Source organism: Wolbachia endosymbiont (group A) of Sturmia bella (genome assembly GCF_964030905.1).
Classification (GTDB): domain Bacteria; phylum Pseudomonadota; class Alphaproteobacteria; order Rickettsiales; family Anaplasmataceae; genus Wolbachia; species Wolbachia pipientis.
The window spans coordinates 172,436-230,106 of the sequence record NZ_OZ034988.1 but is presented as its reverse complement, the minus strand read 5'-3'; the positions used below and the strand labels follow the sequence as shown (position 1 = coordinate 230,106).

General features: G+C 34.9%; 50 protein-coding genes, 4 tRNA genes, 1 rRNA gene and 4 pseudogenes (1 of these 59 cut by a window edge). 25 read left to right on the top strand and 34 right to left on the bottom strand.

Features of this window, described 5'->3' with window-relative positions; genetic code table 11:
* Positions 1–968: 968 nt before the first annotated feature.
* From mnmA to ACQH3L_RS01160, 3 genes are all read right to left on the bottom strand, one after another.
* A complete protein-coding gene (gene mnmA / locus ACQH3L_RS01170) occupies positions 969–2,081 on the bottom strand; it encodes a tRNA 2-thiouridine(34) synthase MnmA (protein WP_038199627.1) in 1,113 nt (370 codons plus the stop codon).
* A 202-nt stretch (positions 2,082–2,283) separates the two neighbouring features.
* Positions 2,284–3,360 carry a rod shape-determining protein gene (locus tag ACQH3L_RS01165; RefSeq protein ID WP_007548791.1) on the bottom strand — a complete coding sequence of 359 codons (1,077 nt, stop codon included), beginning with the start codon at positions 3,358–3,360 and terminating at the stop codon, positions 2,284–2,286.
* Positions 3,361–3,383: 23 nt separating this feature from the next.
* A complete protein-coding gene (locus tag ACQH3L_RS01160) occupies positions 3,384–4,805 on the bottom strand; it encodes a carboxypeptidase (protein WP_425384873.1) in 1,422 nt (473 codons plus the stop codon).
* Between the two features lie 275 nt (positions 4,806–5,080).
* Between ACQH3L_RS01160 and ACQH3L_RS01155 the strand changes: the two genes are divergently transcribed.
* From ACQH3L_RS01155 to ACQH3L_RS01140, 4 genes are all read left to right on the top strand, one after another.
* Positions 5,081–5,560 (top strand): OmpA family protein, encoded by a 480-nt coding sequence (locus ACQH3L_RS01155; protein ID WP_425384872.1) that lies wholly within the window; start codon positions 5,081–5,083, stop codon positions 5,558–5,560.
* 184 nt (positions 5,561–5,744) lie between these two features.
* Positions 5,745–7,040, top strand: coding sequence for a tRNA lysidine(34) synthetase TilS (tilS, locus tag ACQH3L_RS01150; protein ID WP_208571594.1), 1,296 nt, complete (start codon positions 5,745–5,747; stop codon positions 7,038–7,040).
* Between the two features lie 12 nt (positions 7,041–7,052).
* Complete coding sequence (gene ftsH, locus ACQH3L_RS01145) at positions 7,053–8,894, top strand: ATP-dependent zinc metalloprotease FtsH (protein ID WP_425384871.1); 1,842 nt, start codon at positions 7,053–7,055, stop codon at positions 8,892–8,894.
* 154 nt (positions 8,895–9,048) lie between these two features.
* Positions 9,049–9,717 carry a hypothetical protein gene (locus ACQH3L_RS01140; protein WP_010081999.1) on the top strand — a complete coding sequence of 223 codons (669 nt, stop codon included), beginning with the start codon at positions 9,049–9,051 and terminating at the stop codon, positions 9,715–9,717.
* Here ACQH3L_RS01140 and tmk read toward each other — a convergent pair.
* The gene (gene tmk / locus ACQH3L_RS01135) at positions 9,710–10,300 is read right to left on the bottom strand and encodes a dTMP kinase (RefSeq protein WP_425384870.1); all 591 of its coding nucleotides are present in this window, start codon (positions 10,298–10,300) and stop codon (positions 9,710–9,712) included. The two genes, ACQH3L_RS01140 and tmk, sit on opposite strands and share 8 nt — an antisense overlap.
* Positions 10,301–10,408: 108 nt before the next feature.
* Between tmk and ACQH3L_RS01130 the strand changes: the two genes are divergently transcribed.
* Together ACQH3L_RS01130 and ACQH3L_RS01125 are read left to right on the top strand one after the other, a co-directional pair.
* The gene (locus ACQH3L_RS01130; protein ID WP_425384869.1) at positions 10,409–10,981 is read left to right on the top strand and encodes a thioredoxin family protein; all 573 of its coding nucleotides are present in this window, start codon (positions 10,409–10,411) and stop codon (positions 10,979–10,981) included.
* A 5-nt stretch (positions 10,982–10,986) separates the two neighbouring features.
* Complete coding sequence (locus ACQH3L_RS01125; RefSeq protein ID WP_265040465.1) at positions 10,987–12,705, top strand: monovalent cation:proton antiporter-2 (CPA2) family protein; 1,719 nt, start codon at positions 10,987–10,989, stop codon at positions 12,703–12,705.
* Positions 12,706–12,735: 30 nt separating this feature from the next.
* Here ACQH3L_RS01125 and ACQH3L_RS01120 read toward each other — a convergent pair whose 3' ends face one another.
* The 4 genes and pseudogenes from ACQH3L_RS01120 to ACQH3L_RS01105 form a co-directional block, all read right to left on the bottom strand.
* Complete coding sequence (locus ACQH3L_RS01120) at positions 12,736–13,353, bottom strand: SURF1 family protein (RefSeq protein ID WP_070357010.1); 618 nt, start codon at positions 13,351–13,353, stop codon at positions 12,736–12,738.
* Between the two features lies 1 nt (position 13,354).
* Positions 13,355–13,831, bottom strand: coding sequence for a bacterioferritin (gene bfr / locus ACQH3L_RS01115; RefSeq protein ID WP_010081932.1), 477 nt, complete (start codon positions 13,829–13,831; stop codon positions 13,355–13,357).
* 59 nt (positions 13,832–13,890) lie between these two features.
* Positions 13,891–14,388, bottom strand: a pseudogene (locus tag ACQH3L_RS01110) (RDD family protein).
* Positions 14,388–15,026: an HAD family hydrolase gene (locus ACQH3L_RS01105; RefSeq protein WP_425384868.1), complete on the bottom strand. Its 639-nt coding sequence runs from the start codon at positions 15,024–15,026 to the stop codon at positions 14,388–14,390. Before ACQH3L_RS01105 ends, ACQH3L_RS01110 begins: the two are co-directional and overlap by 1 nt.
* A 167-nt stretch (positions 15,027–15,193) precedes the next feature.
* On the opposite strand from ACQH3L_RS01105, the gene ACQH3L_RS01100 reads away from it, so the two are divergent.
* The 3 genes from ACQH3L_RS01100 (at position 15,194) to ACQH3L_RS01090 (ending at position 18,058) form a co-directional block, all read left to right on the top strand.
* Positions 15,194–16,018 carry a hypothetical protein gene (locus ACQH3L_RS01100; protein WP_425384867.1) on the top strand — a complete coding sequence of 275 codons (825 nt, stop codon included), beginning with the start codon at positions 15,194–15,196 and terminating at the stop codon, positions 16,016–16,018.
* 857 nt (positions 16,019–16,875) lie between these two features.
* Positions 16,876–17,406: a phospholipase D family protein gene (locus ACQH3L_RS01095; protein ID WP_010963125.1), complete on the top strand. Its 531-nt coding sequence runs from the start codon at positions 16,876–16,878 to the stop codon at positions 17,404–17,406.
* Between the two features lie 109 nt (positions 17,407–17,515).
* Positions 17,516–18,058 carry a hypothetical protein gene (locus ACQH3L_RS01090; protein ID WP_006279913.1) on the top strand — a complete coding sequence of 181 codons (543 nt, stop codon included), beginning with the start codon at positions 17,516–17,518 and terminating at the stop codon, positions 18,056–18,058.
* 338 nt (positions 18,059–18,396) lie between these two features.
* Here ACQH3L_RS01090 and rnc read toward each other — a convergent pair whose 3' ends face one another.
* The 20 genes and pseudogenes from rnc to ACQH3L_RS00990 form a co-directional block, all read right to left on the bottom strand.
* Positions 18,397–19,095, bottom strand: coding sequence for a ribonuclease III (gene rnc, locus ACQH3L_RS01085; RefSeq protein ID WP_006279914.1), 699 nt, complete (start codon positions 19,093–19,095; stop codon positions 18,397–18,399).
* Positions 19,096–19,185: 90 nt separating this feature from the next.
* Complete coding sequence (locus ACQH3L_RS01080) at positions 19,186–20,253, bottom strand: quinone-dependent dihydroorotate dehydrogenase (RefSeq protein ID WP_010082053.1); 1,068 nt, start codon at positions 20,251–20,253, stop codon at positions 19,186–19,188.
* 121 nt (positions 20,254–20,374) lie between these two features.
* Positions 20,375–20,446, bottom strand: a tRNA-Cys gene (locus ACQH3L_RS01075).
* 5 nt (positions 20,447–20,451) lie between these two features.
* Positions 20,452–21,348 (bottom strand): class I fructose-bisphosphate aldolase, encoded by an 897-nt coding sequence (locus tag ACQH3L_RS01070; RefSeq protein ID WP_038228077.1) that lies wholly within the window; start codon positions 21,346–21,348, stop codon positions 20,452–20,454.
* A gap of 64 nt (positions 21,349–21,412) precedes the next feature.
* On the bottom strand, positions 21,413–23,719 hold the full coding sequence (locus ACQH3L_RS01065; RefSeq protein ID WP_425384866.1) for an AAA family ATPase: 2,307 nt from the start codon (positions 23,717–23,719) through the stop codon (positions 21,413–21,415).
* Between the two features lie 203 nt (positions 23,720–23,922).
* Positions 23,923–25,149, bottom strand: a complete 1,227-nt coding sequence (locus ACQH3L_RS01060) for a DEAD/DEAH box helicase (protein ID WP_038199603.1) — start codon at positions 25,147–25,149, stop codon at positions 23,923–23,925.
* Between the two features lie 35 nt (positions 25,150–25,184).
* Positions 25,185–25,436 carry a cold-shock protein gene (locus tag ACQH3L_RS01055; RefSeq protein ID WP_006279919.1) on the bottom strand — a complete coding sequence of 84 codons (252 nt, stop codon included), beginning with the start codon at positions 25,434–25,436 and terminating at the stop codon, positions 25,185–25,187.
* A 174-nt stretch (positions 25,437–25,610) separates the two neighbouring features.
* On the bottom strand, positions 25,611–26,945 hold the full coding sequence (locus tag ACQH3L_RS01050) for a TldD/PmbA family protein (RefSeq protein ID WP_010081974.1): 1,335 nt from the start codon (positions 26,943–26,945) through the stop codon (positions 25,611–25,613).
* An 18-nt stretch (positions 26,946–26,963) separates the two neighbouring features.
* Positions 26,964–27,836 carry an ATP synthase F1 subunit gamma gene (atpG, locus tag ACQH3L_RS01045; protein ID WP_010081973.1) on the bottom strand — a complete coding sequence of 291 codons (873 nt, stop codon included), beginning with the start codon at positions 27,834–27,836 and terminating at the stop codon, positions 26,964–26,966.
* 198 nt (positions 27,837–28,034) lie between these two features.
* Entirely contained in the window at positions 28,035–29,255 is a 1,221-nt protein-coding gene (locus tag ACQH3L_RS01040) for a hypothetical protein (RefSeq protein ID WP_007548692.1), read from the bottom strand.
* A complete protein-coding gene (locus tag ACQH3L_RS01035; protein WP_038199598.1) occupies positions 29,252–29,983 on the bottom strand; it encodes a hypothetical protein in 732 nt (243 codons plus the stop codon). Before ACQH3L_RS01035 ends, ACQH3L_RS01040 begins: the two co-directional genes overlap by 4 nt.
* Positions 29,976–31,205 (bottom strand): lipoprotein-releasing ABC transporter permease subunit, encoded by a 1,230-nt coding sequence (locus ACQH3L_RS01030; RefSeq protein ID WP_070357005.1) that lies wholly within the window; start codon positions 31,203–31,205, stop codon positions 29,976–29,978. Before ACQH3L_RS01030 ends, ACQH3L_RS01035 begins: the two co-directional genes overlap by 8 nt.
* A 280-nt stretch (positions 31,206–31,485) precedes the next feature.
* Positions 31,486–32,694 (bottom strand): hypothetical protein, encoded by a 1,209-nt coding sequence (locus ACQH3L_RS01025; RefSeq protein ID WP_425384865.1) that lies wholly within the window; start codon positions 32,692–32,694, stop codon positions 31,486–31,488.
* A gap of 128 nt (positions 32,695–32,822) precedes the next feature.
* Positions 32,823–33,566 (bottom strand): annotated as a pseudogene (locus ACQH3L_RS01020) (cupin domain-containing protein); the annotation flags it as partial.
* Positions 33,567–33,592: 26 nt separating this feature from the next.
* Positions 33,593–34,425, bottom strand: a protein-coding gene (locus ACQH3L_RS01015; RefSeq protein ID WP_425384643.1) for an IS5-like element ISWpi1 family transposase whose coding sequence is annotated in 2 segments (ribosomal slippage) — positions 33,593–34,056 and positions 34,056–34,425 — 834 coding nt in all. Because the reading frame shifts where the segments join, the coding sequence is not laid out codon by codon here.
* Positions 34,426–34,482: 57 nt separating this feature from the next.
* Positions 34,483–35,034: pseudogene (locus ACQH3L_RS01010) on the bottom strand (sugar phosphate nucleotidyltransferase); the annotation flags it as partial.
* Positions 35,035–35,146: 112 nt separating this feature from the next.
* Entirely contained in the window at positions 35,147–36,385 is a 1,239-nt protein-coding gene (locus ACQH3L_RS01005; protein WP_010082038.1) for a hypothetical protein, read from the bottom strand.
* A gap of 84 nt (positions 36,386–36,469) precedes the next feature.
* The gene (gene sdhD, locus ACQH3L_RS01000; protein WP_010963113.1) at positions 36,470–36,826 is read right to left on the bottom strand and encodes a succinate dehydrogenase, hydrophobic membrane anchor protein; all 357 of its coding nucleotides are present in this window, start codon (positions 36,824–36,826) and stop codon (positions 36,470–36,472) included.
* Entirely contained in the window at positions 36,823–37,200 is a 378-nt protein-coding gene (gene sdhC, locus ACQH3L_RS00995) for a succinate dehydrogenase, cytochrome b556 subunit (RefSeq protein WP_010963112.1), read from the bottom strand. The genes sdhD and sdhC overlap by 4 nt, the downstream gene beginning before the upstream one ends.
* Before the next feature lie 100 nt (positions 37,201–37,300).
* Positions 37,301–38,805 (bottom strand): 16S ribosomal RNA (locus ACQH3L_RS00990).
* A 154-nt stretch (positions 38,806–38,959) separates the two neighbouring features.
* Here ACQH3L_RS00990 and ACQH3L_RS00985 point away from each other — a divergent pair.
* Positions 38,960–39,574 carry a hypothetical protein gene (locus ACQH3L_RS00985; protein WP_010963111.1) on the top strand — a complete coding sequence of 205 codons (615 nt, stop codon included), beginning with the start codon at positions 38,960–38,962 and terminating at the stop codon, positions 39,572–39,574.
* Between the two features lie 560 nt (positions 39,575–40,134).
* Here ACQH3L_RS00985 and ACQH3L_RS00980 read toward each other — a convergent pair.
* The 4 genes and pseudogenes from ACQH3L_RS00980 to ACQH3L_RS00965 form a co-directional block, all read right to left on the bottom strand.
* Positions 40,135–40,218 (bottom strand): annotated as a pseudogene (locus ACQH3L_RS00980) (WPE palindromic element domain-containing protein); the annotation flags it as partial.
* Positions 40,219–40,451: 233 nt separating this feature from the next.
* A complete protein-coding gene (locus ACQH3L_RS00975; protein ID WP_425384864.1) occupies positions 40,452–41,303 on the bottom strand; it encodes a ParB/RepB/Spo0J family partition protein in 852 nt (283 codons plus the stop codon).
* Entirely contained in the window at positions 41,300–42,142 is an 843-nt protein-coding gene (locus ACQH3L_RS00970; protein ID WP_006280226.1) for a ParA family protein, read from the bottom strand. The genes ACQH3L_RS00975 and ACQH3L_RS00970 overlap by 4 nt, the downstream gene beginning before the upstream one ends.
* A 90-nt stretch (positions 42,143–42,232) precedes the next feature.
* Positions 42,233–44,713: an ATP-binding protein gene (locus ACQH3L_RS00965; protein ID WP_070357002.1), complete on the bottom strand. Its 2,481-nt coding sequence runs from the start codon at positions 44,711–44,713 to the stop codon at positions 42,233–42,235.
* 160 nt (positions 44,714–44,873) lie between these two features.
* Between ACQH3L_RS00965 and hemF the strand changes: the two genes are divergently transcribed.
* The 9 genes from hemF to sucD all read left to right on the top strand — a co-directional run bounded on the left by hemF (position 44,874) and on the right by sucD (position 50,605).
* Positions 44,874–45,698, top strand: a complete 825-nt coding sequence (hemF, locus tag ACQH3L_RS00960; RefSeq protein ID WP_425384863.1) for an oxygen-dependent coproporphyrinogen oxidase — start codon at positions 44,874–44,876, stop codon at positions 45,696–45,698.
* Between the two features lie 81 nt (positions 45,699–45,779).
* Positions 45,780–46,577 (top strand): hypothetical protein, encoded by a 798-nt coding sequence (locus ACQH3L_RS00955; protein ID WP_425384862.1) that lies wholly within the window; start codon positions 45,780–45,782, stop codon positions 46,575–46,577.
* A gap of 50 nt (positions 46,578–46,627) precedes the next feature.
* Complete coding sequence (locus ACQH3L_RS00950) at positions 46,628–46,990, top strand: hypothetical protein (protein WP_223823129.1); 363 nt, start codon at positions 46,628–46,630, stop codon at positions 46,988–46,990.
* A gap of 68 nt (positions 46,991–47,058) precedes the next feature.
* A tRNA-Glu gene (locus tag ACQH3L_RS00945) sits at positions 47,059–47,130 on the top strand.
* Between the two features lie 28 nt (positions 47,131–47,158).
* A complete protein-coding gene (locus ACQH3L_RS00940; RefSeq protein WP_006279818.1) occupies positions 47,159–47,845 on the top strand; it encodes a 16S rRNA (uracil(1498)-N(3))-methyltransferase in 687 nt (228 codons plus the stop codon).
* Positions 47,846–48,063: 218 nt separating this feature from the next.
* A tRNA-Pro gene (locus ACQH3L_RS00935) sits at positions 48,064–48,137 on the top strand.
* Positions 48,138–48,336: 199 nt separating this feature from the next.
* The gene (rpsU, locus tag ACQH3L_RS00930; RefSeq protein WP_006279819.1) at positions 48,337–48,537 is read left to right on the top strand and encodes a 30S ribosomal protein S21; all 201 of its coding nucleotides are present in this window, start codon (positions 48,337–48,339) and stop codon (positions 48,535–48,537) included.
* Positions 48,538–48,574: 37 nt separating this feature from the next.
* The gene (gene sucC, locus ACQH3L_RS00925) at positions 48,575–49,726 is read left to right on the top strand and encodes an ADP-forming succinate--CoA ligase subunit beta (protein WP_425384861.1); all 1,152 of its coding nucleotides are present in this window, start codon (positions 48,575–48,577) and stop codon (positions 49,724–49,726) included.
* Between the two features lie 3 nt (positions 49,727–49,729).
* Complete coding sequence (sucD, locus tag ACQH3L_RS00920) at positions 49,730–50,605, top strand: succinate--CoA ligase subunit alpha (protein ID WP_010963102.1); 876 nt, start codon at positions 49,730–49,732, stop codon at positions 50,603–50,605.
* 8 nt (positions 50,606–50,613) lie between these two features.
* Here the strand turns inward: sucD and dapF are convergent, their stop codons facing one another.
* A complete protein-coding gene (dapF, locus tag ACQH3L_RS00915) occupies positions 50,614–51,402 on the bottom strand; it encodes a diaminopimelate epimerase (RefSeq protein WP_006279822.1) in 789 nt (262 codons plus the stop codon).
* Positions 51,383–51,970: a nitroreductase family protein gene (locus tag ACQH3L_RS00910; RefSeq protein WP_425384860.1), complete on the bottom strand. Its 588-nt coding sequence runs from the start codon at positions 51,968–51,970 to the stop codon at positions 51,383–51,385. The genes dapF and ACQH3L_RS00910 overlap by 20 nt, the downstream gene beginning before the upstream one ends.
* Positions 51,971–52,055: 85 nt before the next feature.
* Here ACQH3L_RS00910 and ACQH3L_RS00905 point away from each other — a divergent pair, with 85 nt between their 5' ends.
* From ACQH3L_RS00905 to petA, 6 genes are all read left to right on the top strand, one after another.
* The gene (locus ACQH3L_RS00905; protein WP_015589442.1) at positions 52,056–52,583 is read left to right on the top strand and encodes a biotin transporter BioY; all 528 of its coding nucleotides are present in this window, start codon (positions 52,056–52,058) and stop codon (positions 52,581–52,583) included.
* Positions 52,580–52,969 (top strand): DUF1284 domain-containing protein, encoded by a 390-nt coding sequence (locus ACQH3L_RS00900; RefSeq protein ID WP_010082044.1) that lies wholly within the window; start codon positions 52,580–52,582, stop codon positions 52,967–52,969. The genes ACQH3L_RS00905 and ACQH3L_RS00900 overlap by 4 nt, the downstream gene beginning before the upstream one ends.
* 168 nt (positions 52,970–53,137) lie before the next feature.
* The gene (locus ACQH3L_RS00895; RefSeq protein WP_425384859.1) at positions 53,138–54,013 is read left to right on the top strand and encodes a tetratricopeptide repeat protein; all 876 of its coding nucleotides are present in this window, start codon (positions 53,138–53,140) and stop codon (positions 54,011–54,013) included.
* A 505-nt stretch (positions 54,014–54,518) separates the two neighbouring features.
* Positions 54,519–54,591: transfer RNA gene (locus ACQH3L_RS00890), tRNA-Val, on the top strand.
* A 52-nt stretch (positions 54,592–54,643) separates the two neighbouring features.
* Entirely contained in the window at positions 54,644–57,346 is a 2,703-nt protein-coding gene (gene gyrA / locus ACQH3L_RS00885; protein ID WP_425384858.1) for a DNA topoisomerase (ATP-hydrolyzing) subunit A, read from the top strand.
* A 92-nt stretch (positions 57,347–57,438) separates the two neighbouring features.
* Positions 57,439–57,671, top strand: the start of a protein-coding gene (gene petA, locus ACQH3L_RS00880; RefSeq protein WP_006279828.1) for a ubiquinol-cytochrome c reductase iron-sulfur subunit. 367 nt of this gene lie beyond the right edge of the window; the window shows 233 of its 600 coding nt (coding positions 1–233); the start codon lies at positions 57,439–57,441; its stop codon lies off the right edge, out of view.

Genomic DNA, 57,671 nt, shown 5'->3' with positions numbered 1-57,671 from the left:
TATACCGCCGCGGCACTAACAAGAGATCCCGCTAACACGCAGCGGGATACTATCTACACCGTCATACCGCGATTCATTCGCGGTATCTCTCAACATAGATCCCGCTAACACGTAGCGGGATGACGAGACTTATCTTTATGCTGCCACGAACCGTCATACCGCCGCGGTATCTCTTAGCCGCTAACAAGTAGCGAAATGACAACAATCCTACGTCATACCGCCGCGGCGCTAACAAGAGATCCCGCTAGCGGGATGACGAGCTTATCTTCATGCTGCCACGAACTGTCATACCGCCGCGGTATCTCCAGATCCCGCTAACAAGCAGTGGGATGACGAGACTTATCTTTATGCTGCCGCGAACCGTCATACCGCGATTCATTCGCGGTATCTCTCAGCCACTAACAAGAGATCCCGCTAGCGGGATGACGGTTGTCGTTTAGCTACAAACATTAAGAAATTTACCAAACGAAAAAAAAGGCAAAAGAAGCCCCGTGGTTGGCTAATTACTTACATTATACTTTCAAGTATGGCGTTTTTTTATTCTAAACACTTAATAACCGCGATTTAGCTGCTTTTAAGCCGCAACTAATCTAAATTATAAACGTTAAGAAATTTACTAAACAGAAAAAAAGGCAAAAGAAACCCTAGGGTAGCTAGTTATTCACTATCCATTTTTTAAGTTGGCGTTTTTTAATGTTTTAAATGCTTTATAAGCGTATTTCAGCTTGTGTAGGTAAAAACCCAGAAATTTGATAAAGACATAGAGTGCACATAGTGCAAAAAATTAAACATGAGACGCCAGATACGTGAGTTTTTTTGTCATTTAATCTGTACAGAGAAGATAAATAAATAGCTTCAGTTTCATGATAAGGGGGCTGGCGGAGTTTGTCAAGCAAGTTTTTTCGTTTCTGTTATATGGTTATGCAAGAAGTCTATTGTATGTTTACACTCTGCATTAAAGCTTTTAGTTAAGAGCATATCCATCCACCGCCGATAACTTGCTCATCTTTATACGCTACACAGGCTTGACCTGGACTGATGCCAAAGTAATCGTCGTTTAAAATGACACAGGCTTTATTTTTTTCGTCAGTTGAATGTATTGTTGCTAAACTTCCCACATGTGATGATCTCAGCTTCACAGTTACTTCCATACCTTCCTTTGGTTGTTCTAACCAATTTAACTCCTTGATCAATATTTTTTTTTGCATTAATACGTTGATCGGACCTACTATAACCTCATTATTTTCTGTATTAATTTTTATCACATAAAGAGGTTCATTGTGTGCGATACCCAAGCCCTTTCTTTGCCCCACTGTAAAATTTACTATGCCACTGTGCTCGCCTAGCACTTTTCCATTAACATCCACTATTTTACCTTTCTGTACAGATTGTGGAGCTAATTTAGCTATTGTTTTACTATAGCTTTCGGAAACAAAGCATATATCTTGACTGTCCTGCTTTTCAGAAATTTGTAAGCTGAAATACTTTGCTAATTTTCTTATATCACTTTTATAGAACCCACCTAGTGGAAATCGCAAAAGCTTCAATTGCTCTTGAGTTGTAGCAAACAAAAAATAACTTTGATCTTTACTTTTATCAATGCTTCTGCACAACTTTACCTCACCATTTTTTTCTAACCTTCTCACGTAATGTCCTGTTACGAGCACATCCGCACCAAGATTTTTTGTAACTTGCAATAGATCACGAAATTTTACCGTTTGGTTACATCTCACGCATGGTATGGGAGTTTCCCCACGCATATAGGTACTCGCAAAATCCTCTATTACTTCCTTTTTGAATATTTCCTCATAGTTTAAAATATAGTGAGGAAAGCCAACACTTTCAGCTACACGCTTAGCGTCATAAATATCCTGTCCAGCGCAGCATGCGCCCTTTCTTGCGTTAGCATTACCGTCGGTGCCATAGAGTTGAAGAGTCACACCTACCACTTTGTACCCAAGGTTATGTAGCAGTGCTGCAGCAACGGAGCTATCAACTCCCCCGGACATTGCAACAACAGCCTTGGTCTGGTGCGGAGCTTTATCTTTTAGCAGAGGTTCTATTTCAAATTCTTTTAGCATAATCGCCTTAATTTATAAACACAAACTTGGTGTCATGCAAGTAGCTGACACTGGAATCTAGTTTCTATTACACAATTTCATCGAAACAGCATACTTGTTTATAGTCAATTTTTCTGGATCCCAGTGTTGGCTACTTGGATGACATCTTTATGCTTGAGGTAAAATTTGCTATAAAATTCGATGAACTACCTTTAAAAATAATTTAATCCTGCTTAAATAAAACATGGCCAAAATAATCCATGTTTTCAAGCACTTTTCCGCTACCCAGAGCAACACAACAAAGTGGGTCATCTGCAACACGAACCGGTAATTTTGTTGTTTCACTGATAACTTTACCTAGATTACGTAATAATCCACCACCACCGGATAAAACTATTCCTCTATCGACTATATCAGAAGAAAGTTCAGGTGGAGTGCTCTCCAGCGCAGTCTTAATAGCAGAAATTATCTGATGTACAGGCTCTATTAAACTCTCTGCAACTTGGTATTCTGATAAAAGCATTTCTTTTGGCATGCCACTCACTAAATCCCTGCCCTTAATTATCATTCCCTCTTTGTTATTTTCACCTGGCAGACTGGCTGAACCTATGCTTTTCTTAATTTTCTCAGCGGTTGTTTCACCGATTAATAATTTATGATTTTCACGAATATATGACTTTATTGCCTCATCCATAATATCGCCACCTACTCTGGCAGAACGTGAATAAACAATTCCGCCTAAAGAAATAATTGCAACTTCAGTTGTACCGCCTCCTATATCAACAATCATAGAACCCTCAGGTTCAGTAACCGGGAGCCCAGCTCCGATTGCTGCAGCCATTGGTTCTTCAATTAAAAATACTTCATTTGCACCAGCACTTTCTGCTGCATCTTGTATAGCACGCCTTTCAACTGGCGTGGATCCAGATGGAACGCATATGATAATATTAGGTTTATTAACAGTGAATTTTGTGTTTGCACTGCGTATGAAATATTTTAGCATTTCTTCCGCACTTTTAAAATCAGCAATAACTCCATCCTTTAAGGGCCTTATCGCCTCTATTTCTCCAGGCGTTTTCCCAAGCATCATTTTAGCTTTTTTACCAAAAGCATAAGGAACGTAACTTCCTTTTTCTTTTATTCTTGCTACAACTGAAGGCTCATCAAGCACTATTCCCTGATTTTTCTGATAAACTAAAGTGTTTGCAGTACCAAGGTCTATAGCAATATCGCTAGCAAACAAACCTTTGAAAGTAAAAAGGCTATAAAACTTTCCGGTTAATTTTCGAACAAAATTCATACATAACTCAAGAAAACCATTTATTAAGACAAATTATACTTTTCAGATAAGTAGTAAGTAACACACTCAACGTCTAAACCCTTACCTGTTACTTTTTTTAGCAGTTCCAGGCCACACTTTGCACTGTATATATTTTGAGATAACCAACTGATAAGTAAACTAAAATCTCCTTTTATTATAGCACTTAATGATTCGTAATGATTCTTTTTAACGCAAGAGAAAATCTGCACAGCAGCAATTAAAGCAATAATTTTTATAGGAAAGTAGCCCATAACACCGCTTGCCCAATATTCATCTTGAAAATAAGTGTTTAGCTCATTTTCAGCTTTTACTGGAATTTTATAGTGCTTCATACCTTCCAGCCACGCATCATGCAGGTCTTTGACTTCCAATGTACCATTTATTATATCTTGTTCTAACCTAGTTCTCAACATAATATGAGCTAACAGACTAAATTCATCTGCATTTTTTAAAAAAGAAGAAAGGTTTATTTCATTGAAAATCAAGTACAAATTTTCAACACTGCTAACTTTCTCGTTAGTTTTGCCTTTTATAGCAAATTTCTCTTTTATGTGTGGTTGAATAAACTCAATAAATTCTCTGGATGTTCCAATCATCCTTTCCATGAATAACCCTTGAGTTTCATACATAACATGTCTCGTAATTGGACTACTTATAGAATTTTGCGCTAAACATTTTTGATAAATTGCATAACCACTATGCCGTAAAAGTGAAAATAAACCATAACAAAAATCAGATTCATCATAATCTATAGGGTAGTAATAAGAAGTACGAATCTCATTTAGTGCAATACCCATTTGCTGTAAACATAATGAGCCAAGTTCAATCTGTTTCTGAGTAGCAACTTTTTGTATATTAGTAACCTTATCCTTTTTCTGCTTTTCAATTATTTTATCTACATTTTCGCTAAAAAATTTGCCTACCTTGGGGAATACTTCCCTTATATTCTTTTCTGTGATATCAGAGTCATAGTCAGCAAGCAGTGAGTCGTATTTTGAACATTTTAATTGCTGCGATTTTATAGAAGCTACTTCGCGAATGAGTGTGATTAAATCAGTAAAACGTTCTTTTAGTTTTTCTAAGTTACTGGTTTCAGAATGAGATAGCTTCCATAAATTTTGGCATTCAACCTTAGCTTTGGATAAAGACTTTACTAAATCAATAGGAACAGCACTGTTGCTTTTATGTATTCTCTCTATTAACTTTAGCTGCTGAGTATTTGCACTTTTTTTGTTACCAAGAGCATCTGCTAATGATTCCTTTATTGCGTCATGAGAGATAATTTCATGTCTGATTTCTTCTAGAAGACTCATTTGTTCAACTTTGTCCTCTACATTCAATTGGCTTTGGTTTAGTACTTTTAGCGTATTTTCGATATTCTTTACCCTATATAATACTTCCTCTAAAAACTTATAAGATTGCATATTTGTTCATTATTTTAGAAAACATCTGTTTAATACCGTAATAGATTAATAATAAAGTTAAAAGTATATTTGCTTAAAGTACAATAAAAAATTGTACTTTTTGTTCTTTTATTGGATTTTTCTACTCAGAGTCCAGCATATTATAGGAAAATTAATTGTAAGGTTGTAGAAAAAGTATTTAGTATTTTATTTCTCTTGACTATATTACAATATGGAGAGATATTAGCTACTGAAATTAAAGTTACGCACTATTTAAAATTTATGGAGGTTTAGTAATGTGGAGTAGACTGGTTATAATGTGCTGTTTTTGTTTATTACTTACTGGTGTAAGTTCTTGCCCAAAAAAAGGAGCAAATACAACAAATAAAATAAATTCTGTTGTTAAGCAGATAGGTGATAAAAGAGTTTTCTTTGGTTATGATGAATCTAGTATTGCTGAAGTAAGTGCAGATGCATTACTTGACGTAATTGAGGTGTTACAAGATAACCCTGACGCGAAGGTTACTTTAACTGGTCACACTGACAACCGTGGTTCTCATGAATATAATCTTGCGCTAGGCGCTAGAAGGGCTGATGCAGCTAAAAAATTTATGGTTAGTTGTACACCCTACATAGAAAACAGAATAAAAACTGCTTCTAAAGGTGAAACTGAGCCTTTGGTTAATGTAAAAGATGATTCTAGAAATTCTAAATATGAAAAAGAGCATGCTAAAAATCGTAGAGTGGAATTTTCATTTTCTGGAATAAAGAAATAGTTTCTTGCATTAAAACCTGGATCCCAGTGTCAAACACTGGGATGACATAAAGAAAGGGCACTGGGGTAGACAAAAAAGGACAAACTTGTCATATTTCGTTGCTTGTTAGCGGGATCTATATATACCACAAATAAGTCGCGGTATGACGTAAGAGATCTGACCTGTCTGGCCATCAAGAGACATAATGGAATTAGAGTTATTATTTCAAAATGTGGTTAATAGTTTTGCTTTCTATAACAATCAAGTTGCAGTTGCAGTATCAGGTGGTGTAGATAGTATAGTCTTACTGCACTTAATGACTAACTGGGCAAAAAAAAACAAGCTTTCACTTCCTATAGCATTAACAGTAAATCATGGATTACGTCCAGAGTCTCAAAAAGAAGCTGATTTTGTTGTAAGTTATGCAAAGGAACTTGGAGCAAAGGAATCGTTCATATTAAATTGGGAGAAGCAAAATATTAAAGGCAATATTCAGTTACAGGCACGAAAAGCACGGTATAAGTTACTAGCAGAGTGGTGTAAAAATAATAATGTTAAATATTTACTTGTTGCTCATCACAAAGATGATCAAGCAGAAACGTTCTTGTTAAGATTAGAGCGAGGTAGTGGCGTAGATGGATTATCATCAATGGACTACAAGTCTTTCCTAAATGGTATTTATATATTTAGGCCATTGTTAAATTTTAGTCGTAGTGAAATAGAAAAGTACGCTAAGCTTCATCGGTTAAAATGGATCGAAGATAGAAGCAATCATGACTTAAAATACAGACGAACTTTATACCGTAACTTACTTAAAGCAAGTGATAATCAAGAGATTTTAACAGAGCGAATATGCCTCACAGCCCTTCATATGAAAAGAGCTGCAAAAGCGTTGATGCACTACACACGCCTTGCGTTTAATGACTGCGTTAATGTGCATGATCTTGGTTATATTGAAATTAAACTAAGTGAATTTTATCAATTGCCAGAGGAAATAGCCTTGAGGCTTCTTCTTTACTCTATAATGGCAATTGCCAGTAAACATTATAAACCAAGGTACAGCAGCCTCATTGCAATATTTAATAGAATATTGCAAAAGGATAGTAATGTTAACTGTACACTTTCTGGGTGTAAAATAAGAAAGTATGGAGAAAATATCTTAATAATTAGAGAATCGTCAAGGATACAAGAAATTACCGTAAACCTACCTTTAAATGAACCTACCCAATGGGATAACAGATTTAGCTGCACAATACTCGGAAATCAAGGGTGTTCAGTTATCATCGCTCCATTAAAAAAAACACAAAAAGTTCCTGAATTTCTGAAGGATTACAACTGCTGCCCTGAAGTTTTCTACTCTTTGCCTACAGTACAAAAAGATAGCAAGGTGCTTGCTTATCCTGATGTAAATTATAACGGAAAAAATACCAATGACGATAAGGTTCAATGCATTATTAATAGCACGATAAAACAAAATTTGGTAAGCTTGATTAGTATTTAGTTAGAAATAGAAATGAAAAAATTTTTAGAAGGCTTATTGATCTGGTTAGTAATTATTGTTCTTATTTCAGTTGCTTATATTCAATTCAGCGGAAATGTAGGTAAAAGTAAAACAATTATACCTTTTTCGGAATTTTTAACTAGACTAGAAGACAATGATGTAGAAAATATTGTCATAAAAAACCAGAGCATTGAAGGCAAGTTCAGGGACGGTTCAAGTTTCAATTCAAGCGGTGTCATATATAGCGACCTAATAAAAAATTTACATGATAGAAAAGTGAGATTCTCCTTTTCAACTGGAGATTCTGCCATGAACGTAATTGGTGGATTACTTATCTCATGGATCCCAACATTTATCTTTATTGGCTTTTTGCTATTCTTTCTTAAACAAACACAAGCGGGAGGCAACAGCACTATAAGATTTGGCAAGTCAAGGGCTAGACTCATGACTAGTGGAAAAAAAGTAACATTTGATGATGTTGCTGGAATTGATGAAGCAAAAGAAGAGCTAGTAGAGATCGTTGATTTCCTTAAACAAAGGCAAAAATTTCAAATATTAGGTGGAAAAATACCAAAAGGGTGCCTTTTAATTGGCTCTCCTGGAACTGGTAAAACTTTACTTGCTCGTGCAATTGCAGGAGAAGCTAATGTGCCATTCTTTAGCATTTCTGGATCTGATTTTGTTGAAATGTTTGTTGGTGTTGGTGCGAGCCGTGTTCGTGATATGTTTGATCAAGGCAAGAAAAATGCTCCTTGTATAATTTTTATAGATGAGATAGATGCGGTGGGTAGACATCGTGGCATTGGTCTTGGTGGCGGCAATGATGAAAGAGAACAAACATTAAATCAGTTATTAGTTGAGATGGATGGCTTTGAGTCTAATGAAGGTGTAATAATAATTGCTGCGACTAACCGTCCGGATGTCTTAGATCCAGCACTGCTTAGACCTGGTCGTTTTGACCGACAGATTACTATTTCTTTACCCGATATAAATGGGCGTGAAAAGATATTAAATACTCATATAAAGAAAATATCAATAGCACCAGATGTAAACGTGAAAACAGTTGCAAGAGGAACACCAGGTTTTTCAGGGGCTGATCTAGCAAATTTGGTGAATGAATCTGCACTTATCGCTGCAAGAAGAAACAAGAAAATTGTTACCATGGATGATTTTGAATATGCACGTGATAAAGTAATGATGGGCGTAGAAAGACGATCCCTAATTATGACAGAAGAGGAAAAGAGACTGACTGCATACCATGAAGCTGGTCATGCGATAATTGCGGTTAATATGCCTGCTTCTGATCCTATACACAAGGCAACAATCATTCCAAGAGGTATGGCCTTAGGTTTAGTTATGAGACTACCGGAAACAGATAGAGTGTCCCACACAAGAGAAAAGCTGATAGCAGATATAACTGTTGCCATGGGTGGCAGGGCAGCAGAAGAGTTAATTTTTGGCTACGATAAAGTTACAAGTGGCGCGTCTTCTGATATACGACAAGCATCTAACATAGCACGTGCTATGGTAAAAAAATGTGGAATGAATGATGAGATAGGGCTAGTGTATCACAATCGTGAGCAGCAAGATCCACAACATCCTCATATGACATCTGAAGATACGCTAAAGCTCATAGATGAAGAAGTGAAAAAAATCATATCTTCTTGCTATGAAAAAGCAAAAGACATTTTGACCAAGCATAAGAAAGGCTTAGAGCTTATTGCTGAAAATCTACTGGAGTTTGAAACTTTAACAGGAGATGAAATAAAGGATATACTAAACGGAAAAAAAATTGTTAGAGAAGAAAATGAGAAGAATGAGAAAGTAAAAAAATCCTCTCTCTATGAGAGTTGACCTCATCTTAAAAATGCTAATCAGCTAACGCTGCAATAAAACATTCAGAATTGTAACTGTCAATATAAATTGCATTAAAATATTCATAATATTGCATTTTCATCACAATAATGCTATCATTCAGTTAGTATTAATGTTTAATGAGGTGTGAGTAATGATTGATATAGCTTCTATTGGTGTAAGTACAGTTATTGATCAGAATTATAGAAGAAAAGCACAATTATGTTTATCAGGATTATTTGTAACTGTGTCAATAGCAACTGTTACCTGGTTTATTTTCCCTGCGTCACAAAATGTATTAGCTCCGTTTTTACTTCCGGCTATGTTCTTGCTCTTCACTTTATCGATGGGTTATTACATGTTCATATTTAGTTGTGAAGAAAAATCTTTGGTAAAGAATGTTCTTGGTATGGTTGAACCGGCTGAATCGGTAAAGAGAGTGCATTGCCAAGAAAATATTAAGTCCTTATTAGCAGAAGTAAGAAGTACTACGAAAGATAGGTTTCGTAACGTGCTTGTTAATCTTTGTTTTGAAGATCGTAGTAAAGCACACAAACTTGCATTATATGTGAAAGAAATTGACGATATTGTGTCTTCAATAAAAAATAAAGACCTCTTAGACCATTTTGATCAATTTTTTACTATTACTGAAGTAAGCAATAAAAAAAATAGAAGTGAATTAATGAACCTCGCAAGGGCATATAAGATGATAAGTGAAGAAGATCCAGACAAAATACAGGATTTTTTAGCTACTCAAACAAAAAGTTATTCATATGAAATAATGTTACCTGAAATTGATAATTTTCTATCACAAGCTAGGTGATTTTATCAATAATTTCATTGTGTACGTGATTATCATTTTTTGTTTCAATTCCAGTGATAACACTGCACCTAACGGGCTCTTTTATGGCTATTTCCTGAAATCCTTTTCTGACCTTATTGTAAAAATTAACATCCATTTCTTCATATTTATTCTTGTCTTTTGCTCTATTTAACCCAACTTTAACATCAATATCTAGAATGAATGTAATATCTGGATATTTAATTTCCACTAGCTTATGTAAGTCCCTTATTAGCCCTAAGTCAACTCCAAACCCATATCCTTGATATGCAATAGTTGAATCAATAAACCGATCACAAATCATTATTTTTCCTTCTGCAAGAGCTGGTAATATTAATTTTTTCATATGTTCGCGCCTCATCGAGATAAGTAGCAAGAGTTCAGAAATAGAATCAATATTATTCGTTAACAATACTCCTCTTACCTTCTCTGCAAAGTTAGTGCCACCTGGTTCTCGAGTCAATACCACATTATTTTCGCCGCGAATTTGCTTAAAATGATTTGCAAGTAGCTTAGATTGTGTTGTTTTACCAGAGCCGTCTATTCCTTCGAAAGTTATGAACATAAGTTTTATAATTATAATACTAAAAAAGAATATGCAAACAGTATACATAGAAACCGTTTGACATTTAAATAATAAGACCGTAAATTACATGTGGTATAATAATAGTCTATGGTTGCTCTGAATACTCCTAAAGTCGATTTTAGTTTTACTGCAAAAGATTTTAATCTTTTGGGAGTAGACAATAAATATTATGCATTAAATGACTGTTGTGGAAAAAATGGTCTTATTATAATGTTTATATGCAATCACTGTCCTTACGTTCAGTCAATTATTAGCAATCTGGTAAGCGATGTTGATCAATTGAAAAAAGATTATCAGGTAAACACCATTGCAATAATGCCAAATGATGTAAATGAATATCCAGAAGATTCCTTTGAAAATATGATTAATTTTGCCAAGGAAAATAAGTTTATATTTCCATATTTAATTGATAGTACACAGAAAATAGCTAAAGAATACGGGGCTGTTTGCACTCCTGACTTTTTCGGCTTTAATTCCAATTTAAACCTTTGCTATCGTGGACGTTTTAACGACACAAAAAAAGAAAAGGTTCAAAGCTATGAAGTAGGAAGTAGTGACTTATTTCAAGCTATGAAATTTATTGCAGAAACTGGTAATTCTCCAATTGACCAAAAATCAAGTATTGGCTGCTCAATTAAATGGTCTAATTTTACAGGTTAAATATCATGCACAGTGGCTCTCAGCATTTGTTTGATATTATAATTTTGCTTTCTGCTGCTGTGTTTATAGTCATAGCATTTTGGAAAATGAATATTAGTCCAGTGCTTGGTTACTTCGTTGCAGGTGCAGTTATTGGTTCTCACGGATTTAATCTGATACACTCAGCTGAAGCAATGGATAATCTTGCAGAATTTGGTGTAGTTTTTCTATTATTCATTATAGGCCTTGAATTGACATTTGAACGCCTGATCGCTATGCGTATTCATGTATTTGGGTTCGGTTCTCTTCAAGTTATAGTTACCATGGTAGCAATATGGTGCATCGCTCTTGCTTTCGGAGTGAATACGAATATAGCAACAGTTATTGGTGGTGGGCTTGCGCTATCCTCAACAGCAATAGTGTTGCAGGTTCTGCAAGAAAAAGGTTCTCAAGCAAGTCAGGTTGGTAGGTTGTCGATAGCAGTGCTATTAATGCAAGATTTTGCAGTGGTACCATTAATAGTATTGGTACCTTTACTTACTGGCAATTCTGAGCACAGCCTGATAAGCTCATTGGCAGGTTCATTGGTGCAAGCAGCTATTGCATTAGTGCTGATATTTATAACTGGTAGATTATTGCTTAGACCTTTATTTTCGGTTATTGCTAAAATGGAAAGTAATGAGATCTTTATATCAACAACGCTTTTAATAGTATTAGGAGCAGCATTTATTACTGAGCAATTCCATTTATCGTTAGCATTAGGTGCATTTGTTGCTGGATTGTTAGTTGCAGAAACAGAATATAGACACTCAGTAGAACACGCAGTATTGCCATTTAAAGATTTGTTTCTTGGCTTATTTTTCATGACTGTTGGTATGTCCATCAATACCGAACTTTTACTCAATAAGTTACCACTAATTACTTTATTATCGATTATCCTTATCGTTTTAAAAACATCTATTATATATATATTGTGTAGATTTTTTGGGTTTAAGAGTGCACCTGCTATACAAGCTGGGTTACTGCTTTCACAAGGCGGTGAATTTGCGTTTATTTTGTTTCGCTTAGCAGATGAGCTAAATGTGCTACCAAGTGAAATCGCTCAAGTACTTATGATGGTAACTACAGTAACCATGGCTTTCACTCCTCTTTTATCGGGGCTTGGAGATTGGATAGCAAACTCATTTAGCACTGAGAAAACAATATTAGATGATGAAGCTGTTGAAACAGATACACAAGATCTTTATAACCATGTGATAGTTGCTGGATTTGGTAGAGTGGGATATATGGTAACAAAAATGCTTACGGCAGAGCATTTAAGTTACGTTATTGTAGATATTCAATCGAAAATAGTCAAAGAAGGAAAAAGTGATAGTTTTCCTATATATCTTGGAGATGTTACAAGATGTGAAATTTTAAAATCGGTAGGAATAGAAAGAGCTCAAGCTCTCGTTATTTCAATAAAGAATGAAGTTACTATAAAAAAAGTTGTTTCTTTAGTTGCAGCAAATTTTCCGCATGTAAATATTGTAATACGCTTACCAGATCTGAGTAATGTGGAGGTTTATAGAGATCTAGGAGCTAGTAAAATTATTCCTGAAACATCTGAGATAGGATTGCAGCTAGGTGGAGCTGCACTGAGCCTTAGTGGTATTAGCGAAAGTGGAGTTACGTCTTTAAAAAGTAGATTCAGAAAAGGCAATTACAGTATGTTAAAAGACCTTGGTAGTGATAAAGATGAATAACTACTTCTCTAATTTTATGTACAGAAAGCTTCAAGCTTTATTGAGGTTTTGCCTATAGTAAATTACGCACATAATCAACCAAATTAAGGAAAGTGCAAACCAAGTGATTGCATATTCCAAATGCTTCATTGGCTGTATAGCTACTTTGCTGCCAAAATTGTTCGGCCACAATACACACTTCTCTAGCTTAATACCTAACTCATTGGAAATTTCTTCTGTACTCAGGGTAAACCATGTATTCGAAGCAGTATCGTTCTTGATAAACCAATTTTTACTTTTATTGCTATCGCAATATAAAATTCCATCTGCAACTACTTTTTCAATTTTTACTTTTTTCTCCTTTTTTTCTCCGACTATTCCTTTATTCACCAACATGTAACGTCCAGTGGTGAGCAACATAGGAGACAGCACGTGATAGCCGTGTTGCCCTGCAAAAACATATAGTTCTATGTCACTTAGAATCCCATCAATCTTGACATGCCTATAGTTAAATTTTTCAAGGTCGTTATTGGGCAACAGATGAACAACAGGAAGACTCATATTTTTGATAATATTATTCTTCCAGTTCAATCTGAATACTTGCCATAATCCTAATAAAAAAAGGAGCAAGCAAGGTACAATTAAAATAAATACTATTTTTTTTAACACTCTATATTTGTGTTCTTAAATAGTTTTCAACACCCATTAGTTCAATAAGGTCAATCTGTTTTTCAATCCAATGGAAGTGCTCTTCTTCATTTTTTAACATCTCTTCTAATAACATTACACTAACAAAATCTTTTTCTTTCTCAGCGATAGAAATCGTTTCTTTGATATCCTTAATACCTTTTCCCTCTAATTTCAAATTAGCTTCTAAGATTTTCCGTATTGTGTCTTTTGTAAACTTTCCATCATGCTTTGATATTTCGTTTGTATCCTGAAAATTTGGAACTCCTTTGAATAACAAAATTCTTTCTGCCAACTTGTTTGCATGTTCAAGTTCTTCGTTAAGCTCATTTTTTACCTTTTCTGCAAATCTATTAATTCCATTGTTTTTGAGAATCGCAAAATGCAAAAGATACTGGCGTACAGAAGTTAGCTCATTGGTCAATAATTTGTTCAAATGTTTTACTATCTCTTCATTCATAATCTTCCCTTAGTTCAATTCATCAGCATAATTTATATGATAACGATAGTTATAGCAACTCATTTAATATTTCCTTTGATAACAACCGTATTAAATAGCATGTCGTGGTATGTCTGTTTTTTCTTAGAGAAGCAAGCAACTAGATACCAGCAAAGAGTGAGCAGCACCGTTAATATAGTGAGTAGCACTATTAATATATCGAAAGCGTTTATTAACACGTCCTATTCTTGGAAAAGCTCGATGAGGATAACTATTATGTTATATAATAGAGAAAGAAAAAACTGAGAAATGCTTCTATCAAATGCTAAACTCAAATCTATTTTAGAACCGTCCAAGCTTATGGTATGTATGTTCATTAATTGCTGACCAGGAGTTGCTTGGGCTTTTGAAGATATAAAATATGTGAAGTAACTGCAATCTATACACATAGATGAAATTAACGGAAAATTCTTTAACAATAGTCTGATTAATAAGTTTGGAATTAATAAAATTGCTCTATCTATCAAATATGCGCAAAAGCGTCTTATTATACTGGCAATCTCTGTAACAGTGGTCATTACCTATCTTCTAAATACTTTACTATAAAATCCGTAAGTTTATCAAAATGTTGAAAACATAACAAATCTTCATAACCGCTTATTGATTGACCGTATATAATAGGTAAACAATTGGCATTTTGTGCACACAGAACATCTGTGATGCTATCACCAACGAAAAACACATTTTCTCTATTTATAGGCAACGTACTCTCTTCTAGTGCAAATAGCAGTGGGGTTGCAGATGGTTTATCTTCTGCAGTATCGCATGACCCAACCACTCTTTCAAAGTAGGAATCTAGTTTAAAATAGGCAACTTCTTTACGTAAATTAGTATTTTTCTTATTACTTACTATTGCTAGATAAATATTGTGGCTTTTCAGTGTCTGCAACATTTTCTCTACTCCTTGATTCAAAGCAATGTTTTGCAATAGTGCATCATCTAAATATTGTTGATATATCTGATTCGCTTTTTTCCACTGATCGCCAAATAAATTGACCATATAGCTCTTTCTCGACTCATGGGAATTTCTATCAGCAGCTTTATTACTATACCCCATTGAGTTTATGGTATGCTTAATAGCATTAAAAATATTATCTTGAGTGTCAACTAAGGTATTATCCCAATCGAATACTACTGCTAATGAGCTATCTTTCATCTCTTATATAATTATACATTTTAACTTAATAAGTAAATAGCATTTTAATGAAAAAGATATAAATAGGACGCCCTTGATAAACACTTTTTACCACAAGTTATGTTAACTGTTTTTTATATAATTAGCTAATATACTGATTATATGATATGTTTTAATAGGTAACAGGTATGGCCCAGACATCTAAAGAAAGTGTTGAAAAAAAGTTTAAAGATGTTTTTGAACGTTCTCCAGGTGCTTTTCCAGAAGGTACCTCATTAGAAAAGAAGGTTGATTATATCGCAAAAGGAACAGAGGCTCTAAAAGCTGTGAAAAGTAAGGAGCTTGAGAACAAAATGAAAAACGTTGCAGAATTGAGTCAGAAATTTGAAAGTCAAAAAGGACGTGCAGATGAAAAAGTACGTCAAGATTTTGAAAGAATTGCTGAGCTTGACCAACAATATAAAGGGAAGGGCATCTTCACAAGTGAAAAAGTTGCAGAGCCAAAAAGTGACAAAAAACTCCAAGACACTCCGAGAAAAACTACAACAGCAGTTAAAGACCTTGAACATAATACACAAAAAAAGACTACTGAAGCTTCTGTGCAAACAGCATCAGAGCACGATTCACAAACCGTTAATCCCTCAGTAAGCAAGAGTTCTGTAAAAGAGAAGCTCAACACTGAGCCGGACAAAAAAGATAACACGCCTCAACCACAAGAAAATCAAAAAGAAGAAGGGTTTTTGAGTCTTCTGAAGCGCTTTGTTAAGAAAATATTAGAAAAATTTTTAGGTGAAGGTGAAAAGGATGTAGAGAATGCTCGTGGCATGAAAGAAGATGCTCAAAGAGATACGTCAAATAACGAAGAGCAACAAAAGAGTAAGCAGCTTGATGAAATTTTAAAGGACAAAAGTGTAAGCGAGGGTTTGAAGCAGGCAACAAAGCTTGAAAACCCGGCAATAACGCCTGTTAATACTCCTAAAGTGAATGAAGTAAACACGGGTCGTGAAAGGTGATCCGCTTTCAAGCTTCATTATACCGCCACAAACCGTCATACCGCCGCGGTATCTCATCCGCTAACAAGTAGCGGGATGACGATTGTCAGGGTGTCATCCCAGTGTCCCTATGATGTCATCCCAGTGCCCTGACTACTTGGATCTAGCAAGCTTTGCTTGCAAATAAGTCTAATACGCGTCGCGTTTTATGCCAAAACACAATTGGAGTTACATGCAAAATAGATCCCAGTGTCAGCTACTCGGATGACAAAAAAAGGAGCACTGGGATGACACCATTTGTTGTATTTAACAAAGTTCGTACTTAGCTTCATGTTAGCTATAAACATTAAGAAATTTACCAAGCGAAAAAAAAGGCAAAAGAAGCCCCAGCTAATATCTATTTTAGAACATTGGTGTTTTTTAAGTCTTAAACACTGCAATTTAGCTGCTTTTAAATGCAACTCACCTTAGTTTAAATGTTTAAGAAATTTACTAAGCAGAAAAAAAGGCAAAAGAAACCCCGTGTTAGCTAGTTGTCACTCCCTAATCCTGCAAATTGGCGTACTATACTGTCTTAAACGACTTATAAGCGCGTTTCAGCTTGTGTAGGTAAAAACCTAGAAATATTGTGAAGACATAAGGTGCACATAGTGCAAAAAATTAAAAATAAGACGCCAACTACGTTGTTTTCTTGCTGTTTAATCTGCACAGATGAAGATAACTGAATACCTTCAGTTTCATGATAAGGGGGCTGGCGGAGTTTGTCAAGTAAGTTTTTTCGTTTCTAACGGTTGTTGCCAAAAACTATGCAAGAAGTCTATTGACAGGTGATTAAATTATAATGTAGCCTATCGCCGTATATCCGGGGGTGGGTTGTTGTGAGGCTTTTTCACTTTTTATTCTTGTTAATGTGTTTTTCTCTGTATTACTATGCGGGTTTTATATTTTCGCCCTGCCCAAAAGCTACGGTTTGCTTTTCACCTGGAGAAGATTGTGCTGTACCGATAATCAACGTAATAGATCAGTCTAAAAAATCTATCTTAGTTCAAGAATATACATTTACTCTTGGAACAGTTGCAAAATCTTTGATTAATGCTAAAGAACGCGGTGTTGATGTTAAAGTCATCTTAGATAAATCGCAACTCTACTCAAAATATAGTGTTATAAATGAATTATTTTCAGGTGGAGTACCAATTTGGATCGATGATAAGCCAAAGATTGCTCATAATAAGATAATGATTGCTGACAATCAAAAAGTCATCACAGGGTCATTTAACCTTAGTAAGACAGCTAAAAAAGGAAATGCTGAAAATTTATTAATTATTACAGATTATCCTGAATTGATTCAGCAGTATGTGAAAAACTGGGAGGCACGAATGTCACAATCTTACAAATACGCTCCCAACTAATCGAGAGCGCTTGCTCAAAATCAGTTTTAAAAACAGCAAGGGAGAGCTTTTTTGATTGATTGGCATAATGATTATGATATAATGAACTAAAAATTTAAGGAATAAAGTAATGGATTATATAAATGATGCTGCCGGTAGCTACACTGCTATTCATGATTTTTTTCAAAACAACGGTGTTGGAGATTACAAAGTTCAATGCAATTATGGTGGGGTGCCGTATGCTACTGATGAGTACGTGCATTCTGGCGATAAATTTTGGAGTAATAATTTCATAGACTCACATTTTGGCAGGGAAATAAAAATGTATCCTCAAAGTGAACTTTTAGCTAAAGAATATGCTGGAAATACGTTGCCAGTTTCAATATCACTAGATAAGGATTTAATAAAAATGAAGGAATGTCAGAAAAAAACGAAATTTGTGGAACTAGAAAGGGAGTCAGGTGATTTAGTGCATGATAAGCAAAAGTATGTAAAGTGTTACACAACAAAGCTATCATATGATGATGTACATATTTACAATAACGATAAAGTTTCAACATTTAGCATAAAATACGACGTGCCAAATGATCCGAAATACAGTTTAAATATAACATTTACAAAGGTTAATGATAATAAACCAGGATTTTGGCAGAAATTTAAAAATATGTTTTAACGTGACCATTCACTGGTTTTTACTCAATCAACCAACAACAGTTAATATCAAATTTTTATAATTAAAAAATATGCTATTTTTTAAAACTTTCATTCTCATTGACTCTGTCAACTTCACAAAACAACTCTTGGACCAAATGTATCTGGCATAACACCTTTTGGTAACTTGCTACTTCTTTTTTTCCGCATCTCCGACAACAGCCATTGATATTCCACTACATAAGGCTTGATTTTTGGTAAATCAACTTTTTTATGAATAATACTATGCTTCTCCTTAAATTGACCATTTACCCTAAACGCTATTAGCTTCCTTAAAATTTACATTAATGCCTATTTTGCCTAAACTGAAGCGTCTTTTCCAATTTTTTCTAGCATCAACTCAGCAGCTTTTTGTTCAGCAATCTTTTTACTAGAAGCGCATGCAGAAACTTTACCATAATCTTCTATGCAAACTGATATAGTAAATTCAGGATTGTGCGCTGGTCCAGTTTGTTTTACAAGCTCATACTCTGGTAAAGGCAATTTGTTTTTCTGAGTCCACTCTTGCAGTGAGGTTTTAGGATCTTGAGGGGGGTCAAGCATGCCTTTAGCTAGCTTTTCCCAATATTGGATAATAAATTTTTCAACATTTTCAAGCCCGCCATCAATATAAATTGCACCTATTAGTGCTTCAAGCGAGTTTTCTAAATTTTTTAAGTTACATCTCCCTCCATTGCAGCGTTCACTATTATTCATGATGATAAAGCTGCCTAATTTTATTTCTTTAGCAACATTAGCAATGGTGTTGCCACAAACTAAATCCGTCTTTCTTTTTGCCAATGCTCCTTCTTTTTCTTCAGGAAATAGTTTAAACAGTGTGGCAGATACAACCATATTCAAAACACTATCGCCCAAAAACTCTAGTCTTTCGTAGCTTACAATCTGGTTTTTGCTATTCCTTTTATTTACGCTTGGGTGAGTTAGTGCCTCTTCTAATATTGCATAATTTGTAAATTTATAATCAATGATCTTAGATATTGCATCATTCAAACTCTTCATACCCATTATTTAAAAGAAAAGCACTTTCTACCACCTTTATACCAGAGAATTAGTTTTATTTTATTAAAATAATACCACCAACTTTCAAAATTAATGTATACACCCCACCACCTCATTAATGTTACTAAATCCATCTCTCCTTATTAGTTCTGCAAGTTCTAGATTAATTTTGTTTACAACTTGAGGTCCGTGGTATATGAGAGCAGTGTACAACTGCACCAAAGAAGCTCCTGCCTTTATTTTTTTATATGCATCAGCACCACTTGAGATTCCTCCGCACCCTATCAATAATATTTTGCCCTTAGTAAATTTGTACATATCGCCCAATAACTCGGTTGAAAGTTTAAACAGCGGTTTGCCACTCAACCCACCACTCTCATTATGGTGAGAATGCAGATTATCTCTACTTACCGTAGTGTTGCTTACTGTTAATCCGTCAATCTTATATTCCAACGCAAGCTCAGCGATATTTTCTTTCGTTTGCTGATCTACATCTGGTGAGATTTTTAATATTATTGGTATGGATTTAGAATTATCAATTGATTTTCGGGTTAGAGTTACGGATTTCAACAATTCCGATAATTCTTGCTTATTGTGCAGATTGCGTAAATTAGGCGTGTTTGGGGATGAGATGTTCAGCACTATATAATTGCTCTTTCCATATACTATCTTTATTAAGTCAACATAATCGCTGATTTGGTCCTTTGATGTACTGTTTTTTCCTATGTTGATGCCAAAAATGCAGTCATCAAGCTTGGTTTCACCTATTTGTTTAAGAAAATAGTCTATTCCTTTATTGTTAAATCCCAATCTGTTAATTACCCCTTGATCTTTAATTAACCGAAAAATTCTTGGCTTTTTGTTTCCATATTGTGGATTACGAGTTACAGTACCAGTTTCAATAAACCCAAAACCAAATGAGAGCATAGGCCTTATAACTTCTGCATTCTTGTCAAAACCTGCAGCCAGACCTACGGGGCTTCTGAGCTTATTACCAAAAAAATTCACACTCAAAGATTCTGGTAGCTCTATAGGATTCTTATAAGGCATTTTCTTTAATGCCATAATTGCCAAAGAGTGAGCAACTTCGGGCGGTAGTAAAAATAGTAAATTACGTTTGTAAAACACTTTGCTTATTTTTAGTTTATTTTTTACCATGAAACGCTATAAGAGTATAACCATAACTTGAAAAGAAATTGATTTTACTATGGACAAGCTTTCTCTATAGGTTACACACTTAAAGCTACTGTTAACTTTTACAAGATATAGAGAATGAAAGAGGCCGGGACCGGAATTGAACCGGTATAAAAGGATTTGCAGTCCTCCGCATAAGCCATTCTGCCACCCAGCCGTTTTTTATGTGTAGATATCCATTATATCTTTTAGCATAGATAAAGCCTCCTCCCTTTTGCGTTGAAAAGTGTTACGTCCAATGATTGAACCATTACCGCCACCCTGCTTAATTTCTTTCGCTTCATTGTATATGTTATCTACTTCCTTCGATTCACCACCAGAAAAAACTACTATTCTTTTCCCTGCAAAACAAGACCTTTTAACATATTCAATTCTTTTAGATAATGATTCAATATTTTCTGTTTCTATTTTCTCCCTTTCCAAATATTTAGTTGGAAGTTTTACTTTTATTATATTAGCGCCAAGCAAAGCTGCCATGTGCGCAGCATAGGCAATAACATCAACTGCTGTTTCACCTTCTTTGGAAATCCCTTCACCGCGTGGATAAGACCATAGCACTACTGCAAGTCCATAAGATTTGGCTTCAGCTATGATTCCACGGGCTTCCTCCATCATATCGAAACACTTAGCAGAACCAGGATATATAGTAAATCCGACAGCTAAGCATCCCAAACGCAGCGCATCTTTCACAGAAGAGGTTATTGCCTGATCAGAGGTTAGATCCTTTGAATGTAAAGAGTTGGAACTATTAAGTTTCAAAATAAGTGGGAGCATTCCAGCATAAGTTGCAGCACCAGCTTCAATCATACCAAGTGGAGCAGCATATGCACTTACTCCCGAATCAACCGCAAGCTGAAAATGATAATGTGGGTCATAAGCATCAGGGTTAACTTCAAAACTTTTAATTGGACCATGCTCAAATCCTTGATCTACTGGCAGAATCACTAACTTGCCAGTGCCGCCAAGCTTTCCATGCATGAGAATACGAGTAAGATTTGCTTTTACCCCAGGGTTTTCACTTTCGTAGTAGCTTAGGACTTGTTTTACTTTATCACTTATCACTATAATTCAAATTGAATTTAAGTTATAGATTGTAACAAAGATGAAGTTCAATACAAGGATTTTAAACTATATCAAAAGCAATTTTATTTTCTACTTTATTCATATAGATTCTTAATTTCTTTCCTTTTATTAATTTACGATTCAGTATTTCTTCCGCTAAGTAACTTTTTATCTCTTTTTCAATAAGTCTCTCTATCGGACGTGCTCCCATTTCTTTACTATAACCTGTTTGTGCAAGATAAGATTTCACTTCATCTTCTACCAAGCAGTTTATGCCTTTTTGCGTCAGCTGCTTTTTCAGTTCCTGAATAAATTTATCTACAATATGCAGAATTATATCCGCATTTAAGTCAGAAAAAGAAATAATCGCATCAAGACGATTACGAAATTCAGGGCTAAAAACCTGTTCTATCGCTTTTTCACTATCACCAGTGTTAAATTTTTTATGCCCAAAGCCAACAAAACTTTTGCTGCGTTCAGCTGCTCCTGCATTAGTTGTCATAATTAAGATTATATTGGAAAAGTTAACTTTACGTCCGTAAGTGTCTGTAACGCAACCATAATCCATAATTTGTAGCAATATATTATAGATATCGCTATGAGCCTTTTCAATTTCATCAAGCAGCACAACACTATATTGATTATTAGATACAGACTCTGTGAGTAATCCACCCTGATCATAACCTACATATCCAGGAGGAGAACCAATCATCCTTGATATCGTATGAGACTCAATATATTCGGACATATCAAAGCGTATAAGATTCATGCCCATGCTTTCTGCTAATTGTTTTGCTAGCTCGGTTTTACCAACACCGGTTGGCCCTGCAAAAAGATAATTTGCTAAAGGCTTATTGTAATTTCTCAACCCAGATTTAGCAATTTTAATAGAATTAACAAGAGATTCTATTGCCTGCTCTTGGCCAAAAATCACCTTCTCTAGATTAGCTTTTAAAGACTTTACTTTCTGCAAATCATCAGATTCAGATCCGCAAGGCACATTTGTAATTCTAGTAATGGTATTCTTAATATCTCTACTATTTACAATTTTACCCCTGTTTCTTAGCAATTTACAATATGCCCCTGCCTCATCAATAACATCAACCGCTTTATCAGGTAATATTCGCCCAGTAATATACTTATGCGAAAGTTCAGCCGCAGACCTAATGGCATTCTTTGTATAATATACTCCATGATACCCTTCATAGTAGTGCTTTATACCATCTAGTATCTTTATCGTTTCGTTAACAGAAGATTCCTTAACATTAATTTTTTGAAACCTCCTCGCTAATGCTTTATCTTTTTCAAAACTATTGCTGTATTCTCTATATGTAGTTGCACCTATACAACGCAGTGTACCTCTTGCAAGCGCAGGTTTGAGTAGGTTACCTGCATCAAGAAAGCTACCACTTGTAGAACCTGCTCCAATGATAGTGTGTATTTCGTCAATAAAAAGGATAGCACCTGGTTTTGCCTCAATCGCTTTTATTATAGATTTTATTCTCTCTTCAAAATCACCTCTATAGCGTGTCCCTGCAAGGAGTGACCCTAAATCCAAAGCATAAATTATACTGGACCTGAGCGCACTTGGAACACTGTTTTCAATAATTTTGAGTACCAAACCCTCAACTATTGTGGTTTTGCCAACACCTGGATCTCCAACATATAAAGGGTTGTTTTTTCTACGCCTCAATAATATTTCTATAGTGCGATTTAATTCATAATCACGACCAATAACATAATCTATTTTTTTGCTTCTTGCATAGTCATTTAAATTTTTACAATAACTTTGTAGAATTTCCTCATCTTTTAGTAGCTCACCTTTATTTACTGTAGTAGGAGCATCATTATTTTTATCAAGTTTTACTTTATGATTAGTGGTGTATTCATCTATATCGTTAGAGTATTTCATGTTAGATATGTGGTAAATCAAATTGGAATCTTTCGCACTTTGTTTCTGCAATAGATCTTCAACGTATAAATCTTGCCCAGACAAAATTTCTACTAGAACACTTGCTCCATTTATTTCTTTTTTCCCCAAGCTATGAGCCCGTATTATTGCTCTGTGTATTATGAATTGAAACATTGAGCTAGGTTTAACTCCACTGATAATCAATTCAGAACTGCTTTGTAAAAACCCTTTTATATTATTATTATAATCATTAGCCTTAATATTGCATCTTGATAGAATGTTATCCATACTGATGATTTCATCGGCTCTGATATTACATCTTGATAAAACGTAATTTACATCCACGTCTTTAGTTAACGCCAGCAATAAATGTTCTACTTTCGCATATTTAAGATTAAAATTAGAAGCAATGAATAGTGCTCTATTCAAACTTGCCTCTAAGTTTTTGGAAATCATCTCCTATTCTCTTTAAAAGTGGGAACTCATATATAATGAATAGCACACAATTATTAAAAAAATTGAAATCCAGCAGTTCGCTGTAGCCAATTTGAATCCCACTCTGGATCTACGTCATAGCACCGCAATATCTCAGCATAGATTCCGCTAATGAGTAGCGGAATGACGAGTTTTACGCTTATCAAATTGTAGGTAAATCCTATTTAATACGCTTTTTCTAGTACTCTGCTTTTCTTCTTAAATGCATTGATCTTTTTTCTACCGTATTTAGTCTTTAACGTACTTGGCCTTTTAAAGACCTTTTTGCTGTTACGTTTTTTAAATTGCACACTACAATCAAAATTTAGCTCTCCTTCTTTGTCTGCCAGTGCAGGCAGTCTTCTCTTATCTTGAGGTGTAACAAAAGATAGCGCATACCCTTCAGCTCCAGCGCGTGCAGTTCTACCTATACGATGAATATAGTCAGCTTGCGATTGTGGTGCATCATAATTGATAACATGTTGAATGTGGGGAATATCAAGGCCGCGAGAAGCAACATCTGTTGCAACCATGATTTGATTACGGCCACGACGAAAAGAATTAATGACCCTTTCGCGCTTGTGCTGCCTTAAATCACCATGAATTGCTAAAGCGCTATAGTCATCTTTGTGCAATCTGTTAGCTAGCTGATCCGCTCCTCGCTTTGTTTTGACAAAGATAATGATTGATCCTTCGCGCTGACATAGTTGTGTAACAAGCTTTTCATATTTTTCTGATTCTGATGCATAAACAATTTCTTGCTTAATTTTTACAGAAGTTGTAACCTCACAATCAACAGAAATACGTTCTGGTCGATTAAGGTACTTCTCAGCAAGTTTTACTATATCTCCAGGAAGAGTTGCAGAAAACATAAGAGTTTGCCTTATTTTAGGCAAATGCTTCATAATTTCTTCAATCTGAACTCCAAAGCCCATATCAAACATACGATCCGTTTCATCAAGCACAAGAACGCTAACATTGCGAGTAATCAAAGTTTTACGCTCAATATGGTCTATAATACGACCAGGAGTACCTATTACAATTTGTGGTTTTTTCTGAAGCTGATTTAGCTGCCTAAAAATAGGCTCACCACCAATCAACAAAGCGACCCTTAGTGCAGAATTTTGAGATAAGAGTTTTCTTATCTCATTTGTTACCTGATGCGCAAGCTCTCTGGTTGGCACGATGACTAAAGCTGAACCAGTGTTAGGCTCATTCAGCAACTTAGCAACCAACGGAATAGCAAATGCTAAAGTTTTTCCAGTCCCCGTTTGAGCAGATCCGAGAATATCTTTACCTTGTAGCGCTAAGGGAATCGCTTGTATTTGAATCGGAGTTGGGACGAAAAGATTATTTTTATCTAGAGCTTGTCTAAGCGAAGCTGGGAGACCCATCTCATGAAAATTATTCACAATACGTTAATCCTGTTAAAAGACTTCATAATAGATTAATCTTCCAATCTTAAATTTATTGCAGATTTTTTATCTTCTCCGTTTCTACCGCGCTCCTCTTTAACCTCATAACTCACCCTTTCTCCTTTTATTCCCTTCTCTTTATTCTCTCCTTTAAGTGCCTCAGGTCTTATTCCCGAACGTTCCAATGTGCTAATATGTACAAAAACGTCACCCCCTTTACCTTCTGGCTTGATGAAACCATAGCCTTTTTCGGCATTAAACCATTTTACATTACCAAATTCCATTTAAACAACTCCTAAATTATTAACTAACATTACTAATGTGATGAAAAACTTTGAAATTACGATTGAGAATGCTTTAAGCTTAGCTATTGAAACTAAACCTTTATACTCCATAGTCTATCCTTAACATTACATGACAATAATACACAATTGTTGTACTTGATGCAAATAAATTTTTTAATCGTTAAGCGAACCTGCAACCGTCATTTCGCTAACTTTAATCGTTGGTGAATTAAATTGCCCACAAAAAGTTAGATCATCTGCAACGACTAAATTGCTAAACATATCCTTCAAATTGCTAGCAATGGTAATCTCATGTATTGGATACGTTATTTTTCCATTTTCTATAAAAAATCCGGAAGCGCCTTGGCTGTAATCGCCATTGATTAAATTGACACCAAAACCAAATAAATCAGTTACATATATTCCCTCTTTCACTTCCTGAATTAATTCTTCAAACGATACATCACCATTCTCAATGTAGAGGTTACTAGCTGCAGGAATAACTGCAGCATTACTTGCACGAGTTGCACTTCCGGTTGTTTCTGAGTCTAATTTTCTAGCCGAGTATAAGTCTAAAATCCAATTTTGTAATATTCCGTTTTTTACAAATATATTTTTCTTGCTAGTTATCCCTTCTCCATCAAATGGTCTCGATGCTATGCCTCTTGGCAACAATGGATCATCGATAATATTAATTCTATCGTTGAAAATCTGAGCGTTTAAACTACCCCTCAAGAAAGAACTGTTGCTTATAATACTGCTCCCATTTATAGCAGAAGCAAAACTTTTTACTAGCCCTTTTGCTGCTCTTTTTTCAAAAATAACTGGAAATTTACCAGTTTTCATTGTACGTGAATTCAATTGATCAACTGCTCTTTTTGCTGCTTCTTTTCCCATTAACTCTGGCAACTTTAAATCACTAAAATTACATGCTATATCATAATCGTAACCAACCTTCATTTCACTTTCTCTTCCAGCAACAACAGAGACCTGATTAGCAAAGGTTGATTTACTAAACGAGCCAATAAAACCAGAAACAGTCGATAATACTGTATTCACTAAAGCGTATGAAGAAGAGGCTCCTTCAGAATTAGTGATACTCTTATGTGCAAGGGCTGAATTTTCTGCAGCTTCAGCAATTTCTTTTAGGTTATCAACGGTTACAACATTATTATCTGAGATACTTAAATCTGCAGAAGAGATATAATTACTACCATTTACAGCAAAATTAATGCAAGGATCTTCTGGCGCATTCTTTGCCATTTCTACCACTTGGCTTACTGTATCACTCAGATTATTCAAATCGTTTGTAGAAATATACGCAGCTTTGTTTTTACCTGCTATAGCTCTGATTCCTACAGTGCAATTTTTAGATTGTGATATTTGCTCAATTTTTGATAGACGCTGAGAAACTGAAGTCTTATTAGTTTCATATATTGTAACTTCCGCATCTTGATTTTGCTTTTTTATTAGTTTAGTAATATCTGCTGCAATATTTAATATATTCATTTTCTATTCCTTAGATTTCTATAAAGATTCTGCACCACCTATAACTTCAATTAAATCAGTCGTAATCGCTGCTTGACGAGAACGATTATAAAGCAATGCTAATTTGTTCAGTATCTCTTTAGTGTTTCTGTTTGCTGATTCCATAGCAACCATTCTAGCACTATTCTCACTCGTTGCACTTTCAAGTAAAGCAGAGTAAAGAGCAATTACAACGTAATCTTGAACCAAAGATTTTAAAATAAATTCAATATTTTGTGGTTCATACTCATAGCCGTAATCTGTTGTTGGACCAGCCAGAGAGCTATCAATCAAGGATGAGTCTTTACTCCATGGTTTTATTGTTTCCAACATTGGTTTTTGCGTGAAGGTATTATAGAATTTACTATAAAAAACTTTAACTTTATCGTATTTACTTAAATCTATACCATCAACCAAAGCTTCTACGTGCTTTAACGTGATTCCCTTACTATTTTCAATTTTTAAGATACTTTTAGAGTCAAATCTATTTTTACCTACATCAAAAGCTTTTTTACCAAGAAATACAATATCTACTTTTTTGCCATTTGCGATTGACTTATTTACACGCTCTTGACTAAATTTGACAATAGAAGAGTTAAAGTTGCCGCACAAGCCACGATCAGACGCAATAATGAATACTAGGTAAGAACCGTCGTTACTGACATTTAGAATTTTTGCCAGTAATTCTTGATCAACTGATAGCATTAATGAAAAAATAATGTTATGCAGCTTAGATACATATAATTTTGAATTTAATAACTTCTTTTGGCTTTGTAACAACTTTGCTGCAGAAACCATTTGCATTATTTTCGTGGTTTTCTGTACAGACCTAATATTCTTAATTCTTAAGGATAATTCCTTTAAGCTCTTCATTTTGTATACAACCCTGATTTATTAAAATATATAACTGTTAGTGTCTAAAAGCAAGTTTTTTTGACATTAAACCCAAGTCTAGCTAAGAAACTTGCAGGTTTATTGTTTGGAGATAAGGATTATATTAAGAAAGTGCTCTAACTTCAGCAATATCAATGTGAAAGTAGCCTAATGGTAATTTCTACACTTTGTGGAATTTTATAATATATAATAAACACAATTAAAACTATTACAACTTGAACACTTATGATCCCATTGTTCTAGTTCCCTGTTACAATTTTTACATTTCCAGCCTGGATCAGGCAAAGCTTCTGAGCCCATCTTGTTTAGCCAATAAATTACCTTGTCGTGTTCTTGCAATGTAACCTTGAGTTGTATTACAATAAAGTAGATTGACATGTAATTAGCTTTTTTCATAGCAGTATCTAAATATTGACTTGCAAGATCATATTTACCTGAACTCATTGAGGACAAAGCAAGTAAACAGTAACTAAAATAATAATCAGGGCGTAAGTTGTATAGTCTTTCAGCACCTTTACTATTTAAATTGATGTACATTTTAGCTGACTGAGGAGTAGGATTTACTGTATACTCTGCCTCTAGCACTGCAGAAGCTTTTCTGATTTTTCCAAGTTTAATATATAATTCTGCCTTTAAATAATTGATGGGCTGAAAAATTGCACTATAACGTTGTGCTCTAAATAAAGACTTTATAGCCTCCTTAAAATTTCCTTTACTTTCATATTGCTTTGCTAAAGCGCAATAAAACACTGCAAACATTTCTTTATGATCAAAGGGGAGAAAAATATTGGACTTAACTGCTTCCTTCAACCTCAAAATTGCATTAATCCAATCTTCTTTCAATATGCAATGCTCTATTTGAAAGGGAATAGATAGCATTTTATCGTTAATTGAACTAGAGCAATATTCTATAAATTTTTGAAAGACTACTTTTTCTTGTTTGAGGTGGACAATCAGCTTATTGGCTAGAAGTAGAGCTAAGTTACGATTTTTATTTGCAATATTTGTTAAACCGTTACTGAAAAAGCTGTAATTTCCCGTCTTACCTGAGTTAAAGAGCTTTATTAAAGACAACCTATCGCTCTCCTCACTCAGACTTTTAACTAGCTTTTGGGCATTCTCTATATTGTCTAAGTCTATGCTAAAGAAAGCTTCAAAGAGAAGCAATTCTTCCCTATCCCTTCTTCTATTTCTTATGTTGGCAAATGTTGATGAAATGGAGGAAAAAAAGCGTACAAGTGTAATTAATAAAAATAATAAAACTACACAAGTAAAAATAATGAAATATAGATCAATACTTATAGTGTAATTGCCTAATTCCAATTTTATTACTTCACCACTTACCTTGACCCATATACCAAATAAAAACGAAAAAGCGAAAATTATAAAATAAATCATGAGATATATTGTAATAAGTGATGATATATTGTTGAAATATTCTTAGAAGCTACAATAAAACCATTCAATTTATTCAGCCATAGCTTGAATTCTGAATGCGTTAAATTGCTTACTGTAACAGTTATATTTTGCCAATCATTATCATTTATTGACTCCTCAATTTCTGCGAATTTTACTCTTAATGGATCATTTCGGTCGTCTACCTTTATCCAGTTTGAAATGATTTTTTTAGACAATGTACTTTTGTTGTAATCGATAGTATCAATAGTTTTTTCAAAAGATAACTTCAATTCGTGTAAGGTATTTATCTCTTTCAAATTTTCTAATTCATCTACTGCATTTTCTATCTCTGGATCGTCAAGCTCTGATATCAAAGGCTTTATTGAATTTATATGGTTATCAAATTTTGCTTCTCGCAATAACGAATTCTTCATTTTAACCACAAGTAATAGCAATTTTGCAAGGTTCTTACATCTTGAGTTATTATCACCTTGCTCACATTGAGTATGCTGACTTCTCTTGAGGTCAAATATCTTTTTTTCTATTCTAGATTGATTAACTTCAAGCAACATTCTAAATTCATCCATGTTTTCCGTTAAAGCTTTCACATTGTTTTCACTCTCTTGCTGATTTATTTTTAAAAAGATTATGTTATTTATTGTGATGTAACCGGTAAATAACAATACAATTAAGAACCAACCTATGTACTTTTGCTGAGTATCATTCATAACGTAGTATCTCCGCAGGATCTTGTGCAGCTGCCTGCAACGCAGGAGCAATTGTCGCTAAAAATGATAAGAGTAACGCAAGTGCAGAAATATTTACTACGTCTTGGGGTACTAATATCACTGGCAAACTTGAAAAAAAGTATATCATAGGATCAAACAGCTTGACGTTAGTAATGTTTTCTAAAAACACTCTAATGCTTTCGATATTGAGAGAAAAAACGACACCTATAATACAGCCAAGACAAGTTCCCGTAAAACCGATTAATAGACCACAAGCGCAAAATATACGCATAATGCTTCCACTTGTTGCACCAAATGTACGCATAATTGCAATCGCGGATTTCTTTTCTTGCACTATCATCATTAAATTTGAGATAATATTAAACGCTGCTACAACTATAATCAAAGTGAGAATTAAAAACATCACATTTCTTTCAGTTTTTAAAGCACTAAAATAATGGCTTTGCTGTGATTGCCAACTTTCAGCTTCCATTCCTATTTCTTTTTCTATAGCATCTGCCAGCTTATCAGCTCTAGTAACGTCGTCTACAAGTACTTCTATATTTTTTATGCTATTTTTATAATTAAAAAAGGCTTGTGCTGATTTTAGAGGCATATATATCAAGGTATTATCATACTCAAACATACCCATATCAAATATTGCTATAACTTTATATTTTTTCATTCGCGGCATTTCACCAAGTAATGCATCAAATTCTTCAGATGATATAAACGTAATTTCGTCGCCATAGTCAATGTTCAAAACTTCTGCTAAGCGTGCTCCTATTATTATCCCTTCATCAAATTTTTTTACATCACCTATAATTACATTATTTGTAACGGCAGTACTATCAAGCAAATCTTTAGTTGACACACCTCGCACTACGCTACCTGCAATTTTACCATTTGCTACAATAATAACTTGATCATTGGTCATAGGAGTAGCTTTTAATATACCAGGAATTCTCTCAATAGATTTTGAAACTGCGTAGTAATCTGAATTTATGTTCCTATCAAAATAAACGTTAATATGGCCATCAATGCCAAGTATTGAGTCAAGCAACTTTGCTCTGAATCCGTTCATCACAGACATCACCACTATTAGTGTTGCAACTCCAAGGGCAATGCCGATAATAGAGAACAAAGTCATTATAGAGCAAAATCTGGCATTTCTTGCTCGCAAATAGCAAGCAGCCATAGTAATTTCAAAGGCAATGGACATTACAAAATATTTTGAGGTTAGACATTATATTTTTGAAACTTCGTATAATTGTAGACTTTTCTTTATTTAAAAACTAGAGATTTTTGCTTCCTTAAATTTAGCAGACTTATAGAGTATCTTTAACATTAGAATTTCAAAATCTTCCATATACATCATCCAACCTCACTATATCATTATCAGATAAATGCTCTCCTATCTGAAATTCAACTATTTCAAGTGGAGAGCTTGTGCTTTTATAACATAGAAAAAATCAAGAATATTATTGGGTTTATTCAATAAGTTATAATTCTTTCCTTCCATAATTTTCAAATTGTACAACTAGTTGCTTTACATTTACATCTGTGAGAAGAGCATTTTTGCTAACATGAGGTCTCGGATCAGATTTTGCTGATAAGGGATTCATCTGAGATATTTCATCCCTCATTGGAAATAAGCGAGATTGGGAAGCAACTTTTGGTGATGGCCTAGTTTTTTTCTCCACATCTATATCCACTTGTGCAACAGGAGGGGTCCTGCTTTCAATAGTTTGCGCATTAGGACTTTCTTTTGCTTGATTTTGTTTGAATTTTTTTCTTATCTCTTGTACTTTAATATCGATATTATAATTAATTTCTTTTTCCATAGAAGATACTACCATTTCTAGCTTTGTGCTTGATTTTTGATCAGTATGACCTAACTTTTTAAGTTTTAGTGGTAATTCAGGTTTATCTTTAGTTGATTTAGGAACAGTTCCTACTACTTTTGGTTTTTGTCTAACTTCTTGACCAGCAGTAAACATTTTTTTTGGCAATGGGGGTGCTATTGATGGTTTTGGCAATATTGGAGGTTTAGATTGTTGTTTTTGTTTAAGTTCTCTTTTTGCTTCCATATGTTCTTTAGGAACTGTTACATAAATTAGCTCTTCTCTAGGCGATTTTGAACTTTGTGAATTTTCTGTTAAAATTTTACTCTTCTTCTCTTGATAATTTGATATCTCTTTGTATCCAGGCTTTTCATCTAATGAATTTCCATGGCCTGAATCATTATAATTAACTTCTACTTGTCTATCTTCTTTTAGAAAACTGCGTTCTGGCTTTTCTGGAGCTATTGCAATATTTCCTCTTTCAACTTGCTCCAAACCTGAAATTTTACGATAAGCCTCTAGATATTCAAAGATTGTCATTGAAGTAGTAGGAGGTAATTTATCAATAAAACTACTTATATTCTTAACTGGAACATTTCTTCCCGAGATTCTATTCAATATTTCCTTTAATATCTTAAGACCTGATGGCTTTCCATTCATCGATTTTACATAATCAATTGAGTCACTACGTATAACAAACTTAGCTACATCTTCTGCCTTATCTGTAAAACGCTTTAATGCCTGAGATAAATCCCTTACCGTTTTATTATAATGTCTAATAGTTACTAACTCATCTCTTGCTTTTATAGCTTCTTTAAGGAAACCGAGATTTTCTCTATAATTGTCACTTTTAAATGGATCCTTCATATTAATTACAACTCATTATTTATTAAAATATGGGTATAGGTTTAAAATATTAAGATTTAGTAAATATTATTTTTTACATAAAGCAGCTATACCCATATTATAAATTGCCAACAAATGCATTTATGGCGTTACCATATTCTTCCATATACATCATCCAATCTCACTATATCATTATCAGATAAATGCTCTCCTATCTGAAATTCAACTATTTCAAGTGGAAAGCTTGTGCTTCTATTTTCAATCCTATGGGAAACTTCCCTTGGGATTTCTATCATATGGTCCTTTGCTATAGCATATTCTTTGTCTTCTAAACTAACATATCCAACTCCTGATAGCACTATATGGTATTCATCTCTATAGTGATGGAATTGCTTAGAAGTGCAGCTTAATGGATTGATAAAAAGATATTTTATAAGAAAATTTTCGCTCATTAAAATTATACTACAAAATCCCCATGGTTTAACTTCTTTCCTTATCACCTTTACTTTCTTAACTTTATGAATAAATGAAATTAGACTTTTGTTTGGTTGCTTACAAGCTCCACTCAATAAATTTTTATTACTTTCTGTCGTTGAAACTGGTTCTTTTTCTCTAATCACATGCTGAAATGATGCCGGTTCTTTACTAAACTTCTCACTCAATTCTAAAACTGAATTCCAAGTTCCAACATCCAACCAATCGAAATTAGCTTCTATCATTGCAACGTTTTTTGCTTTCTCCATCACCAAGTAATCAATGGATATGCCTTCAATTCCTGCAAAATCTCGTTGTTTTAAATACAGAAATCTCTCTTGCGGTGTGAAATATTTAAAACATAAATTGTAAAGATTCGGGGCAGATTTTTTAATCTCATCTATGTAGCGTTTTGCTTTAAGAGGTTGTCCGGAAACTAGTAAATTCAAGCATATTCCCTCTTTAACATAACCCTACTCATAGCTAGGTATATGAAATTCTCAGTGGATGTTGTGAGTAAATCATACTCCTTCGATAGCCTTCTATTCCTATTAACCCAAGCAAAAGTCCTTTCTACAACCCATCTTCTTGGCTGTACTTTAAACCCTTGTTCTCTTGTTGGTAGTAGCTCAGGTGGCGTATCTTTGTGCACCCAAAATCTACATGGAGGCCTTTTAACAATTTCAATATCTATGTCATATTCTTCCTTTGTGTGATTCTTTAAATTTCTTCCTTGGTATCCCATGTCAGCCCACATTTTTTTAACTTTAGTATATTTTGTTCTCATATTGTTTAATGCTATTTTAATACCATCTCTATCATTTTCGTTAGCAGCGCCTACGTAACAACCTAGTATAAAACCCTGAGTGTCTGTAATTATATGCCTTTTTCTACCCTTTACTTTTTTACTTCCATCATAGCCTTTGATCCCCCCTTTTCTGTAGTCTTTACAGATTGACTATCTACTATACAGGCACTCGGCTGCTCATTCCTTCCTATTTTTCTTCTACTATATTTTGTAATTTCATAATTCATTTTCTCAAAAATTCCCTGCTTCTTCCATTGCCTGAACTGCTCATACACAGTCTTCCATAGCGGAAAATCATTTGGTAAATACCGCCATTGACACCCTGTACGCAATACATAGAAAATTGCTTCTAATATTTCTTTTTTGCTATACTTTGGCAGCCTTCCTCCTTTCTTGTATGATACTCTGAAGTGTTTTTCTATTCTTGCCCATTCCCTTTCGCTTAGATCTGTTGGATACTTTTTTCTCATCTTTACCCCGTACTAAAATTTCAGATATTATAGCCTTTTACTTGTTTCCGGACAACCTCTAAACACAAATATTCCAGAGTTCCAATAATGATCGTTACTTAACTTACGCTCGGGCTTTTCTGTAAAATCTTTCACTATATGACATTTTTCTTTCTGATCATATACTGCATTTATATAGCCGTATTCAGAATTGAATTCATGAGGCTTAACCCCAAAAGTGACTATAGAGTTAGTTTCAGAGGCTAACTTAGACGCTTTTTGAGTAGAAGCATAAAAACTATTCAAATCACCTATAAAATGGTCTGAAGGCAGAATTAACATTGTCTCGTTTTCATTGCAGAGAAGTGCAGCAATTAATATTGCCGCTGCTGTTCCAATTTTCACTGGTTCGAAAATCACTTTATATTCTTGCAGTGCATGCAATTCCTCCATCACTAATGACTCGTACTGTATATTTGTAGCAATTATGGGCGGCATATAATCGCTTTTTAGCCTCAACAAAGTGTTGTGAAACATAGTGTTCTGACTAAATATTTTCTGAAATTGCTTTGGCTTAGATAAAGGCCAAAGTCTGCTACCACTACCACCACACAATATTACAGGGCGCATTTAGTTAAGATATTAATTATATAATTAATATCTTATACTGAGGGCAAAATACATGCAAGTTTTTGTTGTGGAATAGTTAATAAAGAAAGTAAATGTTGATTTAAAGTAATTGCTAATGAGAGTGATCATGTGTAGCGCCTTGCCCTTGCTGTGAATTTCTTCTATTTTGTAATTCCTCAACATGACCTTTTCTTTTATCACTTAATATTTCATTACCCTTATTTTGTTCTTCCTCAGGACTCTTTAGTATTTCATTACTCTTGCTAACTTCTTTATCATCCCCTTGTTTCTTTGGCCTTCTAGCGTTAAGCTCATCCCATGTGCCCACTAGTGAATCACGATTCCCATGATCCGGCTTTAGCCTTTCTTCACCTTTAATAACATTAAAGTCACTTTTTGCTTCTTCCAAACATCCTTTCAGTTGGTGTTTCCACATGGTGTAGTAAGCATCACCATATTTTTTCTCATTTGCTACAAACAATAAAATTGGAGCCTTAAGTATGGTAGCTCCCATATCCACTAAATTTTTTACTGCCATTGCAGGAGTAAATAAAAGATAACCAAAAGACTTTGCAATTGGGTTTTGTTCGCTTATTAAATGCTCCCCTAACTTTATAGGAAGAGAAGTCAACAATTTAGTACAAACTTTAGCTAAACTTGTAGCAAAAACGATAGGAACAGATATAAGACTTTTATCTAGCTCTAGATTACCATTCTGATCTCTAATTTCTGAAAAATGGGTGCTTAGCTTCTTGTAATCACTAGTGTATAATAATTCTCCATTTCTTCCTTTTTCATCAACAACTTCCTGAACTTTACCTTCTTTATTTTTTACCTCTTTAGTTAGCACAGAAGAATTAGTTAATTCAAATGGATATTGAGGATCCTTAGTTTTTTCAGCTTCAAAAATTGGCACGTGTTTTTTCAAATCCATTCTCGAAAAGCCTAATGGCTCAAAATATGACTTATGCAACTCATTTATCGGAATTTGCTTACCCTGATTGTCTATATAATTGATAGTAAAATAAGATCTATCATTATCTTTATCTTTGGTAACTAAAGATAATCTGAAACTTGGTTGTTCTCCATTCTCATCTTTTTGACCATACAAAAGTTTATAGGTTGGATTTTTATCTTTATCTAGTATAGCATTTCCATGCATATCCCTGTTTTCTATGATTTTAGCAGACTGTACAATTTGATCATAATTTTTTGGATACTGGCATTTCCTTCCATCATACATCATTACCTTTCTAAGGTCTTCGACGTAAACTTGAGATTCAGGTGAAGTAAGCAGACCTTTTGCTTTAAGTGTAAGATCTATTGCTCCCTTTTTTAATGCTTCAAACATATTGTCAAACCAAAATCGCTATAATGCTATAGTTCAATAATAAAACTAGTACACTAATAATATATTAACACAGCACCGGTGATTTTACAAGAAAATATGCCTGTAGAAGATAAAGATTGTAAAAGCGAGGGTTATATAAGTAATGCTTGATAAGTACTTTATGCATGTAATTGTAAAAATCCTCAAAGGTACGCTGTGTATATAATCTTCGCATACTACCTGCATTCCAAGAACTGCGTGCCAAAAAATGCAAAACAACAATACAACAAAAAATAAAAGCTCTAGAGGGTGATTAATAAATTTTTCACTAAAAGACAAAGAGCTATCAGTATAAAATGTGCAAGAAAATGAATAGATAAACCAAGGAAACAGGAACAGTAAAATTACCGCAGAAACACGCTGAACCCACCAATGATGTACTGAATTTCCAGACTGACTCATATAAACATAAATAAAAAAGCCATAGTAGAAAGAAGTAGCGTTACTGTCAGCAGTATAGCACTCCTTGAAACGCCAGTAATTTCTAAATTAAGCCCAACATCCCACAATAAATGACGAATACCATTAAGAAAATGATATACAAAACTTATAAAACATAAGACATAAGCTAATTTAGCAACAGGAGTGAATAATAATGCATTTAAGTACCTTACTATAAGTAACTCAGGAAAGTAAACATGTAATATGAAATACCAAGAAAGTATCATTAATAAAAGGAATAGCAAGATACCAGTCAATCTATGCATAATAGAGAAAAAACTAGTAACTTGTACTTTATATATTTGTAAATGTGGAGAAAGAGGTCTATCACTCATAAAATTCCGTTACCGGGAAATTAAAATAAAGTAGAAGTAAAGACAGCAGTATAGCACATAACAACACCATCATTAAAAATGGTAAATTATGTGCAAAGCCTAAGGAGGTAATCCAGCTGCAGATTCCCCTACTGCTACCTTGTTACGACTTCACCCCAGTCACCGATCCCACTTTAAATAACTCCCTCCTTGCGGTTAGGTCGTTAGCTTCGAGTGAAACCAATTCCCATGGCGTGACGGGCAGTGTGTACAAGACCCGAGAACGTATTCACCGTGGCGTGCTGATCCACGATTACTAGCGATTCCAACTTCATGCACTCGAGTTGCAGAGTACAATCCGAACTGAGATGGCTTTTAAGGGATTAGCTTAGCCTCGCGACTTTGCAGCCCATTGTAGCCACCATTGTAGCACGTGTGTAGCCCACTCCATAAGGGCCATGATGACTTGACATCATCCCCACCTTCCTCCAGTTTATCACTGGCAGTTTCCTTAAAGTCCCCAGCATTACCTGATGGTAACTAAGGATGAGGGTTGCGCTCGTTGCGGGACTTAACCCAACATCTCACGACACGAGCTGACGACAGCCATGCAACACCTGTGTGAAACCCGGCCGAACCGACCCTATCCCTTCGAATAGGTATAATTTCCATGTCAAGGAGTGGTAAGGTTTTTCGCGTTGCATCGAATTAAACCACATGCTCCACCGCTTGTGCGGGTCCCCGTCAATTCCTTTGAGTTTTAATCTTGCGACCGTAGTCCCCAGGCGGAATGTTTAACGCGTTAGCTGTAATACAGAAAGTAAAACTTCCCATATTTAACATTCATCGTTTACAGCGTGGACTACCAGGGTATCTAATCCTGTTTGCTCCCCACGCCTTCGCGCCTCAGCGTCAGATTTGAACCAGATAGACGCCTTCGCCACTGGTGTTCCTCCTAATATTTACGAATTTCACCTCTACACTAGGAATTCCTCTATCCTCTTTCAATCTCTAGATTAGCAGTTTTAAAAGCAATTCCAAGGTTGAGCCTTGGGATTTCACTTTTAACTTACTAATCCGCCTACGCGCCCTTTACGCCCAATAATTCCGAATAACGCTAGCCCTCTCCGTATTACCGCGGCTGCTGGCACGGAGTTAGCCAGGACTTCTTCTGTGAGTACCGTCATTATCTTCCTCACTAAAAGAGCTTTACAACCCAAAGGCCTTCTTCACTCATGCGGCATGGCTGGATCAGGCTTTCGCCCATTGTCCAATATTCCCCACTGCTGCCTCCCGTAGGAGTCTGGACCGTATCTCAGTTCCAGTGTGGCTGATCATCCTCTCAGATCAGCTATAGATCATTGCCTTGGTAGGCTATTACTCCACCAACTAGCTAATCTAATATAGGCTCATCTAATAGCAATAAATTTTTCCCCCGTAGGGCGTATACGGTATTAGTTGCCGTTTCCAACAATTATTCCGTACTACTAGGTAGATTCCTATACATTACTCACCCGTCTGCCACTAAGTTATACCATAGCAAGCTACAATATAACTCCGTTCGACTTGCATGTGTTAGGCCTGCCGCCAGCGTTCATTCTGAGCTAGGATCAAACTCTCAAATTTAGACTTCAACCTATAAAAGGTTGAGGGTACATCGGATAAATCCGACAAAAAAATAATTTAGCTTAATACTGCTGTCTTTATTTCTACTTTAGAAATATTTTAATCTCCAACTATTCAAACAACTTTAAGAATATTATTATGTGATATAATCACTATGTCAATATGTTTTTGCAAATCAAAAGCATTAATGTATAAATATATAACTATTCAGAATATTACCATGAAAAAATACATCTTTCTGCTTGCACTCGCGCCAATGTTAGTTGGCATCACATTATACTTATTGCGCAACATTGATAACACAAAACAATCTATAACTGCAGGTGACAAGTTTTACGAAGTATTATTCTTAAAAAAAGATAATAAGCCGCTGCTAGAAGAAATAGATTCAAATTGGGAGTATTTAGCAAATTTTGAACGCGCATTCAATCATATCTCAGATTCAATGCCAACAGACACAGCATCTATTTATAATGATTTGGCAGATGATAAAGATGCTCCTAATGTTTTGCGTGAGTTAGCACAATATTTAGAAGTAATGAGCTTACTTCACTCCAACGGTGAAAAAATAAATAAAGACAAAATTGATAATTTAGAATCAAGCACAGTGTATCCTTATTCAAGCCAAGAAGCTATCGCTGTAGTAAAGATACATAATAACGACATTAAAGGTGCAACTGAAATATTGCGTTCCCTATTAAATGATAGAAAATGCCCTATCCTAATCAAAGCTAATGCACAAGAATTACTCAGGATATATGGGAGTTAACTCATTGGACTTTTTGCATAGCTTTTGGCAGCGCATCGGATGAAACGAAAAAACTTACTTGACACCCTTCGCCAGCGCCCTTATCATGATAGTGAAGCTATTGTATTTGCTTTTGCCAATCTGCAGATTAAAAGGTAAGGATTACTTAATGTATCGGCGTCTTATGTTCAATTTTTTGCAGTATATAGATACTGTATGTCTTTACAAAACTTCATCTACATCTAGATTTTTATCTAAATAAGCTGAACGCGCTTATAAAGCGTTACAAGACATCAAAAAATGCCAATACTCGACAGAGATAGTAAAAGACTAGCTAACTCGGGGGTTCTTTGTCTTTTTTTCTGCTTAGTAAACTTCTTAAACATTTGCAGCGTAAGTTAGTTGCAATTAAAAGCAGCTTAATCTTGCTTTTCAAGCGTTTAAAACATAAAAAACGCCAATATTTTAAAGCGGATAATAACCCCAGGGCTTCTTTTGCCTTTTTTTTCATTTGGTAAATTTCTTAATGTTTATGGCTAAAGATTGCACGAATGTTGCAATTACAAAAACGATTTCTACTAGGGTGTCATCCCAGTGCGTGACACTGGAATCCAGCCTTTATTATGCAGCCACTTGGTTGAAATTAAGTCTTCTGGATCCCAGTGTCAGCTACTTGGATGACACCATTCTTTTTCCTGGATCCAAGTAGTCAGGGCACTGGGATGACATACCCTGACAATCGTCATCCCGCTGCTTGTTAGCGGATACCGCGGCGGTATGACGTAGAAGTTATACTTTTATGCTTACCAACTTAATAAAATTCCTGGATTCCAGTGTCAGCTACTTTCATGACACCAACAGTTGATATTGGTTTGTTGCTTTGCTAGCCAACTACTAGCTATGCCTCAAGTTTCCTATTCAAAATTTTCAATATCAAATCCAATTCATTTGGATTATCATACCGTATCATAACTTTACCCTTAGAATTGTTGTCATTAATTTTGATCTTTAAACCAAGTTGAGAAGATATAGCGCCTTCTATTACTGTCATATCTTGATTTCTAGTATATCTCTGCTCTTTTTGATTGTTGTTTTGATGTAGGTCCTTTATCAGTTTTTCAGTTTGTCTAACGCTTAAGCCCTGAGAAACTATTTTTTCTGCAATACTTTCCGCATTTTCAACATTAATCAACGCTCTTGCATGACCCATAGACAATTTTTTCTCATTGATCGTTGTTTTCACCCTATCAGGGAGCAACAACATCCGAATCATATTGGTTATGTGGCTGCGGCTTTTGCCTATAGCTGAAGCTAATTCCTCATGTGTATAGAAAAACTCATCTATCAGTTTTCTGTAAGCTTCACCTTCCTCTATTGGATTAATATCTTGCCTTTGTATGTTTTCAATAATGGATACTTCCAAGCATTCCTTGTCGCTCAGATCTTTTATGATAACCGGTGCACTATCAAGATTTGCAATCTTGCTTGCTCGCCAACGACGTTCTCCAGCTATTATTTCATAACCATCATCATTTGAATCTTTGCGTACCACGATAGGCTGTATAATGCCACTTTTCTTTATCGAATTTGCAAGTTCTCTTAATGACTCCTCGTCAAAATGTTTCCTCGGTTGAAATTTGCTTGGGTGCAGTAATGAAATAGGCAAATGCTCTTGTCGATCTTCTTTATTATCATAATTATCGCCTATGAGGCCGGCAAGACCTCTGCCGAGGCGTCTATCATCCTTCATACTACGCCCTCGCTTACTAGTTTCTTCTCCTTACAACTGCTCGCGTGCTTTTTTAAAATTTCCCTTGCCAAACTTATATATGCTTGTGCACCAGGACACTTAAGATCATACACAATAGCGGGTTTTCCATGAGAAGGCGCTTCTGATAACCGTACGTTACGTGGAATAACAGTCTCATACAATGGGATGATAGTTTTGTATACTTTATCATTTAAATACTGGCAAATATCGTTTTTAATCTGTTCACTGAGTTTGTTGCGCCTGTCATACATTGTTAACACTATCCCTTCTATTGCCAAAAAAGGGTTTAGGTTATTCCTTTTTATTAGCTCCACAGTTTTAACTAAATGGCTTAATCCTTCCAGAGCAAAAAATTCACACTGAAGAGGAACAATAATAGAATTAGCAGCAGTCAAAGCATTTATGGTCAGAAGCCCAAGTGATGGAGGGCAATCGATGATTATATACTCATAATTATCGCGTATCTTCTCCAATGCGCTTTTTAGTACGAATTTTCCTCGCTCAAGTTGCGATAATTCAATTTCTGCAGCTGACAAATCAACTACTGACGAAATTAGCGATAAATTCGGAATTTCCTTTATATTGAAAATTGCCGATTCTATCAATTTATTTTCGCTGCTTAGTAGTATTTTGTATATGTTTTTTTCTTCCCTACTACGATAAGAAATCCCGAGTCCGGTGCTAGCATTTCCTTGAGGATCAAGATCTACCAATAAAGTGCTTTTTCCCACAGCAGCAAAGGCTGTCGACAAATTTATACTAGTTGTGGTTTTGCCAACTCCACCCTTTTGATTTACTATTGCAATAATCTTGCTCACGCCTTTTATCTTATGTATAAAATAATTCTATTGTATATATGCAAGAAACTTTTGCATTAGAAAATTTTTTTGTTGCTAACCACACTAAAATTAGACTGTCTTTTTTGCTTTGTGTAACACACTTTGAACCTTGTTTCCTAATTCATTCAGAGTGAATGGTTTTGGCAAAAAGTGAAAATCTTCTATATTGATGTCATCACTCTTTAAAAAAGCATCTTCTGCATACCCAGAAATAAAAATAACGTTGATATTTGGCCTATGGATCAATGCTTCTTTAACTATTTCTGGGCCGCTCACCTCTGGCATGATTACATCAGTGATTATAAGATCTATATGTTGACTTTTTTTACTGATTATTTCTGGCGCCTCGCTGCCTATGCTTGCTTCTATTACATCAAATCCTTTTCTTTTGAGTGCTTTAGAGATGAATTCCCTTACTGAATCTTCATCTTCGATTAATAAAATTATACCATTACCTTTAATTTCACTTACTACCGGTTTTTCTGTTTCTTCACTATCTTCCTCTCTATCATTTTCATCTGATATGTAAACCATGGGCAAAAATATGCTAAATTTAGTTCCATGATTTACTTTGCTAGCAACATAGATGTATCCTTCAGTTTGTTTAATAATGCCATATACAGTAGAGAGGCCAAGACCTGTACCAGAGGTAATATCTTTGGTAGAAAAAAATGGATCAAAGATCTTTTCAGTTGTATCACTCGTCATTCCACATCCAGTATCAATTACTTCAATCACAACATAATTTCCATGTTCAATCGCTTCCTTGTCTGGAGAAAACATATCCTGAGGTGTAGAATTTAATGAGTCAATCTTTTGATTAAAAGTTCGTATAGTTAATTCTCCGCCCTTTTCCATAGCAGCACTAGCATTGACTGCTAAGTTAAGTATAACTTGCTCTAATTGCCCTTGATCAGCCCTAACAGCACCCAAGTCTCTACCATAATAAATATTAAATTTTATATTTTCACCTATTAATCTTTTTATCATTTCATAAAGATTAGCTATAGTATTATTTACATCAATAATTTTTGGCTGCAAGGTCTGTCTTCTTGAGAAAGCAAGCAATTGTCTTACTAAATTTGATCCACGCTTTGCATTTTGCTGTATCTGTATTATATCTCCAAAAGATGGGTCACCAGCTGAGTGTTGGAGTAAAAGCAAATCGCAAAATCCTATTATCCCAGTCAATATATTGTTGAAATCATGCGCAATACCACCTGCTAACTGCCCTATAGCTTGCATCTTTTGATAATGCTCAAGCTTTATCTCTAGGTTTTTGTGTTCAGTATTGTCAATAAAATAACAAAGTATGAAGATCATTTTATTATGAAGAAACTTATTGAAATATATTTTTATGTTATTACCGCCGTTGAGCTGTACATCAAAAGACGCATTATTTATTCTATTACTCGAAAAATATTCACGTATTTTCACATGATAACTATCCAATATCAACGTAAAGATTGAATTATTATCTGACCCTGCAAGCTTTATTAGTGCCGTATTTTTCTTTACAAAGTTGCCGTTTATGTCACATTGTGCAATAGCAATTGATGAATTTGCAAAACAAGGGTGTAATTGATAATCAACAATATTTGATTCGGTTGGTGTTATAAAGCCATATATATAGCTATGGTTGTATTTATCACAAAATATAGCAGTGCTCATATAAGCCTTGAATGGAATACCACTTATAGTAAAAAACAAAATTTCATTATCGGTTGTTGTATTGTTATATTTAGATTGAGATATAAAATCACTGATTGAACTACCTTTTTCCAGTTTTTTTAGTTCAAATATGTCTAAAAATCTTTTATTTACAGATAAAATCACCCCTTTGGCATTTGCAATGTAAGTTCCTATGCTGTGTTTTTCTATTAACTCTTCATATATCTGCTCCTTGTTTATCTGTGTTGCTTTTAATACAAAATACCCATCTGGCCTTGCTATTGGCACTAATGATAAATTTAAAATCTTATTACTATTTATAGCAATTTGGGGATTATCTGGTATCGGCTCAAAGAGCAAAAGAAAGTTAGATACTCTATTCTTCTTGTTTAAGGAAATGCATACCTGTACAGAAGAGTTATTTTTTAGTGCATGATAGAGTACTTTTTTGTCTGCTTCTGAAACATCTCCTATTTCAAGAATCTTGTCTAACGTAATGTCATCATCTATATGATCTTTAAACCTTTCGTAGAACCTTGCATCAGCATAAATAATACCTTCATCTTTATGTAAAATAAGGCAAAATTCTGTATTATGATTTAGTGCATTTGCAAATATTGCATTTTGAAATTCTATAGTATTAAGTAGGTATCTGTAGCGTTTTACATTATACATCATAAAGAGAGTTGTTAGAATGCTAACTAATAAATTAATCTCTATATTAATATGCTGACTATATATATCAAAAAAGTAGAGTATCGATATTGCTACTGGAGGTAAGAGCATAATAACTGCCATCACAACAATTGACATTCCATAATTTCTTAGTATGAAGTCAACCCTGTTCTCTTTTTTGTTATCTATGTATCTTTTATTCATTATTGTTACTTGGCATTGTTGTACATACGAAAATGTTCTATTATATTGATTTAATTATTATAGATTTATTAACGTCTTTGATAGATAATTATCATCCAAATCTAATTAAGTTCCTTAAATATCAGATATAACAATGTTAATAAGCTAGCAAGAGGGTATTATGGAAAAACAAAAAACACAAGCATTTAAATGGTTCTGTGCACTAAGAGATAAGATTATAGAATCTTTCTTATTAATTGAAAAACAATCATCCGCAGAGCCAAAAATCGAAAAGAGAAAGTGGGATCGCCCAGGTGGTGGAGGTGGTGAATCTACAATTATTTTTGGTAATGTTTTTGAAAAAGTTGGAGTAAACGTTTCAAAAGTACACGGAAAATTTGCAGATTCAGCCATTAATGAAATTCCTGGTGCAAGTGAAAGTAACGGAGAGTTCTGGGCAAGCGGTATATCTTTAGTGTCTCATATGCAATCGCCACTTATCCCTGCAGCACATATGAACACAAGGCTGATATATACTTCAAAACAATGGTTTGGTGGAGGAATGGATTTTACGCCAGTATATAAAAATGAAGAAGATTGCAAGTATATTCATGAATCAATCAAAATGACATGTGATAGATTTGACACCGGATATTATCCAAAATTTAAAGAGCAATGTGACAACTATTTTTTCTTACAACACAGAAAAGAGCCGCGTGGTATTGGTGGCATTTTCTATGATAATCTGAGTTCTAGCAACTGGGAAAACGATTTTGAGTTTACAAAAGCAGTAGGTGAAGCCTTTTTGGAAATTTATTTGCACATCATACGTAAACATATACAAAAATCTTGGACAAAAGAACAACGAGAAAATCAATTAATAAAACGTGGCAGATATGTAGAATTCAATCTGTTATACGATCGTGGCACAAGGTTTGGTTTAATGACTGACGGCAATCCAGATGCAATTATGATGTCAATGCCACCACTTGTTAAGTGGTCATAGAGAGCTGCTATTAGTAGAAAATAAATCATCATAGTTTAAAATTGTACCATGGTAGTGAGCTTTTATATAGGGGGTATAATCATGGGCATAATAGATAATTTTTTAATTAAATCTGTCAAAAACAATGACATAAAAGGTGTTAAACTGACTCTAATTCTCTATGATGCATTAAATAGTTTTAGAAAATTCTTTTCAAAGACTATGTCTCTCAAGAATACAGGATCATTTGATATAAATAATAATCAAGCTTTAAATCAGGCTTTAGGACATGCTACAGATCACAAAATAATGGAATTGCTGATTAATCGTGGAGCTGATATCCACTCAATAGATGAGAATGGAAAGAATGTTATAATTCGTGTTATTGAGAGTTTAGCAGAATCAAAAAATCTAAAATTGGATAGTGAGAAAAACTTACCAGCAGAGATAATTCTTCACCCCACAGTTTCCTTTTTACTAGGAAAAGGCGCAGAGTATTATTCTACAGATGATTTGAATGTTGAAGCTATACAACAAAAACCTACTAGAACCTCTGAATATGAGCCAATAACTATGTACGCTGAGGTGAACAACAATGTAATACCACCTCAAAAACCTTCTAGAACTTTTGAGTATAAGCCAAAGAGCACTAATTATGATGCTTTGCCTTCAAAAGAGCCAATTTACGCTGAGGTGTATGATGCTAAGGTTAGTAACTCATTAGGGGAGAATGGTTATTTGAGTGTATCAGAAGAATCTATTTATGCTGAAATATATGATTCACATAAAAAATCCACTGAAAATTTATCATTGGAAGATAATGGTTATTTGAGTATATCAGAAGAACCTATTTATTGCACTATAGATGATCTTTCAGAACAAAAAAGCCTACTAGCCTAAAACAGAAAGAGCCAGAACAGTCGTCAGAACCTATTTATGCTAGGGTAGATTTGTCCAAGAAAAGAGCAGAAAGAAAAGCAAAAGACATAAAAGCTAATTCTGGAACTTGCCATGGGTTAGTGCAAGATAAAGTGAATGATTGGCAAGTGAAGCTAAATGAGCTAAGTGCTAATAAGTCGATAAGTCAGCAACAGACTAATGATCAAAAAATTAAGACCAAGGCTGGCTTTAGTGTAGAAGAAATAAGGCAGAAATATGAGCGTAGAGATTCTGGCTACGATTCTGGCTATGATTCCGATACAAAAGTTGAACAACAATTAGAATTAGCTCCTAAATCTGAGATAGGTTCAGTGAGTATTGAGCATGGAGTAATAGGAGGCTGTCGATATAAGATTACTGATATATCCCTCTAACTATGTGATTCAAAATAATTGAATTGACTTTATATATGTAATCGATATAACCTAGTTAGATTCAAGTTGACTCTTTCGTCTAGTGGTTAGGACACCACCCTTTCACGGTGGTAACACGGGTTCAAATCCCGTAAGAGTCACTCAAGTAGAATATAATTAAAGTTTTGAATGGGAAAAATTAGGCTCTATGTTGAAGAAGCTTTATCACAAGGCGTGAGTTTAGCACTTAATCCACAACAAAGTCACTATATTTGCAATGTAATGCGGCTTAAGAAGTATGATAATCTCTCTCTTTTTAATGGAAAAGATGGAGAATGGTTAGGAGAAGTAGTTAATATATCGCGTAAATTGACAGAAGTTACACCCAAAGAATGCACTAAACAACAGCAATATGAGGAAAATTTATACCTGTATTGTGCCATGGTAAAAAGTGCTGCTTTGAACAACATAGTAAGACAGGCAACTGAAATGGGAGTAATCTGCATTCAATTTATTTCAACGGAACGTACAGTGGTAAAAAATATTAACCTAAGTAGAGCAAAATTACAAGCAATCGAAGCAGCGGAACAATCAGGTAGGATAAGTATACCAGAGATTTTGCCTCCTATTAACTTTTGTGAGTTACCTGATTCCCAGAGTAAAAATTTTGTTTTGTGCGATGAAACAGGTAAAGCTGACAAAGTGCTGAAAGGCAAAAAAAATGTTGCTATTATTGTTGGCCCTGAAGGTGGTTTTTCATCTTATGAACTTGATCTTGCCGATAAGTTTTGTCAAAAATTGAGTCTAGGAAAAAGAATTTTAAGGGTCGATACTGCTGTAGTTGCTGCACTCACTTTCACCAATTGGTGTAGCTAGATTTTTAAATATGACTAAGGTTTGGGTCATAAAGAAATCTGGTTCAGTGTTGCGCGCACAAAAACCCTGTAGACTTTCTACGAAGCAGTCTGTTGTTAAAGAGGAGCTAATAAAAAACATATTCTAAGATAATATTAAATCTCATATTATATTTTTTCTAAAGTAAACAAATGAATCTTGCATTTTGCCTGAGTTATTGATACTCTGAGTAAAGAAGTCGGGGCGTAGCGCAGCCTGGTAGCGCATTTGGTTTGGGACCAAAGGGTCGGGAGTTCAAATCTCTCCGCCCCGATGTTAGTATAATTGTAAGAACGCTGTAACATAAGAGCAATCTCCATCAGTAAGCAAGTAGCTGACACTGGAATGACATTATTTACCATGTAAATTATGGCATATTACATTTTAACGCTCAAGTTTATAAAATAATTGACAATGTTAATTTTCTAATTTATAAATAGATTTTGAAATGATTACCGAAGGAGGTATAGAGTTTGATAGAAGTATCAGTCCATTATGGTGATGTAGACAGAGCTCTTCCAGTATTGAAAAAAACAATTCAAAAGGAAGGAAGAGGGTTGAAAATGAAAAAACAATATCATGAAAAAAAATCAGAAAAAAGAGCTAAAAAGAAAGCTGAAGCTAAAAAAAAGAGGTACCAACAAGAGTGCAGAAGGCAACGTTATGGTTGGTAGTTTGTACTCAAGTTAATAGTTTATCATTGGTTATTTTATGAATATTCACGAATATCAAGCGAAAGAAGTTTTGCATAAATTTAATGTCCCAGTGCCAAAAGGTTTTGTTGCTACATCTGCAGAAGAAGTAAAGACTCAAGTAAGTCAATTAAAATCTGACGTGTTTGTAGTTAAAGCTCAAATTCATGCAGGTGGTAGGGGTAAAGCCGGTGGCGTAAAGCTAGCAAAGTCAGTTGAAGAAGCTCAACAGTTTGTAAAGGACATGATTGGTATGACTTTAGTTACTCATCAAACAGGGCCAAGCGGGCAGCAAGTAAGAAAAGTGTACGTTGAAGAAGGCTCAAGCATTAAGAAAGAGTATTATTTAAGCCTGGTAATCGACCCGAAGCTCAGTAGGCCAATATTCATATTTTCCTCAGAAGGTGGAATGGACATCGAAGAAGTGGCAAAAAATTCTCCTGCAAAAATTGTGAAATTTGATATTGATCCTGCTACAAGTTTTGATAGCAGCAAGTTAAGCAGCAGTTTTCATTTGAGTCCAGAACAAATAGAAAAGATATCGAACATTGCAAGAAAAATATATGATGCGTTTATTGCAACTGATGCGAGCCAAATTGAAATTAATCCACTGGTTGAAACAAATTCTGGAGATTTTATTGCGCTCGATGCAAAAATTAATTTCGATGATAATGCTTTATATCGTCACCCAGAAATTATGGAACTTCGTGATTATGATGAGGAAGTGAAAGAAGAGATAGAGGCTTCAAAGTATGGGCTCAGTTACATCAAAATGGATGGCAGTATTGGTTGCATGGTAAATGGTGCAGGTCTTGCTATGGCAACAATGGATATAATAAAATACTACGGAGCAGAGCCTGCTAACTTTTTGGATGTTGGTGGTGGAGCGAGTAAAGAAACTGTAACTGAAGCATTTAAAATCATATTGTCTGATAGCAACGTAAAAGGAATTCTGGTTAACATATTTGGTGGTATAATGCGTTGCGATATTATCGCAAGTGGAATTGTTGCGGCTGCAAAAGAAATGAGCATTAAAGTTCCTCTAGTGGTTAGATTATCAGGTACTAATTTTGAAGAAGGAAAAAAAATTTTAGAAGAGTCAGGATTAAATATTATTGCTGCAGATGAGCTAGATGAAGCTGCGCAAAAGATAGTAAAAGAGGTAAAATAAAGCATGTCCGTTTTAGTAAACAAAGATACAAGATTAATATGCCAGGGTTTTACTGGCGCACAAGGCACATTTCATTCAGAGCAAGCAATTGATTACGGAACGAAAATGGTGGGAGGTGTAACTCCTGGAAAGGGTGGGAGCACTCACCTTAATTTACCGGTTTTTAATACTGTAGCAGAAGCCAAAGAAAAAACCGGTGCAAATGCTACAGTTATATATGTACCTGCTAAATTTGCTGCTGCTGCAATACTTGAAGCAATAGATGCAAAAATAGAATTGATAATTTGTATTACAGAGGGCATTCCTATACTTGATATGGTGAAAGTTAAGCGTGCGCTTATCGGCTCAAAAAGTCGATTGATTGGTCCCAACTGCCCGGGAATTATTACCCCTGAAGAATGCAAAATAGGAATTATGCCTGGCCATATCCATAAGCGTGGACACATAGGAATTATGTCTCGCTCCGGAACTTTAACTTACGAGGCAGTAGCACAAACAACCGCTGTTGGTCTTGGTCAATCCACGTGTATCGGAATTGGGGGGGATCCAGTTCATGGTATAACATTTGTCGACTGTATGGAGCTCTTTTTAAAAGATAACGATACTCATGGTATTGTAGTTATTGGTGAAATAGGTGGAAACGAAGAAGAAGATGTATCACATTTTGTGAAAACAGAAAAAACTAAAAAGCCAATCGTTGGTTTTGTAGCAGGCCAAACGGCACCTCCAGGAAGACGTATGGGACACGCTGGAGCAATCATCTCTTCCAGCGGTGGAAGTGCTGGTGCAAAACTAGAAGTTATGCGGAGCGCTGGAATTGCAATTGCTGAAACCCCTGCAGTAATTGGTAAGAAGGTATTGGAAGTAATGCATCACTAGAATTAGGGTCACAAAAACCCTATATCACCGGTCATGAATACGTTATTTGCCCATTCGATTAATAACTTGCCTCCTGGTAAATTTACTGAAGTCTGTTGGGCAACCAGATATCCACGTAGTGTGGATGCAACAAGTGCTGCACAGGCTGCACTACCGCATGATGCAGTAATGCCTGTACCTCTTTCCCAAACTCTTAAAGCTATTTCTCCAGACTTTTCAACTTGTGCAATACTAACATTAATTTTCCGAGGAAATAATGCGTGATTTTCTAGCTTTGGTCCTAAATTTCGCAATGGTATTTCACTTATGTTATCAACAAAAAAAACTATGTGAGGATTGCCAATATTTACTGCAACAGGATCTTTTAGCATTTCAAGCTCTATAGGTAAGTGAAGAGTGTCACACTCAGTAGATAAGGGAATTTCATGCCATTTTAGCAAAGGTTTACCCATGTTAACCTTTATGGATTTATCACCCACTTTAAAACACTCTAAAATGCGTTTGCTTGTTAGCTCAATAATGGAGTATTCAGCACCTTTTTCTGACATTATCAAATATCCAACACAGCGTGCTGCGTTTCCGCACATTTCAGCTCGACTGCCATCAGCATTATAGATATGCATAAAACAGTCTGCAGCATTAGACATTGTTATAATTATCACTTGATCACAACTGCTTTGATCAGCAATTTGTCTATGGTTCCAGTCTAAATTGTTTGTTGAACGTGAGTCTATGATAACGAAATTGTTACCAGTGCCGTGCATTTTGATAAAATTTTCAGAATTTTGGCCACTCATCATAAAAAAATATTTCTTCTATTGGTCTTCTTTTCTTCTTACTTGTTTCAGCACCCTCTTCTTCGTAACCAACCGCTATCACTGACATTACGTTAAAGTCATTGGGTATATTGAACTCTTTCACTATTTTATCTCTATCAAATCCACCCATTTGATGGGCCATTAAGTTCATAACTGCAGCTTGTAACATAAGTCCATAATTCGCTGCACCAGTATCGTGATTAGCCCAAAAATTTTCACCTTTATCAGATTTGCGGAAATTCTTAGCGCTTAAAGATATGATTAACACTTGTGCATCTTTTACCCATTTTTGATTAGATTCATCAAGGCAATTTAGCAGCTTTTCCCATGCGCTTTGATTGTTCTGTTTGTTGCATATTACGTATCTCCAGGGTTCATCACCAAAACATGAGGGAGTCAGCCTTACAGCTTCCATTAAAATATCCATGTCTTCCTGAGATATTGCTCTTGTAGGATCGTATGAACGTCCGCTGTGTCTTGCTTTCATCAACGATAATAGATCTTGTTTACTCATCATTTTTAATTTAATAGTGCATAAATAATTCATTGTAGCACAATATAAGCAAAATTTAAATTGCAAAACCTCTCATACACATATATTACATTTAATAAGTTATTTTTATTGGGAAGGTATGTTTATAACACAATCTAGCAGCAGATCAACACTGGCTGAAATATTGTCTTGCGTTTTACTTTTATTCTTGATGGCTCAAATAAGTATACCATTGCAGCCTGTGCCTATCACATTGCAAACTTTAGGAGTAATGCTTATTGGGCTTAAATTTAACCGCAGAACAGCATTCTATTCTGTGCTTACATATCTATCACTTGGTGCAGCAGGATTGCCTGTTCTTGCAAATTTTTCTGGTGGTTATCACGCTCTCCTTGGACCAACAGGTGGATATTTAATTGGCTGTTTAGCTGCTGTTATGGTAATGAGCAAAGTAAATGAATTACTGAACTCTAAATATAAATCATTTGTGTGTAATTCTTTAAGTTGTCTGGCTGGTACAGTTGTAATCTTTATTTGTGGTGTTAGTTGGCTTGCTGTTTACTTGGGTCTGGGACAAGCAATAATGGTGGGTGTTTTACCATTTATCCTTCCTGGTTTGATAAAAATTTTTCTACTTGTAGCAGCTTTGCAATATTTGAAAAAATGATAAAATTTCGCCCTCATCATTTTATGTGCACCCTCGCGTTTCGGGGATATGGGTATTCTCAGGGTTTTGTAGAAAATTATAGGAAGATAGCAAGTGAAGTGGTTAGTACTCAAATCGAAGTAGTTGGTAACCTTGATAGTATTTGTAGTGCTTGCCCAAACCAGACTAAACAAGGTAAATGCACCGAACAAGCTAAAGTTTTAGAGCTAGATAGAAGGCATATGGAAATTTTAGGAATTAAAATTGGCGAGACTTTGACCTGGAGTGAAGCGGTAGAAAAGATTAGGGAGAAAATGTCTTTAGAGAAATTCGAGTACGCATGTGAGGGGTGCAACTGGCAGCCATATGGAATATGTAAAAATGCCCTTTTAAATCTACAAAGGTAGTTGACAAAATGTTAAGATAAATTGAAGCATTTTTGTGGAAATAAAGCGAAATATGGAAGACAAAAGATAAATGCATTCTGAAAGGCTACACAGCATGTTCGTCCCGCTAATTAATAATATCTTTATTATTGTATGAGATAGGTAATTTAGCATTTATGAATTTGTAATGTGTTGCATATAGCTCAAAGAAATAAGGTTTACTGGTCACACGCTGCAGCCAATGCCACAACACTAGGACCTATGTTTATCTGCATGTTAATTTGCGTTGTGATTTTATGGAGGTCTTCTGTTACCTATGCTAGTGAAAATTTGGAGATACAGAAGGCTTTTGATAGTGTTGTCAAGCATATAAAAGCTGATAAAAAATATAAAGATCTTGATGTTATTGAGAGAAAAAGTGATAAATTTAACATCAAAATTGCGCAGAATTCTGGCAAGAGTTTTGACATATACTCTACTTTAAAAAAAGCAAAAGATTCCTTTGAATCAGGAGATAATGAAACAGCTATTTCTCTCCTTAATCAGATCATTGCAAAGTTTCCTTATCATAAAAATGCTTTAATTGGATTGGGAAATATTTATTACGCTAATAAAGAATACAAAAAAGCTGTAGAGATTTACACAAGACTGTTAAAAGAACACCCTAGTAACCCTTACATATTAAAAAATTTTCTGACGATAATCTCACAATATAATCCTGATCTGGCGTTGAGTGAAATGTTAAAATTGTATGATATACATAAAAATTATGCTCCTTTATTAGCAAATTTAGGCATGATCTATATGAAAAAGGAGGATTATGTAAAAGGTAAAGAGTATATGATAACTGCTATTTCCCTCGATGAAAACAATATTTTTTATACTTATAATTTAGCTGTTATTCTAGATAAACTTTCAGATTTTCAAAATGCTACAATATTCTACTTAAAATTGTTGAACATGGCTACAACTTCGAAAGATGTGAGTGAAAAAATACCTTTATACAAAGTGACAGCAAGACTAAAATTTATAAAACTTCACAGCACGCACTCAAAGATTTCATAAAAGCTTATAGCTCACCTAAATCTAATTTATCGTATCTGTTCAAGGGAGTGGCTAATGTGCAAATATTGAAGCAAAGTGTGTGAAACACAGATGTACGAACATTTGTTTGCAAAGGTAATTTACACAACAAATGCATAACTGTACGAACATTGTGATTTTGGCCCATCAGGAGGGTGTCATCCCAGTGCTTGACACTGGGATCCAGGAATTTTATTAAGTTGGCGAGCATAAAAATAGCTGTTTTATGTAAAAATACAACGTTTTAATGATTATGAAAAAGCTGGATTCCAGTGTCAAGCACTGGAATGACACCATTCTTTTTTCTGGATCCCAGTGTCGGCTACTTGGATGACACCATTTATTGTAAGGACTTACCTCACATTTACTCTATGATTATCTTTTTAGATCACCTTGTCTACCTATTTTGCCACTCTGCTGAACGGATACAATTTATTGCTATTTTTGTTTACAATAATAATATTGAGCTATAGAATTAGATCTAAAGGGGCAATTAGCTCAGCTGGTAGAGCATCTCGTTTACACCGAGGAGGTCGGCAGTTCAAGTCTGTCATTGCCCATTTGCTTAACTGAATGTTAGTATTATTAATTACTTCAATTAAAGTATAGAAAATGCAGGATAATATAGTACCAATCTCAATAGTAAAAGAGCTGGAAGATTCTTATCTTTCCTACGCAATGAGCGTTATCATAAGCCGGGCTATACCTGACGTGCGGGATGGATTTAAACCTGTTCACAGGCGCATATTATATGCAATGTCAAGAGCTGGATTCGATGCCGGTAAGCCATATAAAAAGGCAGCTCGTATAGTTGGGGATGTAATGGGGAAATATCACCCACATGGTGATGCAGCTATTTACGATTCCTTGGTTAGAATGGCCCAAGATTTCTCTCTTCTTTTACCACTTGTTGATGGGCAAGGTAACTTTGGTTCGATAGATGGAGATCCACCAGCTTCAATGCGATACACAGAAGCAAGACTTCAAAAAGTGTCGCACTTTTTACTGAATGATATTGATGAAGATACAGTTAATTTTAGGCCAAACTACGATGGAAATGAAACAGAACCAGTTGTGCTGCCTGCAGAGTTTCCGAATCTATTGGTAAACGGTGCAAGTGGTGTTGCAGTTGGTATGGCAACCAATATTCCTTCTCATAATCTTGGAGAAATAATAGATGCTTGTATATTATATGTAAATAATCCTGAAGTTACTTTGGATGAGTTACTTGAAGTGATGCCAGGGCCGGATTTTCCAACTGGGGGAACAATTCTTGGAAGGTCTGGAATAAGATCAGCATTTGCAACTGGTCGTGGATCAATTGTTGTGCAAGGCAAGACTCATATAGAAGATCTGCCACAAGATAGGCAAGCAATAGTGATTGATGAAATACCTTACCAGGTAAATAAAGTAAAATTAATTGAGAAGATAGGTGAGCTTGTAAAAGAAAAAAGAATTGATGGTATAACAGAAATTAGGGATGAGTCCGATAAGTCTGGTATTAGAGTAGTAATTGACCTCAAAAGAAATGCTGAAGCAAGTTTTATACTTAATCAAATATTGGGGCTAACTCCACTAAGAAGTAGTTTTAGTGTTAACACTTTAGTGCTCAATAACAACAGGCCTGCTTTGATGTCATTGAAAGAAATCATAACTGCTTTTGTTGATTTTAGAAAAGAAGTATTAATCAGGAGAACAGAATTTCGTCTAAGAAAAACGAGGGAAAAAGCTCATATATATATAGGGCTCTACATTGCGGTCCTCAGCATAGATGAAGTGATAAAAATCATCCGCGGTGCAAAAGATCCTGCGGAAGCAAGTAGAGAACTTTTAAATAAAGAATGGAAAACTTCGAATGAAATCAATACTATTATCGAGTTGATTTCAGATAGCGCAAGCTTTTTGAAAGATGGAGTGTATAGATTAACTGAACTACAAATTAAAGCTATCCTTGATATGAAACTGCAGCGTTTAACAGGCCTTGAAAAAGACAAATTAGAAGCTGAGCTAAGTTCAATGATCAACCTGATAAAAGAATATATCGCTTTTCTTGGCTCAGGAGAGAAGTTGATGAAAGAAATAAAAAACAATCTACAAGAAATAAAGAACAGATTTGCTGTGCCGCGAAAAACTTCAATAGAAGAGTCAGACGCGAACATTGAAGCTGAAGATCTAATTCCACAAGAGGATATGGTGATAACCGTAACTATGAATGGTTATATCAAGCGTGTAAAACTTTCTCACTACAGAACTCAGCGTCGTGGTGGAAAAGGAAAGCTAGGACAGGGATTAAAAGAAGAGGATGTAATCACAGAATTATTTGTTGGAAATACCCATACTAGCTTTTTATTCTTTTCTAACATTGGTCGAGTTTATAGATTAAAAGTTTATAAGTTACCTCTTGCAGAGCCAACCGCACGTGGAAGAGCACTTGTTAACATATTTCCGCTTAGCGATGGTGAAACTATAACTAATATCATGCCATTGCCAAGTGAAAATGACGAAAATCAAAACATAGTTTTTGCTACTGCCTATGGAAACATAAGGCGTAACTCCTTAGCGGACTTTCACTATATTCCAAGCAATGGAAAAATAGCAATAAAGCTCGATGAAGGAGACAAATTAGTATCGGTTAAGGTATGTAATGAAATTGACCATGTTTTACTTTCAACAACGCTTGGAAAAAGTATCAGATTTGTTGTAAGTGATGTGCGTCAATTTAAGAGTCGCAATTCAGATGGCGTAAGAGGTATCAAACTTGTAAAGAATGACAGCGTGATATCCATGACCATATTAAATGGGATAGGTGTAGCAACAGAAACAAAAGAACTTTACTTAAAAGTTCCACTTGCAAAAAGACTGGGGACTGCAATTAATAACTCCATTGATTCTAAATTGGAAAAGACTTTGAATGATTTAGGAATAGATAACGAATTATTCTTAAAACTTGCAGTGAATGAGGAGTTTATAGTAACTATTACTGAAAATGGCTTTGGTAAAAGAACTTCTGCGTATGAGTATAGAGTAACTAACAGGGGTGGTGTTGGTATCACCAATATTCTTACTACTAGCAGAAACGGTAATGTTGTTGCTAGTTTTCCAGTTGAGCAGGGTGATAATATAATGCTTATTACAGATAAAGGAAAGTTAATTCGCATTTCGGTCAATGAAATTAGAATTGCAGGACGCAGCACTCAAGGAGTCACTCTGTTTAAAACAGAAAGTAGAGAAAAAGTGGTGTCAGTAGCGAAAATTGAAGATCCTGATTCCACTGAAGATAGTATTTTTGAAGTTGAAAACTCTATCGCTTCTTAACCGTAGTATAGGTTAAACAAAAAGCGCAAGTTTTTGTTGATTAATACGCAGTATTTAAATTAAAATATATACTTATGGCTAAGTAAAGATCAATGGACAAAAAATTAACTAAAAATAAAAAACCACTGGCAGACAAAGAGGATAAAAAAACACCTCCTGTTAAAGATCTTACTAAAAATAAGAGTAGGAGAGATTTTATAACATTAACTACATGCGCTATGGCAGGTATAGGAGCTGCAAGCGGACTTTGGCCACTGGTTAAATCTATGAATCCTTCTGCTGAAGTTCTAGCAACTTCCACAGTGGAGGTGAATTTGTCTGGAAT

Excerpts from the sequence above, each read along its gene's own strand:
- ACQH3L_RS00965 (WP_070357002.1), bottom strand. The coding sequence starts at position 44,713 with ATGAATAAAAGATACATAGATAACAAAAAAGAGAACAGGGTTGACTTC.
- ACQH3L_RS01155 (WP_425384872.1), top strand. The coding sequence starts at position 5,081 with ATGTGGAGTAGACTGGTTATAATGTGCTGTTTTTGTTTATTACTTACT.
- sdhD (WP_010963113.1), bottom strand. The coding sequence starts at position 36,826 with ATGAGTCAGTCTGGAAATTCAGTACATCATTGGTGGGTTCAGCGTGTT.
- hemF (WP_425384863.1), top strand. The coding sequence starts at position 44,874 with ATGGAAAAACAAAAAACACAAGCATTTAAATGGTTCTGTGCACTAAGA.
- ACQH3L_RS01130 (WP_425384869.1), top strand. The coding sequence starts at position 10,409 with ATGGTTGCTCTGAATACTCCTAAAGTCGATTTTAGTTTTACTGCAAAA.
- atpG (WP_010081973.1), bottom strand. The coding sequence starts at position 27,836 with ATGAAGAGCTTAAAGGAATTATCCTTAAGAATTAAGAATATTAGGTCT.
- mnmA (WP_038199627.1), bottom strand. The coding sequence starts at position 2,081 with ATGCTAAAAGAATTTGAAATAGAACCTCTGCTAAAAGATAAAGCTCCG.
- ACQH3L_RS00985 (WP_010963111.1), top strand. The coding sequence starts at position 38,960 with ATGTCAATATGTTTTTGCAAATCAAAAGCATTAATGTATAAATATATA.
- ACQH3L_RS01105 (WP_425384868.1), bottom strand. The coding sequence starts at position 15,026 with ATGAAAGATAGCTCATTAGCAGTAGTATTCGATTGGGATAATACCTTA.
- sucD (WP_010963102.1), top strand. The coding sequence starts at position 49,730 with ATGTCCGTTTTAGTAAACAAAGATACAAGATTAATATGCCAGGGTTTT.
- gyrA (WP_425384858.1), top strand. The coding sequence starts at position 54,644 with ATGCAGGATAATATAGTACCAATCTCAATAGTAAAAGAGCTGGAAGAT.
- bfr (WP_010081932.1), bottom strand. The coding sequence starts at position 13,831 with ATGAATGAAGAGATAGTAAAACATTTGAACAAATTATTGACCAATGAG.
- ACQH3L_RS00955 (WP_425384862.1), top strand. The coding sequence starts at position 45,780 with ATGGGCATAATAGATAATTTTTTAATTAAATCTGTCAAAAACAATGAC.
- ACQH3L_RS00940 (WP_006279818.1), top strand. The coding sequence starts at position 47,159 with ATGGGAAAAATTAGGCTCTATGTTGAAGAAGCTTTATCACAAGGCGTG.
- ACQH3L_RS00900 (WP_010082044.1), top strand. The coding sequence starts at position 52,580 with ATGATAAAATTTCGCCCTCATCATTTTATGTGCACCCTCGCGTTTCGG.
- ftsH (WP_425384871.1), top strand. The coding sequence starts at position 7,053 with ATGAAAAAATTTTTAGAAGGCTTATTGATCTGGTTAGTAATTATTGTT.
- sdhC (WP_010963112.1), bottom strand. The coding sequence starts at position 37,200 with ATGAGTGATAGACCTCTTTCTCCACATTTACAAATATATAAAGTACAA.
- sucC (WP_425384861.1), top strand. The coding sequence starts at position 48,575 with ATGAATATTCACGAATATCAAGCGAAAGAAGTTTTGCATAAATTTAAT.
- ACQH3L_RS01165 (WP_007548791.1), bottom strand. The coding sequence starts at position 3,360 with ATGAATTTTGTTCGAAAATTAACCGGAAAGTTTTATAGCCTTTTTACT.
- rnc (WP_006279914.1), bottom strand. The coding sequence starts at position 19,095 with ATGAAGAGTTTGAATGATGCAATATCTAAGATCATTGATTATAAATTT.
- ACQH3L_RS01055 (WP_006279919.1), bottom strand. The coding sequence starts at position 25,436 with ATGGAATTTGGTAATGTAAAATGGTTTAATGCCGAAAAAGGCTATGGT.
- ACQH3L_RS01040 (WP_007548692.1), bottom strand. The coding sequence starts at position 29,255 with ATGATTTATTTTATAATTTTCGCTTTTTCGTTTTTATTTGGTATATGG.
- ACQH3L_RS01140 (WP_010081999.1), top strand. The coding sequence starts at position 9,049 with ATGATTGATATAGCTTCTATTGGTGTAAGTACAGTTATTGATCAGAAT.
- ACQH3L_RS00975 (WP_425384864.1), bottom strand. The coding sequence starts at position 41,303 with ATGAAGGATGATAGACGCCTCGGCAGAGGTCTTGCCGGCCTCATAGGC.
- ACQH3L_RS01125 (WP_265040465.1), top strand. The coding sequence starts at position 10,987 with ATGCACAGTGGCTCTCAGCATTTGTTTGATATTATAATTTTGCTTTCT.
- ACQH3L_RS01050 (WP_010081974.1), bottom strand. The coding sequence starts at position 26,945 with ATGAATATATTAAATATTGCAGCAGATATTACTAAACTAATAAAAAAG.
- ACQH3L_RS00905 (WP_015589442.1), top strand. The coding sequence starts at position 52,056 with ATGTTTATAACACAATCTAGCAGCAGATCAACACTGGCTGAAATATTG.
- ACQH3L_RS00910 (WP_425384860.1), bottom strand. The coding sequence starts at position 51,970 with ATGAATTATTTATGCACTATTAAATTAAAAATGATGAGTAAACAAGAT.
- tmk (WP_425384870.1), bottom strand. The coding sequence starts at position 10,300 with ATGTTCATAACTTTCGAAGGAATAGACGGCTCTGGTAAAACAACACAA.
- ACQH3L_RS01160 (WP_425384873.1), bottom strand. The coding sequence starts at position 4,805 with ATGCAATCTTATAAGTTTTTAGAGGAAGTATTATATAGGGTAAAGAAT.
- ACQH3L_RS01100 (WP_425384867.1), top strand. The coding sequence starts at position 15,194 with ATGGCCCAGACATCTAAAGAAAGTGTTGAAAAAAAGTTTAAAGATGTT.
- dapF (WP_006279822.1), bottom strand. The coding sequence starts at position 51,402 with ATGAGTGGCCAAAATTCTGAAAATTTTATCAAAATGCACGGCACTGGT.
- tilS (WP_208571594.1), top strand. The coding sequence starts at position 5,745 with ATGGAATTAGAGTTATTATTTCAAAATGTGGTTAATAGTTTTGCTTTC.
- ACQH3L_RS01090 (WP_006279913.1), top strand. The coding sequence starts at position 17,516 with ATGGATTATATAAATGATGCTGCCGGTAGCTACACTGCTATTCATGAT.
- ACQH3L_RS01080 (WP_010082053.1), bottom strand. The coding sequence starts at position 20,253 with ATGGTAAAAAATAAACTAAAAATAAGCAAAGTGTTTTACAAACGTAAT.
- ACQH3L_RS01005 (WP_010082038.1), bottom strand. The coding sequence starts at position 36,385 with ATGTTTGAAGCATTAAAAAAGGGAGCAATAGATCTTACACTTAAAGCA.
- ACQH3L_RS01065 (WP_425384866.1), bottom strand. The coding sequence starts at position 23,719 with ATGATTTCCAAAAACTTAGAGGCAAGTTTGAATAGAGCACTATTCATT.
- ACQH3L_RS01030 (WP_070357005.1), bottom strand. The coding sequence starts at position 31,205 with ATGTCCATTGCCTTTGAAATTACTATGGCTGCTTGCTATTTGCGAGCA.
- ACQH3L_RS01035 (WP_038199598.1), bottom strand. The coding sequence starts at position 29,983 with ATGAATGATACTCAGCAAAAGTACATAGGTTGGTTCTTAATTGTATTG.
- ACQH3L_RS01025 (WP_425384865.1), bottom strand. The coding sequence starts at position 32,694 with ATGAAGGATCCATTTAAAAGTGACAATTATAGAGAAAATCTCGGTTTC.